The organism is Streptomyces sp. NPDC091682 (assembly GCF_044756625.1).
Taxonomy (GTDB): Bacteria; Actinomycetota; Actinomycetes; order Streptomycetales; family Streptomycetaceae; genus Streptomyces.
This window is the reverse complement of record NZ_JBIVTH010000017.1, coordinates 115,343-172,271: the sequence shown is the minus strand read 5'-3', so window position 1 is coordinate 172,271 and position 56,929 is coordinate 115,343. Positions and strand designations below refer to the sequence as shown.

The following is a 56,929-nucleotide window of genomic DNA, read 5'->3' as shown; positions in this document are numbered from 1 at the left end:
CCAGCGCGCGGCAGCCAGGCCGCCGCGGAGCGTCTGCTGTGCCAGGTCGGCCAGGTCGTCGAGCAGGCCGGGGCCGGCGGTCGGGCGGTGGGTGTCGTCAGGGGTGTCGTCACCGCCCGAGCCGATGGCGCGGAAGATGCCGAGCCCGTCGCAGCGGAAGTGGGGAACGGTCAGCGAGACGAGTGTGCCCGCACCGTACGGGGCCGCGGCCAGCCGCCACAGGGCGGAGCTGCCGGGCAGGAGCGGAGCCTTGACCTGGGCGTCGATCCAGTCGCCCAGGGTGGCGTCGGTCAGCGGCGTCGAGGTGATGCCGAGGGCTTCCTCGTTCCTGGCCGGCACCCAGCTGCGGCGTGCCCCGGGGACGGGCGAGCTCCGGGCGCGGCGGCTCAGCCACCCCTGGTCCAGGCCGTCCCACGCGGCTCGTAGCGCTGTGACGGGGACCGGGTCCCGGAACGTCCACAGCACCTGCACGATCCTGCTGGAGCCGAGGGTGTCGGCGGCGCGGTGGAGCATCTCGTCGGTGGGGTTGAGGCGGACGGTGGCCGTCATCGGGCGGCCACCTCCTCGAGGCGGGCGGCCGCGAGCTCGCCGATCGCCGGTGCCCGTTTGAACCCGCCGCCGTTCCAGCCGGTCGCGGTGACGAGACCGTCGAGTTCGGACCGCACGGTGACCTCGCCGTTCCCGGTCGGTGCCAGGGCGTCGTACGCGGTGACCCCGCCCGTGACCGGGGCCGTGGCCAGGTGCGGGTAGCGGTGGCGGAGGACCGCGCGAACGCGCTCCTCCTCGTGCACCGACACGCCCGGCCTGACGGTCTCGGGTACGTCGGTCTCCTGCGAGGAGACTCCCGCGAGGACCAGTGAGTCCGATCCCCACGGGCGCAGCCAGGCGCCCGTGGTGGTGTCCACGAGGGTGGGGAGCGTGGTGAGGTGCGCCGGTTCGGCGACCCGGAACAGGCAGTAGCCGACGGCCCGGGTACGCAGGGGCAGGTGGACGCCGACGCTCGCGGCCAGGGAGGTGCTGGCCGCGCCCGCCGCCAGCAGGACGCCCCGGGCCTGCACGGGTCCGGCGGTGGTGTGGACCCCGGTGACGCGCGAGCCGGACGTGAGCAGGTGGGTGGCGCGTGCCGCGATCAGTCGGAGCCGGGGGCCCGCGTCGCGTGCCATGGCGTGGGCCAGCGGTCCGACGGGGAGCCAGCCCGCGTTCGGTTCGTGGACCGCGACCAGGTCGTCGGGCACGTCGAGGGCGGGGAAGCGGGTGGCGAGTTCCCGGGCGGTGAGGATCTCCGCTTCGTGTCCGGCGGCGCCGAGGTCCGCAACGGCCGCCGCGGCCTGCGGGAGGTCGCCGCGCGCCACGAGGCTCAGGCTGCCCTGCCGGCTCATCGCGGGCCAGGTCCCGCGGTGACCCCGGCGCAGGTAGACGTCCAGGCCGGCGGCGGCCGACCGCCGTCGGGACGCGGACAGGTCGAAGGCGCGGACCAGCCCGCCGGAGGCGCCCGTGGCGCCTCCGGCGATGCCTGCCGGGTCGATGACGGCGACGGCGAGACCGCGGGCGCTCAGCCTCTCGGCGGTGGCGAGCCCGATGATCCCGCCGCCGACGACGGCGACGTCGGCGGTGGTGGGGACGGACCGGGTCACGGTGCGATCCCGGCGGCCAGCGGCTTCTCGTGGTCGTGGCTCAGGATCGAGTCGACGATGTCGGTCGCCCGTACCGAGAGCATGGCCAGCGCGCCGGCGTCGCCCATGCCGTGGCTCGCCTCGCAGAGCCCGTTGAGATAGACCTTGAGGGGCCGCGGTGTGCCTGCCTCCGTCTTCAGCTCGATCGAGTAGTCCCGCGCGACGACGGGGGCGCCGTCCTCGTCGAGCGGCAGACGGTGGGCGATGCCTTCCAGGAGCGGGTGGTACGGCTCATCGCCCGGTTCGCCGCCGAAGTCCCTGAAGCCGGTCGCCAGGATGACGACGTCGGTGTCGAGGGTCTCCTCGGTGAGGTGGTTGATGTCGCGCAGGACCATCCGGTGCCCCTGGCCGTGCGGCCTGCTGATGACGGCCTCCTGGAAGGGTTGCATCACGAGCCGGTCGGAGCCCGTCAGGTCGTACTCGCGCTGCACGCCGACGAGACGGTCTATCACGTCCTGGTCGCAGGCCGCGTAGTTGATGGACCGCAGTTCGTCGCGCAGGCGGCGCTTCTTGGCACTGGGCAGCGGGTGGAAGTAGTCGACGAACTGGGGGAGGAAGACCTGCCTGCTGTAGGGGCTGGTGTCCTTGAGCCGGAACCCGATGCTGCGGTGGACCGCGGTCACCTGGCGCACGTTGGGGCGGCCCAGCAGGTCGAGGATGATCTCGATGGCGCTCTGGCTGGCCCCGACGACGGCGACCCGGATCGCCTTGTCCTTGAAGCGCTCCATGGAGGAGAGGTACTGGGTGGAGTGGAAGACGCTCTCCCCCAGGCCCTTCTGGAACACGTACGGGATCCGGGGCGAGCGCCCGGTGCCCACGGAGACGCTGCGGCACAGGTAGCGGCCGCCGTCGTCGGTGTCGACGCAGAACAGCTCGCTTCCGTCGTCGTCCTCGACGAGCGAGAGGTGCACGGCCGACCGACCGTAGTCCACCTGGTCGCGGAAGGCTTCGGCGACCCAGGCGAGGTAGCCCGAGTACTCCCTGCGCAGCGGGAACTTGGCGTTCAGGTGGAGGTAGTCCGTCAGGTCACCGCGTGCGGCGAGATACTTGACGAAGGTGTGCGGGCTGTCCGGGTTGCGCTGCATGGCCAGGTCGCGGAAGGGGTTGTTCTGGATGTCCGCGCCCGGGAGCAGCTGTTCTTGCTGCCACTGGAACTCGGGGGCCCGCTCGATGAAGTGGGCCAGGCCGGCGCGGCCGCGCTCTTCGAGCGCGACCGCCAGGGAGAGGTTCGCGGGTCCGAACCCCACTCCCAGCACCGGGTGGATCTCATGGGTTGTCACGGTTCACGCATCCTCGACTCGTCGTGCATGCAGGAACGTTGTCGCGGGACCGACGGGTCCGGAGGTCACGCGCTGAGGAGCGCCGTCTCGGTGATCGCGTTGGTGTCGTCGACGTGGACCACGCGGGACTTGTGGTCGGCGACCTCGTCCGGGGTGAGCTGCGCGTAGCTGATGATGATGACCTTGTCGCCGGTCTCCACGAGGCGGGCGGCGGCGCCGTTGACGATGACCTGGTGGGCGGCCGGCTCGCCGAGGATCGTGTACGTCTCGAAGCGCGCGCCGTTGTTGACGTTGACGACGTGCACCAGCTCGTGGACGCCGATGCCGGCGGCGTCGAGCAGCTCCGGCGAGATGGTGATGGACCCTACGTAGTTCAGGTTGCTGTCGGTGACGGTGGCGCGGTGGATCTTCGCGTTCATGAAGGTGCGCAGCATGGTGGATCTCCTGGGAGGTGAAGGTGTCGTCCGTGCGGGAGTGGTGTGCGGGGCGGGTCGCCCCGCAGGTCATGCGGTCGGGGCGGCCGGGATGACCAGGCCCCGGAAGGGGTTCTCCGGTGTGCTGGAGAGGTCGGCGAGCAGGGGTGCCTTGCCGACGGTGGTCGGGCCCGCGAAGGCGGTGGAAATGCTCTCGGCGAGGTCGGGGGTGATCGGCCAGGCCAGGGTGCGCAGCGCCCACAGGAACCTCAGCGCGCCGGAGACCTCGCTCGCGGCGTCGACCCGGATCCGGGCGGAGCGCAGCGCCAGCACCTCCAGGTGGAGGGCGACCGCCTCGGCGGCCTTGCGGACGCTGAAGTTCTCCAGCCGGTAGGCGTCCTCGAAGCGTCGCCGGGACGCCTGCAGGGCCGCGTCCCACCACGGGGAGGGCGTCGCGTCGATGTGGTGGCCGGTCAGGGCGTCGAGCTGTTCGACGATCGTGGTGAGGGGAGCGTCGTAGCGTGCGGCAATGGTGTCGGCCGCGATGGGCTCGCTGAATTCCGCCTGCTGTAGTTCGGGGCTGGTCAGGGCGAGGACGAACCGCGCCCGGTCGCGGCCGACGGACTCCAGGTAGTCGCGCGCCCAGCGCACGTCGCCCTTGCTGGTGGAGAACTTGCGGCCCTCCAGCATGTAGTACTGGTTGGTGAGCGTGCGGGTCCTGGGGAGGGGCACCGGCATGCCGTGGCGGGCCGCGAGCAGCGCCAGGGTCACGTAGACGAAGGCGTTGTAGAAGCCGTTGTCAATGCCGATGAACTGGACGAGTTCGTCGCACTCGGCCCGGGTGTCCAGACGTGCTTGCTGCAGCCAGTGCAGGTGACCGACGTAGATCTCCGGCCAGGCGTTGATGGCCTGCGGCTGGATGTCGGGGCCGTCCCACTCGACCGTGATGCCCCAGGCGGTGGGGTAGGTCAGCGGGATGTACGGGAGCCGCCCGGCCAGCGTGTCGGCGACGACCTTGGCCAGGTCCGGACGCAGCTGCACGTCGGTGGTCCGGTACCAGTTGGTGATCATGGATCGGTAGCGTTCGAGGTCCAGGACCCAGATCGAGACCGTTCGCTGCGGCAGGGCGGATGCGGTGTCGGTGACGGGCAGCAGGGCGCCGGGCAGGTTGTAGAGGCCACAGGCCTCGCAGACGCCGGCCCTGGCGTGGGCCAGGCAGGTGGGGCAGCGTCCGGTGACGAAGGCCTCGGCCTTGTACTCACCGGTTTCGGCGTCGTACGGCAGATCGACCTCGCGCAGGTCGAACGCGCCGTGCTCCCAGAGCCGGGTGAAGAAGTCGCGGACGAACGTGGTGTAGTCCTCGTCCGGCCGTTCGAACAAGTCGACGTCGACGCCGGCCAGTTCCAGCGACTTCGTCACGCTCTCCAGCGCGTGCTGGATGAGCGCCTCCGGCGTGGTCCCGAGGCGTTCGGCGGTGGTGACGACGTAGGTCTGGTTGTCGTCGGTGCTGGTGGCGAAGGCCACGTCGTGTCCGAGGATCTTCTGGGACCGGGCGCACACGTCACTGTTGAGGACAGGGCCGGCGAGGTGGCCCAGGTGCAGGTCGCCATTGGGCGTGGGAGGCGAGAAGGTGACGTTGACGCGGCGCGGGGCGGTGGTGTCGGCACCCGGGGAGTCGGCCATCAGGCGTCCTTTCCGGCCTCGGCGGGCTGGAGCCAGTAGATGCTCACGAAGGTCAGCGGGTCGGACTCGCTGGTGTTCGTGACCTTGTGGTCGGTGCCGTGCGGGACGTAAACGACATCGCCCAGGGTGATCTGGCGCTCCTCGGTGCCGACGCGCAGGTACCCCTCACCGCTGATGAAGATGAAGGTCTCGTCGGTGGCGTGGCCGTGGGGCGTGCTGGACTCGGTCGGCCGGATGGAGCACAAGGTGCTGTTCCAGGGCGGGACGACGACGCCGTCCCAGGGGTAGAGCTGGCGGATGTCGCAGCCGTTCTTCCGGATCCGGGCGTCGTCCGCGTCGGTCTTCACGTGCATGGTGGAAGTCCCTTCGATGGGTGCGTCGGAGCCAACTGGGGCTAACCGAGGGCGAGCAGTCGCTGGATGGTCTCGAGGTGAAACGATTCGGCGGGAACGCCGTAGGCCCCCTTGAAGGTGGCGAGCCGGGATCCGGCCAGCACCGGGTCGGTGGGCCACGCCTTGGCGTACGCCTTGCGACGCGCGGCGCCCTCGGGGGTGAAGGTCATGTTCATCGCGGTGCGGACGGATCCCGAGATGCGCAGGCGGCGCATCCGCTCTTCGCGTTCGTCGACGTACGGCTTGAGGATCCCGGGCGACCAGGTGGCACTGGAGCGCAGCGCCTCCCACACCAGGCGCGCGTCCCGCAGGGCGATGGACAGGCCTTGGCCGACCACCGGATCGCTCCAGCCGGCCGCGTCGCCGATCAGGACCGCGCCGGGGACGACGGGGCCGTCCGTCCAGGCGTCGTTCATCGGATAGAAGGCGCAGGACTCCGAGGGGGTGACCGCGGCGAACATCTCGCTGTTGGGGATGCAGTCCAGCTGGAACGCCTCGAGGAAGTCGGCCTGCCGGGTCGGGCCGGAGAAGCGTCCCTTCTGGGCGACGTCGTGCAGCAGGTACAGCCGGGCCTTGGCTCCCGCACGGGGGAAGACGAAGTAGAGCAGGTCCTTCTCGGTGCCGATCGAGGTGACGTTGGCGGGCCAGTCGTGGAGGTCCTCCACGAGCATGCCGCCGCCCAACGAGTTCGGCGGGGTCTGGGTCAGGGAGATGCCGAGCTGACGCCGTACGGTCGAGGTGCGACCGTCCGCTCCGACGACGAGGCGGCAGGGCACCTCGTATTCGACGTCGTCGTACTCGTAGCGAACGCTGGGGTGGGGCCCGCCCGTCACCGTGACGTCGCCGATCCCCCTCACAACCGTGGCCCCGGCCTCAGCGGCAGCGGTGGCGAGCGCCTCGCACGCCTCGGGGTGACCGACGTCGAGCACGCCACGAATGCCGGGAAGCATGTCGTCCAGGTTGAGGGCGTTGGCCCAAGCGGTCTCCGGGTCGGTGATCTCGTCGAATCCGACGAAGCGGTCGATGTAGGTCCCGCCCGCATCGAGCAGCTGCTTCTCCAGGCCGAGTTCGAGGAGTTCGGCCACTCCCCAGCAATTGATCACCTCGCCGCGCACCTTGTCCCGGTAAACGGTCTGCCGCTCCAGGAGCAGGACGTCGTATCCGTCACCCGCAAGCACCGCCGCCAGGGCGGATCCGGCTATTCCTCCCCCGATCACGACTGCGTCCACACGCTCAACTGTCGCCATGGAAACCTCCACAGAAGCCTTTCAAGGCATTGCCGTATTGGCCGCCCCGGAAATGGGCAGCCGGAAGTCCGAGCTGGTCGAATCGATAGAGTTGCTGCAGGACAGCGAGTGCGGCACGGCAAGAGGCGTCACCGCCAGGAGAGCCCCTGGCCCACGCCCGACGGAGTGGAGCAAGGCTGCCGACGGCCTTGCCTCTTGGAGCTCTTCCGGTCGCTAGGGAGGGTCTGCCGCCGCCCCGGATCGCCGCGCCGACCCCATCGGCCACGGATTGAACAAGCTTGAGGACCTGCGGAAGTCGCCGGCACCCGCGCATTGATCACACACGCCGGCTCGGCCTCCCTCACTGGTCCGCCCTTGGTACTAGTGTCGGTTGCGGCATCCACGATCCGTGCCGGAGCGGGGTGCGGCAATGCCGACTCGCGAAAATCGCACCCCGATTCGAGCAAAGATGCGAATGCCGCTCCCCCTCGGCGGGAACCGACGGAGTGTTTGCCTGAAGGTTCGATTGTTTTCGAGTCCCGGCCTTCGAAGGTGGGAAACCCAGCAGGGCGTGGTTCACGGCACCCGGCAACCTCGGGCATGCTGAGTGGGAGCTCCTCGAGGTGCACCTCCCGACACGGAGACGCCCCGTACCGTGAGCGGCCGAGAGAACGGTTCGACCGCGTGCTCCGACGGTGCCGGACCCGCACCCATGCGGACTCTGTCCGAAACCGGCGCGGTCGGCCCCGCCCTCGGCGGCGACGAGCTCTCAGGCCGCCCTCCTGATACGCCGCGCAACCCCCGTCACGAAGACGCGAGGCTCGACGGACCGCAAATGCCTCGCTGGATGATGTCCCACATCTGCCTGATCTCCTCCACCGTGCCCGGTTCGCGCGGCTCCTGGCCGTTCTGCTCGCTCGCCGCGCGGGCCCGGTACTCGGCGCCGAGCATCAGGAACCGCGACAGCGCGGCCAGATCCTCCGGACGGACCGCGGCGTGCAACTGTCCGTCCCGATAGGCCTGACTGAAGAGGTCCTGCACGGCGGCTTCCCAAGAATTCATCCAGGCGAGGTCCCCGTCCGGCAGCTCGCGGCTGAGCCGTGCCGCGGAGCGGACGGCCGGCTCTTCCTCGAGCAGCCGGGCCAGTTCGAGGGTCATGTCGACGGCTCGGTGCAGCGCCGGTGCCGGGCCTGACGGCAGGGCGCCGAGCGCGGCCCGGGTGACGGTCTGCCCCTTCGCCTGCACGGCGGCGGCCAGTTCGCCCTTGGTCGAGAAGTGAAACGTCAGGGCGCCCATGGTTATCCCGGCGGCCCGGCACACCCGGTTCAGTGCGGCGCCGGCATAGCCGCTCCGGTCGAACTCGGTCGCCGCGGCGTTCACCAGTGCCTGCCGGGTGCGTACCGCACGTAACTGCCTCGTCATGCATGTCTCCGGTGCGCTGGTTGATGGTCAACAAGACGGCCCCATCCGGCACCGACAGCGGGGACGGCAGGTGCGCGCACCACACGTACGACGGACGCCGTGAAGGCGAAGTGCGCCGACCTGCCCGTCCCCGGCTCGGTCCGGTGGCAGAGCGCCGGACGGCCTCCACGGGAGCGGAATGTGCCTGCGGCCCCCTTTCTGCGGGCGTTGCCGGGGGGGCCGACCTCGTCGTCCAGCGGTCGTGGCGGCAAGTGTGACGCCGCAGGTCAGCGTCTACAAGCCCGTCGATCACGGTTGGCCGGTTCACGCAGAGTCAGGCCTCCGGACCGAAGGCGCCGACCTCATGGCCGGGTTGGCTGATTCACTCCGACAAAAAAATAGCAGCCCCTATTATTCTTTGGGCGTCGATCTCTGAGCCGCACCCCCCGGAGCCCCTCATGATCAATATCGCCTACGGTGCCGACCGGCTGTCCACCCTGGAAGAGGGCCATCGAGTCGCCGGATTCGCCGATCAGCTCTTCACGCACTTACCGAGAGCGGACCAACGCCGCTGGGCCGCCGCGTACCTGCTGGGACTTCTGGCGGTCTCGGGCAGGAAGTCCGTGCGCAGCCTGGCTGCCGCCATCACGGACTCCCCCACCGCCTCGCAGTCGCTGCACCGCTTCATCAACGCCAGCCCGTGGGACTGGCAGCCGGTCCGGGGCGAGCTGAGGCGCTGGGTCGAGCAGCGGACGCGGCCGAAGGCGTGGACCATCGGTGTCGCCGTGGTGCCCAAGCGGGGTGACCAGTCGTGCGGGGTGCACCGCAGGTTCGTGCCGCCCTTGGGTCGGACCATCAACTGCCAGGTGGGCGTCGGGCAGTTCCTGGCCACGAGCCGCGGTCAGATTCCTGTGGACTGGCGCCTGCACCTGCCGAGCGAGTGGAGCGAGGAGCAGTTGCGCCGCCGCACGCGCATTCCCGAGGCCGTCCAGCCCCTTCCGGTCTGGGCGCAGGTGCTCGACCTGGCCGACACACTGGCCGCCGGCGCGTCCCCGGCCCTGCCCTTGGTAGCGAATCTCCGCGAGCACAAGGAGTCCGACCGGCTCCTCCTGGGGCTTCGGCAGCGCGGCCACGACTTTGTCGTCGCCGTCCCCGACGGCCTGGCCGTGCAGCCTGGCGCGGCAGCTCCTCCCTCCGGTCCGGCCGCCGACGGCACCGCTTCGCCCATCAGCGCGCGTCGCTTCCTGGAGACCGAAGGCGAACTGTTGCGCTCGGTCCTGAGGGCGAGCCCTCTTCGCCCCTCGCGGCTGACCCGTGTGGTCACCGGACTGGTGCGCCTGCCCCGCGGCCCGCAGCCGCAGCGCTTCTACCGGCTGTTCGGCGAAGTTCCCCGCGGGGGCGAGCAGCCCACCGCGCTGTGGGTCACCACCCTCGTCCACCTGCCGATGGAGGAACTTCTGGAGCTGGCGTCCCTGTCGGCCGCCACCCCCCGGGCATTGCGCCGACTCGAAGGCAGCTTCGGGCTCCAGGACTTCGAGGGCCGGTCCTATCCCGGCTGGCATCGCCATGTGACGCTGGTGTCGGCGGCCTGCGGTTTCCAGGACCTGGCGGACGTCGACCCGTCCGCCCTTCCCGGGATCCGCGCCTCCGCCCGTCTGATCAGGACGCCCCGGCGGCCGGCGCGGCTGCCGGTCTGACTTCACGCGGCCCCGCACGACGGGTCCCCGTGGCACCGTTCCGCTCGTGCCACGGGACAGGGGCCCCGCTCGCACTACCCGTGTCGCACGCGCGCCGGGCGCCATGACGTCACGCGGTTCGCCCGGCCGTTCCGACGCCGTCTCGACCAGGACTCGGCACGGTTCACACCGCGCTCCACCCGCCGTCCACCGCCACCGCTCCGCCGGTGACGAAGGATGCCCGGCCACTGCACAACCACAGTGCGGCCTGCGCGATCTCCTCCGGGTCTGCCAGTCTCTTCTGCACCGCGCGCCTGGTCAGCCTCTCGACTGCAGCGGCGGTGCCGTCCAGGTACGGCTCCAGCTGCGGGGTGCGGGTGGCTCCCACCATCAATGCGTTCACCCGAATTCCAGCGGCCCCGTACTCCGCCGCGGCGGCTCGAGTGAGGCCGAGGACCGCGTGCTTGGCCGCGATGTACGGGGCCGTGGCGCCCGTTGCCGAATGACCGGCGACGCTGGAGGTGTTGACGATCGCGCCACCGTTCTCCTGCCGCAGCATGACGGGGATCTGTCGGCGCATGCAGTTCCAGATGCCCCGGACGTTGACGTCCATGACCGTGTCATAGGCGTCCTCGTCCAGTTCGTGCAGGACCGGGCCGAACGCCCCCGACCCCGCGTTGTTGAAGGCCGCGTCCAGTGCACCGAACTCCTCGACCGCCCGGGTGACGGCCTCCCCCACCTCCTCGGGATTTCGCACGTCCCCCTGCACGACCAGCGCCCTCCCCCGTTCCGCGCGGATCGTTTCGGCCAGTCCCTCCAACGCGTCCTTGCGCCGGGCCAGCAGCACGACGGCCGCACCCTCCCTGGCAAAGAGCCTCGCAGCGGCGGCCCCGATGCCGCTCGACGCCCCAGTGATCATGGCTGTTCGCCCCTGTAAGGCTCCCGCTATAGGTGACATAGCCAGATTCAACGCCATGCACAGCGGGCGCGGCAGCCCCTTTGGGTGGCGATCAGGTTCAATTCACGCCATGCGGAGGAGAATCGTCGTCATCCAGGCGCAACGTCTCCATCACCCTGCTCGCGCACTCCTCGCTGGCGATGAGCGGCAGCAACAGGACCCACATCTGCCGGATGCGGTCCGGAAGGTCCCTTCGGCCGCTGTCGAGCTGGGCGTTCATCTGGGCCCCGGTGCAGGCGTTGACCACGAGCTGCGCCAGCTGCCGCAGTTCCACGTCCGGTCGCAGTTCGCCGTTCTCACCGGCCTCGCGCAGGAACGGCTGGAGCACCTCTGCCCACTGCCGATAGGAGTTGCCCTCCTCGTCGCAGACGAAGTACTCCTGGTCCATCACCAGTCGGGCGCCCGCCAGCAGTAAAGGGTCCTCCCTCAGCTGTGTCGCCCAAGCCAAGGTGATGTCCACGGCGCCCTGCACGCCGGCTGCCGTGGGCCCGGCCACCAGCTCCGGCTGGGTCCGGACGATCTCACGGGCGAGCTCCCCCTTCGACTCGAAGTGGAAGTAGAGCGCCCCCAGCGTCAGGTTCGCCCGCCTCGCGATCTTGTTGACGCTCGCCCCGGCGAAGCCAAGCTCGGCGAAAACCTCGGCGCCCGCCCTCAGGATGGCCGCTCGTGTCCGAACGCTCCGCTCTTGTTGTGCCATACATCTGCCTCCCCAGCATCTCGACAATAAACATAGTCATCTCTATGTTACTGCGCAGAGTTCGTTGCACCGATGTCTGCAGTGCCGCCTGCACCCAACTCGCATCGTTCCAGGGGGGAACTCCCGATGAACATCACAACTGGCTTAATCACGCCCTTCGAAGGCGTCCAGCAGGCCTCCACGGCTTTGACCCGCAAGACCGCACCCGGTCAGGCGTTCCTGTCCGGATGGCGCCGCCACGACGACGGCGTCTCCCACACCGTCATCGCCGAATGGCCCGCGCACCACTCCTTGTACACCTCCCACAAGGGCCACTACCACCCGCTCCTCCTCTCCGAGACGATCCGCCAGTCCCTCGCCCTGTTGTCGCACGTCGCCCATGACATACCTCTCGACTTCCGCCTGGGCTGGGATTCCTACGACAGTTCCGTCGTGCCGACAGCCATGCGGACCCGATCAGTGCCGGCCGTCGTGCGCTTGACGGTCACCCACACCGAGGTGGACCGTCACCGGCGCGGATCCGTCCGCCTCGCCACCCAGATCACGGCGATGCGCGACGGAGAGCCGCTCGGCATCGCCCGGGTTCGCTACACCGCCCACCCTCCCGCGATATACGAAAGACTGCGCGGGGAGTACGGGGACGCGCAGGCCGCCACGGCACGCGCCCTCCCCCTCGGGCCCGCCCTCGACGACGCCACGCGGGGGCGGCAGACCTCGCTGGACGATGCCGTCCTGAGCCCGATCGGAGAATCGCATCGCTGGCAGCTGCGTGTGAACACCGCCAACCGCTCCTACTTCGACCACGCACACGACCACGTACCGGGGCTGGTCTTCCTCGAAGCCGCCGCCCAAGCCGCACAGGCCCTTTCCGGCGCCCCCCAGACCGTCCCCACGGAGTTCGACGCCCGGTTCGCCCGCTACGTCGAGCTGGACTCCCCTTGCTGGGTCGAGGCGACCCCACTGCGCCGCAGCAGGAGCGGCGTCGTCCGTACGGAGGTCACCGGGCACCAGACCGGCACGAAGGTCTTCTCCGTGCACGTGACCGCCTTCGAAGACGCCTAAGACCTCGTTTCTTGCTTCTGGCAGCGATCTACCGGCGGTTCGTCCAGTGGAGCCGGAATCACACATGGGCAAGGCTCCACCGAGTGGTCCTCGACGAGCTCGGCGCCCGCGGCCAGCTGGACTGGTCGCGGTGCGCGATCGACTCCGTCAGGGGGAGGGCCGCAAGAGGGCCACTAATGGGACCGAACCCGACCGATCGCAACAAGTCGGGATACGGGCTCTGAGCTGGTCTGCTGCTAGCCGACGAGCAGTTCCGCCGCTTGGCCGTACTGTTCACCCTGCACCTGCGTCAGCCTCCGCAGTGCGGATGGCCCGCCCGGATACCGGGGCTGACCGCAGCAGCCGCTCACTGGATGTGCTGGTCCCGGCCACCGGGTACCGGCGCCCGGCCGGAGCCCCGGCCGGGCGTCCTTCGCGTACGGGCAGTCAGCGAGGGGGCCCTGCGACGGGCCACAGGACCTCCGAGGTCAGGTCGAATGCGGCCCGGCACATGTCGAAGTGTTTGGAGAACAGGCCCGGGTTCTCCGCCTGGTTCACGTAGAAGACCGGGCGCTCCCTGCCCGTGACGGCCGTCATGAGGGCGAAGAGGAGGTCGCCGGAGTGGGTCGTGCCGTCCGGGTCGACGAACCAGAAGGTGTCGAACAGCAAGGACAACTTCTTGATCGTGAGTTGCCTGCGCAGGCGCTGGTGGACCTCGCTGCCGACCCGGTCGGCTATGAAGCGGTCGAGGTACAGAGTCGAATCCGGGTTGGTGAGTACGTCGTCCAGGCCCGCGAACTCCGACATGGCGTTGCCGAAGATGATTTTGTTGAAGGTGTAGCGGATCTTCTCGTCCCACAAGTCGGCCACGAGGATGCGAACGGTCTTCGATGGATCCCGCACGAGGGAGTCCAGCAGCGCGCCGAACATCTCGGTGTTGTTGTGCAGGTTAAGCAGGAAGTTGAGGTTGTTGCCGACCAGAAACAGTTCGCGCTGGTAGTGGTCGAAGATTTGCGGCATTTGGAAGTTCCGGGATCCGGTGATGTTCTCGTTGTAGGTGACGGTCCCCGTGAACCGGTCGGGCAGCAGCCGCCTGCTGTCCACGGTTTCGGTGATCGCACGCTCCAATTGGGGGTGCGTCTGTTGGAACTGCTCCCGGAACGCGAACATCTCGGTATCGCCGAGCCCGACCATCCGGGCCAGTTTCTCGGTCAGCCGCCGCACGTCCTGGACGTCGCGCAGCGATACGGCCTGGAAGTCCGCCAGCGGGGGGCACACGACCCGCAGTTCCTTGGGGGAGAGGTCGAACAGCAGCGGAAAGACCCGGCCGGCGCGCAGGGAAGGATTCAGGCATCCGCTCTCGTAGATGACCCAGGGGCTGCGCGCGGTGCGCTGGGACAGGAAGATGAATCCGAAGTGGGCCTCGTTGAGTGCCTTGTAGATGCTCGGCACGGCGTGTTCTCCAGGAGCGATCTCCCGCGAGAAGAAGAAATCCACGCGCTCGCTGAGCAGTGAGCCCAGCCACTGCTTGAACAGTTGGGCCAGTGGTTCGATCCGCGGGTCCGCCGTGGACCAGCTGAGGAATGCCTTCGCCTTCGTCACTACCGTTCCCCCTTCGGTGTGTTCCGGGTCCTACAGCGTCGTCAGGAACTGTCGGATCTCCAGAGTGTTGATCTCCTTCAGGTCCGGTGGCCACACGACCACCGTGAGTTCGCGCGTGATCACCCGGTCCCGGGAGGCCGCGACGAAGGAGAGCAGGATCATCTTCAGCAGGTTCTCGTGACTCAGGGTGTCGATACGGCCCAGGGCGCTGCCGATGACCGGGATGGTGAGCGGCTCGCGGTGTCCGTGTGCGTAGACGGATTCCCACAGGCGGCACAGGCTCACCCAGACCCTCTCGGGGCTGGACTCCGCGACCAGGTCGTTGGTCAATCGACTGTAGGCCAGGCCGAACAGCTTGCGGTCACCCCTCGGCATGATCGCGACGGTGCCAATGGGATAGCGGTTCAGTTTGCCCTGGGGTTTGTCCACGCGCGACTCGACCGATTCGGGCACGTGCAGTGCCAGTGCTTCGGTCAGCGCATTGTCGAGATCGTCCTGTACTCCTGAGTAGAAGCGCTCCAGCAACTGCCCCTGGACGCTTGAACGGCTGATCACGCGGTCATCCGCGACGGACGTGTCGAAGGTGTCGGTGAATCCGATGACGAGGTGCCCCGGCTGGTCGAACAGATCTCCGGCGATCACGCGCACCCGTGTCCTCGGATGGTCGAACGCGCGCTCTGCGGATGCCGGCGGGAATGCTTGTACGGCGCCCCAGACGACACTGGCGGCGGCAGTTGCCGCGATGACCGCCACCGGTGCGGAAAAGGTCAGGGAAAATAGGGCGGCAACCAACTGCACTAGGCCCGCGAGCAGTCCGAAGGCAGCCAGTGCGTGCGAGCAGAACACGTGCAGGCTGCGGCGCCCCCACACCAAACGTGCTGTGAATCGGGTCCTGCCGGTCATCCCACCCCCGAGTGGATTTCGCCTCTCCCGAACACCCGCATTCACCGTCCTTCCCCCCGCCCGCTGGCAGTGTGCCCTACGGGCAGACGTCCCAATCGGGTGGACGACATGACTTTTCCGTCGCGCCATCGCCTCCGCGGGCGAGCAGCCGAAGGCGTCGACGTCAATCCGGCTGCCTGCTCTGATGCAGACGCGGGCGGGCGACGTCCCGGTTCGTTCGGTCGGGCCGGGACCGCGGGCACGGGTCGGGAGGGGCGGAGCGATCGGTCGTCGTCACAGGTCCTGGATGCGCCGGAAGGGGCGGTCCGCCTCCAGCGCGAACGCGACCTCCAGCAGTTTCCGTTCGCTGCCGGGGCGGCCGGAGAACATGACGCCGATGGGCAAACCGTCGACCGTCACGCTCGCGGCGGGCACCGAGATCGACGGTGTACCGACGACGTTGTCGACCGGCGTGAACGCCACGTACGAGAGGATCCGTTCGATCAGCGTCGGGTAGGGAACGGCCGGGCTGAGGTGACCGATCGGCGGCGTGGTGCGGGCGAGCACCGGCGAGAGCACGAGGTCGAGCCCCCGAAACGCCGTCGCGTACGCCTCCTTCGTGTGCTTGAGCCTCCGCAGCACGCCCGGAGTGCGCTGCCAGTTCTTCAGGTACGTCTCGCGCAGCCCGCGGCTGAGGCCGTCCGTGCGGTGCCGGTCGAAGTCCGCGCCGAGGGTCCGGCCCGTGACCCCGAGGAGGAACGACAGCATCCCCCAGTACGTCAGGAAGTCGTCGGTGAAGCCGGCGTCGATGGCCAACTCCACCGGCTCCACGGTGTGGCCCAGCCGTTCCAGCGTGGCCACCGTCTCCGTGACGGCCGCCCGGGTGGCGGGGTCGGAGTGGACGCCGTTCGGCGAATCCAGCAAGAACCCGATGCGCAACCGCCGCCCCGAAGGGCCTTCGACCAGGCCCACGGGTGGCAGTTTCGGGTTGCGCCAGTACGTCTCGGCGGCGGCGAGGAACGCGGCGGTGTCCCGCACGGAACGACTCACGATTCCGTCGGAGACGAGGTCAAGCGGCAGTTGACGGCTCTGGGCGTTCGCCACGACCCTGCCCCGAGTGGGCTTGAGACCGACGAGTCCGCAGCAGGCGGCGGGTATCCGGATCGAGCCACCGCCGTCGTTGGCGTGCGCGATCGGCACCGCCCCGGCGGCGACGAGTGCCGCGCTGCCGCCCGACGAACCACCGGACGAGTGGCCGGTGTGCCACGGGTTGCGCACGGGCTCGGCACCCTCGTACTCCGTGGTCGGACTGAACCCGAACTCGGGCAGCCGCGTCTTGCCCAGCACCGTGACGCCGCTGCTCAGGAACTGCCGCGCGAACGGCGCGTGCCGGCGCGCGGCCCTCGGAGTGAAGGCCGCGCTGCCGTGGCCGGTGGGCAGGCCCAGGTAGTCGGTGTTGTCCTTGACGAAGGTCGGCACCCCTGCGAAGGCACCGCCCGTCCGGGTGGTGGGGTGCGTCGGGACCTCGCCGTGCACCTGAACCGCATTGAGCCGTGCCTCGACCGCCCGCACCCGTTCCGCCGCGTCCCGGGCGACCTCGGCGGCACCCACCTCGCCCCGCCGGATCGCCGCGGCCAGACCGACGGCGTCGTGCTCCCCGAGGGCGTCGTCCCGGAAGGCGTGCACCGTGGCAGGTTCCTCGAAAGTCGTCACCGCTACCTCATCACCCGGTCGTGTGGATGGTCGTCCGCCATCATCTCCTACTGTCGAGTAACACGTGAGGGGTCAGCCGTCCCGCCACCCCTGCGTCAGTCGAGTCCCGGCTCGCCAACCTCAGACCCCTCCGACCACCCGTTGTCGTGCGGGACGACGGTCGGACTCGCTGAACTGCTTCATCAACGCCCTCAGCTCGCGGCCCGGTGCCACCCCGAGTTCACGCCGGGTCAAGCCGCAGTAGGCGTCATAGCTACGCAAGGCCTCCACCAGGTTCCCCTCCGCCAAGTGGGCCTCGATCAGAGCGCGTTGGGCGCTCTCCCGCAACGGTTCGGCACCGACCGCCACCAGGGCGGATTCGACGGCCTCGGCATGGCGGCCCACATGGGACAGCTGGCGACTCAGTGCCTCCAGGGCATGCAACAGCCGCTGCCGGACGCGTTCGCGCTCGAGCAGCACCCAGTCGTCGTACCAGCCGGGCAGCAGGTCCAACGCGTCCGTCCGCCACTTCAGGGCGCACAGGTCCTCGCTCCCGGCGGTACCGCTGATCAGTCGCCCCGCCCAGCCGTACAACACGTACAGATCGACCACCGTGTGCTCGCGCACCGACAGCGAGCACTTGTCGGAGTCGAGCAGGTCGATGCCGGCCGCCTTGAGCCGCCACAGCGCCGACCGCAAGTTGCCGGCCGCCCGCAGGTCGTCGCCGGACGGCCACAGCGTGCCCGCCGCGTGCCGGCGTTCGACGCGGCCGCCGTTGAGTGCGACGAAGGCGAGCAGCCGTTTGCTGCCCTCCGGCACATCGAGCCCTCTCCCCCGGTGGACGACGCGCGGCCCACCGAGGAGGTGGAGGGTCGGCGCGTCCCCAGGCCCGAGAATCCGGACCGGCGACTCGAAGAACTGCGGATTCGGATGCATAGGCGGTCCTCCCGCTAGAAGCCCGGGCGGCAGATGCTATGCGCACGACGTCACCCGGTCATCACCGAGAGCAACCGACGAGCCGGTCTCCAGGATCTACCTAGAGCCCGGATTCCGGCTCCGTCCGGAGCTCCCCGCCCTCCCCGCCCGCCACGACCTCTCCCTCCTGAGGGTGACGTGCCTCGAACCGCGAGTCTCCTTCCTGTGGTTCGTGACAACGCCGTCGTTCCCGCCGGACGAACGCGACCCAGTGGGTGGTGGGTTCCCCCTGCTCGTCTACGGGGAGCAGCACGTCCACCTCCGCGCTCCCGTCCAGCCGGATGCGGTCACGGTGCTGGGCCTCCTGGACCGCTTGTGCGACATCGGCAAGGCCCCCTACGCAAAATCGCAGGTCCCGGCAGGCCTCCAGCCAGATCCGCACCTGTTCGAACGGACTGCGGTGCTGATCGCCGATCGTGAGGGGCAGGTAGCCGGCGGGTGGCAGCTCCGCGATGCCCATGCGGTCCAGGGGATACGGAGTCGTCCGGGAGGCAGCGGGCTTGACCAGCCCGCCGGTGTCGATGTCCTTGGCGAGCTGGAACAGTTCGCGGCTGATCTCGTCCTTCGTGCGGCGGTGCAGGTACTTCGAGCCGCCGAGCCGGACCAACTGCTCCAGCAGCGGTGCCAGATCCGGTTCCGGCCGCTCGGGCGCCCCGACCAGTTCCGCGAGCTGGGCCTGGAACTGGAGGACTTGGGCGACGAAGACGTCCCACGGGCGCATGCCGAGGCGGGACTGCCACTGCCGGTACGGCGGGGCCTCGCCACGGTCCCGGCGGGCGGCCCAGATGTCCACCTCCCAGGTGTCGATCCCGCAGGGCTGCGGGATGAGCACCGCGAGCCGCACGGCCTGCGGCTTCCCGGGGACCCCGGGCGGAGCCCAGGACAGGGGCAGATCGGCGCTGCCGGTTCCGTACGGCCACGGGGAGTGCTCGGTGCGCTCGGCGGCGAAGAGGCGGGACGCGATCCAGTTGCGACGGAACTCCGGATCGCGCGTGCCGATGCCCCGCTCGGTGGCTTCCGTGAGCCTGATCCGCACGCCTTCCGCGGTGTAGGGACGCCGGGTGGTGCCCGCGCCGGAGCAGGGATCGTCGCAGTAGGAGCCCTGTACCGGCGCCTGGCCGTACTGCCAGGATTCGGGGACCGCTTCGACCCACCAGAAGGTGTCGGCGTCGTGTGTGAGACCGGACAGGGGCAGCGTGACCAGCCGCTCCGAACGCAGCGGACGGCCGTCCGCCGTGATGGCGAGGCCGGCGCCGACCCGCAGGACCCCGTCCTTCAGGGTGACCTGGTAACCCTCGACCACCCCGGGGCCGCCCGCCGCTGCGACGGCCAGGGCGAGTTCGCGCGCGTAGTCCTGGATTCGGTTCAGGTGTTCGGCGCGCAGGAACAGCCCGTCGAAGGCGTTGAGCCGGTCGATGCCACCGCCCGCAGTCGCGGGTGTTCCGTCGGAGCCCGGCCCGGGCGGTCCCGGCGCCGGCCCCGACGCGGTGCCCGGCGCAGGACCGGAGGGGGGTGGCGCGGGCGGCACCACCGGTCCCGCGCCGTAGCCCGCGGCCCCGGCGGTTCCTTCGGTCATCGTCATTCCTCGGTCCTCCCGGCGGACGTTTCGCGCGGCATGTCAGTGGTGACGACGGCGTCGTGCCCTTCGTGGCGCGTGCCGGGCGGGCCGCCGACGACGCCTGCGAACGGCACGTGGTGGGGGGCCGCTCCGTAGAGCGGCTTGGGGCCGGTGCCGCGGATCCGGATGCGTACCGTCTCGTACGCGGGCCGCTGGTCCAGGTCCACCCACACCTGGCGCCGGTCCGGGGACAGCCCGATCGCGGCGACCTCGTCGGTCGCCCAACCCCGCCCGTGCCGGGACAGCGAAGTGATCTCCACGCCCTCGGGCTCCGCGGAGCCCTTGGCGAGGGGCACGGTGATGTCGAACGTCAGACGGGTGTTCTCGCGTCCCCATTTCAGCGTCTCGGGGATCAGGCGCGGGCCGCCCGCGTCCTCCACGGTCCCGGAGCCCAGCACGCCGGGCGCGAGCCCGCACACCAGCTCCTGGATGGTGGTGGTAGGAAGGATCACGTCGCGGACGGCCGGCTCCACCCTCACCTCACCGATCCGCACGCACTCGTCGTACTCCGTGAGTTCGACGGTCAACCGCGCCAGCGCGACCGCGGCGTGGTCCTCCGTCATCGGCGCCCGGGGAGGGCACGCATCACCGTCCTCGCGCTGCGGCGCCTGCTCGGTGGCGTCCTCTGCGGCCAGTCGCCGGAAGGCCTTGAGCAGTTCCCGCGCCCGCAGGTGTGCCGGGGCGTGCGCCACTTCGTGCGCCGCACGCAGCGCCTCCTGGCCGGCGGGGTCCGAGGGTGCGGCCTCGTCGAGACCCAGCAGTACCCGCACCCGGTGGTAGGGACGCCAGTGGTCGGGCTCGGAGGTGCGGATCGTGATCCGCGCCGTTTCGACGGTCCGGGAGAAGTCGTCGTGCCGCCGGGTGACGTCGCAGGGGTCGGCCAGTGCGGGCACCGGCCGGTCGGGGCAGGACGCGAATTCGGCGTAGACCCAGGCCGTCACCATCCGGCGCCCGGGCGGGCAGGGCCCGTGGTCGCTGTCCTGTCCCGCTTCCTCGTGCTCGCCTTCCGAAGGGTGCCGTTCGAGCCACGAGGCCGCCCATTCCGTCAGGGACACGCACCACGACGCATCCAGACTGAGCTCCCGGCCGAGTCCGTCCACGGCGAGGCCGGGCACCACCGTCAGTGCGTCTGCGTCCCGTCGGACACCGAGCCCCCACACCACGCCCGAGCCGTGCAGCCACGCGTTGTGCAGCATGAGCTTGCCGCGCGGGTTGCCCATCAGCACGCGGAAGTCGTCCTCGCCGAGGAGCATCCCGAAGGCCACGCGCAGCGCGAGGAACGGGTTGACCGGCAACTCGTCGCCGGTGCACGGCCCGGGGGCGCAGGATCCCGAGCCGTGTGAGGTGTCGTGCAGGTCCGGGGCGGACGCGCCGCCGCAGCCGCACGGGGTGCTGCCGGTGCCGAGCGCCGTCATGATCTCTCCTTCTGAGTGGGCCTGTCGGTCGCCGTGTCTGGAGCGGGCGCGCCGGTCCGCGCCACGGCGAGCGCCCGCGCGGCCCGCCGGTCGCCCGTCGCCCCCTGCCCGGGCGGACTGCAGGGGAACGGCCGGCCCGCCTTCCCGTACTCGCGCCGCATCGCGTCGACGAGATGGTTCTGGCGGATCCGGCAGACCGTTGCTCCGTCGTCGGCCGCGCGGAAGGCGGCCCCGATCGCGGCATTGCGGATCCATCCGCCGGGCACCGGATAACACCGTGCCAGCGCTTCGAGGTCGATGTCTGAGTGCAACAGGTCTGCCGGGAGGTGAAGTTGCCACATCCGGTGGCGCCCGACGTCGTCGGGGAGCGGGAACTCGACCACGAAGTCCATCCGACGGATGAAGGCCTCGTCGATGTTCTGGCGCAGGTTGGTCGTCAGCACGGCCAGCCCGTCGAACCGGTCCAGCCGCTGCAAGAGATAGGCGGTCTCCATGTTCGCGAAGCGGTCGTTGGCCTCGGAGATCTCGGTTCTGGTGCCGAACAGCGCATCGGCCTCGTCGAGCAGGAACACCGCCTGGGTGCGCTCGGCCACCTCGAAGCACGCCGCCAGGTTCTTCTCCGTCTCGCCGATGTATTTGGAGACCAGTTCGGAACCGTCGACGATCAGCAGGTCGCGCTCTGCCGCGGTCGCCAGTACCTCGGCGGCCAACGACTTGCCCGTACCGGGCGGCCCCGTGAGCAGGAGGCGTACGCCGCGGTTGGCGCGGGCCGTCTCCCTCAGCTGCCAGCGGTCCAGCACGAGGGCCTGGTGTTTCAGCCTCGCCACGGCATCCCGCAGTTGTCCGTCCGCCTCCTCGGCCAGGACGAGCCGAGGCCACTCGGCGCATGGACTGACCAGTTCCACGCCCGGGGGCAGCAGCGTGCCCGCGCGGGCCCGGATGGCGGCGGAGACGTCCACGACCCAAGTCGTGTCCTCGCCCCCGTCGGCGGAGGCGAGTCCGGTGCGGCCGCGCATGTCGAGCGCCACCTGCGCGGTGAGTGCCGGATCGAGCGGATGGCGGGCGGCCAGTTCGGGTGCGTGTTCCCAGGCGTTGGGGAGCGCCGCACGCCAGGCCGTGCGGCGGTCCGCGGACTCGATCGGCCCCAGGGGCACGGCCAGTACGGGCCGTTGCGGCCCGGGGCGTACGGTACCGGGAGCGGCGCACACCAGCAGCGGACCCCGCAACATGGTCACGGCCGGGGTGAGCGGTCCGGAGCCGCCCGGCTGCGGTACGGCGACCAGCAGCGGCACGGCGTCGCGGACGGCGGCGTGCAGTCCCAGCAGTCTCATGGCTTCGGGGTCGTCGGGCCGGGCGCGGGCTGCGACGAGGCCGAGTCCGGCGGCGTCCGCGAGCGCTGCGCACCGGCTCAGCGCGACGGTCTCGTCCCGTGCCGTGACCAGGAGGACACGGGGTTCCCTCGATCGGAGGGCGGCAACGGCTCGCACCACCTCGGGGAGTCCGAGCCATCCGTCGAGCCCGGCGACCGGCGGTCCGGGGTCCACCCCTTCGAGCGAGGACGGCCAGGCGCGATGGCCGTGCAAGGCCTCCCAGAGCTGGTCGGCGAGGACGAGGGAGCGTTCGTGGAAGGGGCCGTCCCCCTCCAGGGTGAGGACTCCCCCGCGTACGGCCGGGCCCTCGTGGAGCAGTCGGCGCAGGGCCACCCGGTCCGGACGGCGACCGTGTGCCGCCGCGTTCCGCGCGGCCCCGCGGGCGGCGCGGTCGACGAGGAGGGAGGCCAGGCCCACGCCGGGGTGCGGCTCGCCGCCCGGATGCATGGCGCGGAAGGTCCCGGCCAGGCCCTCGTGTTCCTCGGGCAGTCCGGCGAGGAGGACGAGTTCGGCTTCCAGCGGGCCGATCCCCAGCCGGTGCACGAGCCGGTCGAAGGGCGTGCCGGTCAAGGGCTCGGTGCCGCGGATCTGTTCGGCGCGGCGCACCGCGCCGTTGGCCCAGTCACGGAGGAGGGCCGAGGATTCGCCGGCGGCTTCCTCGCTACAGGTCGTTTCCAGGAGTTCGGCCACGCGGAGGGCGACGGTAGCGGCCCGCGCGGACAGGTCATGGCTGGTGCGGTCATCGTCATGCATAGACGTACCTCACGACCGAACCGAGCCAGGGCACCCAACCGGGGTCGAGGTCCAGCCCGGCGCGGCGGACGGCGAGATCGGTGTCGGCGACGGCCAGGTGTGCCTCGATCCAACCGGGTTCCGCGGTGATGCGTCCGGGCCGGCGGGCGACCGCGGCCACGACCCCGTCGGGGTCGTCCGGCCCGCCGCCGTGCAGTCGTACCGCGGTCGCCCGCGCCCAGTCGGCGGCGAGTGCGTGGACGCAGGCGAGTTCCTCCGGTGTCGGTTCCTGTGTTCCGAGTACGAGGGCTGCCCGGGCCGGGCCGAGTCCGGCCAGGGCGAGGAGCGCCGCGTCCTCGGCCACGATGCCGGGTACGAGGGCTCGTCCGGCCGTGTGCAGCACCCAGGGCAGTGGCCTCGCGGCAAGGCCGGGCTCGTCCAGGGCGCGTTCGGGGAGTCCGGCTTCGGCGGCCGTCGCGATGAGGAACAGCAGACCGGCCCAGCCGGTGGCGATCCCGCCCAGTGGATCGGGGCCGCCGGGTGCCTGCTCCGGGGGGAGCCCCCCGGCCACCGCCCGGACGGTCGGCCGCGCGCCGGAGTCGTCGGTCGCCCGGACCGGGTGCCCGCGGCGCGGCCCTTCGGCGGGCCCGGGCCTCGACGGGGGCGCCAGTGCCCCGTCCCGCGTGGCCGGGGGCGGGAGCGGCGGTGCAGGCCGGTCCGTCGGGTCGCTGTCGGCCCCTGCGGACGGGGCTGGGAGCCGGGCCCGGTCCCGCTTCCGGGCCCGGGCATCGCCTTCGGCAGGGACCGGCGGCGGTAGCTGTCGTGGTATGGGCCTCGGGGTCGCGTCCTGCCGCTCGGGGGCGCCCGTCAGCGCTCGCAGAGCGCCGGCGAGCAGCAGGGGCAGCCCGGCGCGCGGGGGCCGGTGGAGGGCGGCGGGGTCGGTTTCCGCCACGAGCAGCACCGCCCAGGCGGTCAGGGTGTCTTCCGTCGGCCGCAGCCCGGTCTCGCGGACCAGGGAGGCGAGGCGCGATCCGGCCGGCAGGGCGGCGGCGAGGGTGCGGGTGCTCTGGTGCACCGCCGGGTCGGGATCCGGTCCCGGTCGCGGCTCGGACCACTCCGGCACGGCGAGGGCTGCGGCCAGCCGCTGCCAGCCCGCCCGGCCCAGTGCCCGGTCCAGCGGGGCCAGTCCGCACGCGTCGGCGGCGCGCAGCAGCGCCGCGGCGGCCTGCTCGGGGTGACGGTCGAGCGCCGTGAGGATCGCCGCGCCTGGTGACGCGTCGGGCGACGGGTCACCGGGCCGCAGGATCCCCGTCTGCCGCCAGGCCCACAGCCGTTCGGTACGCCCGTTCGCGAGGCCGGTGACCACGTCGGCGAGCAGTTCCACGTCGTGGCGGTAGTGCACGACCGCGCCGGCCCCTTCCCGTACGGTCCGTTCGATCGTGGCGACCACGGCTAGGGACCAGTCCTGTGCGAGTGCGGGGTCGGGGCGGGTGAGATCGAGGGGCAGGGTCAGGTCGAGGCGGGACAGGCACCAGCGTCCGGGCGGCAGCCGAAGTCCGCGCAGGGCCGCTTCGAGCCGTCCGCCGACCACATGACGGAGCGGTCCGCGCAGCCGGTCCTCGATGGCCGGCGCTTCCTCGGCGGGGTGGCGCAGGGTGGCCGAGAGCCGGTCGATGACGATGTCGGGGCCGCTCATCCGACCCTCACCGCCCCGGTGATGGAGGTCTCGCCGACGCGGGCTCCGGCGGCGGGTACGCCCACGATGCCGTCCGCGCCCACCCGGGCGCCGCCGACCACTGCGGGCGCCCATCCGACACCGGGGCCGACCACGGAGGTGAGGCCGAGGTGCAGGGTTCGGCCGATCCTCATCCCCGCGCCCAGGGGACAGATGCCGACGAGGGTGTGCGCGGGCTTGTGGCTCTCGACGACGGCACGGACGACGTCGAGCTGCTCGGTGCTCGGATCGGCGGGGATCAGCACGGTGAACCGGTGGGCGGTCGCCGTGTAGCCGTCCGCCCCGGGCCGGGTGCCGCCGACGGTGAAGCGGCCGAGCGCACCCGCCGTGGCCGCCCCTCCGCCCACGGCGGGTGCGGGAGGCCCGCCGGGCTCCGTGCCGAGTACCGCGCCGCCCAGCCCGCGCAGGCGCCAATTCTCCACCACGCTGACCGGCAGGGGGAGATAGAGCCTGAGGATGCGTTCCAGGCAGGCCGCTGTTCCGCGGATGCGGAACAGGTCGTGGGCCTGAGCGATCAGAGCGCGCCGGGCCGGCATCGGCCAGCGCCGGTCGAGGGCCAACCCGACCAGGCCCGCCAGCCAGCCGAGGGCCTCCTGCGGGGTTGCCGTCGGATCGAGGAGCAAGGTGCGCAGGGCGGCCCGCCCGTCCAGCTCGTGCAGGAGGCCTTCGGCGGGGGCCAGGAAGCGCTGCAGGAATGCCGCGTCGCTCTCGTCCCGGCTCCAGGACCTGGGGAGTTGGGCGGGCAGCCGGTGTCCGGAGCGTTCCACGCGCAGGGCCCGGACCCGCGGGGTGAGCCGCCGGGTGCCGATGAGGCGGAGCACGATCCACAGGTACCGGCCGGGTGGCGCCTGCACGGGGGCCTCGTACGTCTCGAAGCTGTCGTCGGGGGCGATCTGGGCCCAGGGCCATTCCCGTCCGGTGGGGCGCCTGAAGAGCGGGGCGGGGGGTTGGAGCCGGGCGGCGAGCTGGGCACGGGAGGGGAGCGGCGGGGTGCGGTCCGGATGTCGGATGGTGCGTCCACCCTGGGTGGGGGCCGACCAGGACAGCGGGTCGGGGACCGTGTCCTCGTCGCTGGACAGGCAGCTGACGCGCACTTCGGTGCCGGGCGGGATGCAGGCGTCGAGGAACATGCGTCCCCAGCGGGTGCGGTACGCCTGCGCGTCCAGCCGGTAGCAGATGACGCTGCCGGCCTGCACGTAGCGGGCGGCCGGCCCGGCGGTGTGGCCGATCCCCGCGGGGGTGGTGAACGCGATCCGCCCGTCGGGCCCGATGGTCATGGCGCCGCCGTCGAAGCCGGGTGCCCGCAGCGGTTCGATCTCGGACCAGGAGGTCCCGTCCGGCCTGAACCGGCGGAAGGGGTGCCCCGGGACACGGGCCACGACCAGGGTGCCGTCGTCCGCCAGGTCCAGGTCCACCGCGCCGGGCACCACCAGCGCGCGGGTGCCGTCGGTGCGGGCGATGACCGCCCCGGTGCCCGGTGGTCCCGTCCAGAGCACGTGGAGATGCCCGGCGTGACCGGCGATCCGGGTGGGGCGCAGCCCTTCGGCGCCCGACGGACGGCGCAGCGCCGGCCCGCGCCGCGGGCTGCGGCGGCCCTGGAGGACGACGATTCCGGCGGGCCGGGTGAGCAGGGCGGCCACGCCGCCGCAGTGGGGGGTGACGTCGAGGGGCCGCCGGTGCGGATGGGTGGTGTCGCGGACGGAGACACGGCGCAGCGGCCGCTCGCCCCACAGGTCCACGACGTGTACGGCGCCGGCGCCGGATTCGGCGATGTAGAGGCGCTGCGCGCCGTCCACGGCGAGGCCGCGCGGCACGCACAGGGCGCCGGGCCGGTGCGGGGCGCCGGAGGGAGATGCAGATGCGGCCCCCGAGGTGGCCTCGACGCGTCCGGTGCGCGGGTGAGAGCGGTAGGCACGGCCCCGTCGGTCGAAGGCGAGCCCTGCGGGTCCGTGGCCGGCGGGCCCGCCCGGACCGGGGCCAGGTTCCGCTCCCGGTTCCGGCTCCGGCTCCGGCTCCCAGGCGAGCCCGACCCCGCCCTCATCGAGCAGGGCAGTGGAATCGTGGCGGCAGCGGGCCCACTGGTCGGGATGTACCAGCACGCTGAGGGCGCGGTCCCCGTGCATCAACACACCTCCGGAGGCAGCGGTACGACGACGGGGTCGCCGGGAGGTGGGGGCGGTGTCCCGTATCCGGTCCCGACGGGCAGCGGGCTACCGGTGACGACGGTGACCTCGGCGAGCCGGGGCACTTCCCACGGCCGCAGCGGTACGAGGTGCAGCGGCGTCCACCCCCCGCCGCCGGAAGCACCGCCGGAAGCGCCGCCGGTGCGCCGGGCCAGCAGCAGCTCGTCCTCGATGTACTCCACTCCTTCCACCTGTACGGCGACGGCCTCCAGTTCGGCGCGGCGCACCGCCCTGCCGAGCGGCCAACCCTCGCCCTCGGGTCCGTACGGCGGCAGCGGCGCGAGGTACTGACGCACGATCAACTCGACCCAGCGGCGAACCGCGTCGGGTTGGTGGCCCTCGCGGGTCCGGACGCCCACCGACACGGCGATGTCCACGTAGGTGGGCGGGATGACGTACAGCTCGGTGGTGACCAGGCGCCGCGGGTTGAGGTGCGCCGCCACGTGGCGCAGCAGGGCGAGGTCGGGCAGTGGGGCGCCCGGGTCACGGAGGTCCTCGGTGGGGAAGACGAGCACGCTGATGACTCCGGCCGCGGGCTGGGTGGGCGTGTCGGGGTGCAGCAGCGGAAGGGTCTCGGCCCGCCGCACACCGGGGACTTCGAGGGTGAGTGCCCGGAAGTCGTCTGCGGTGACGGCCCGGTCGCGCCGGTGCACCTCGGCGGGCAGCGCGTCCAGGGCGTCGGCCAGGGAGGCGGCGTCCGCGCCGCCGGTCGCGGGGAGCGGATTCCTGACTTTGACCGCTGCGACGCCGGTCAGTGAGCCGATCGCGCCCGCCGCCACGTTCCCGGCCGAGCCGCCGCCGTACCGGTAGGACAGGACCCGGATGCGCTCGCCGATCTGGGGCAGCCGACAGCGCGTACCGAAGCGCACCACTCCGGCTTCGGCGTCCAGGACGTAGTGCCGGTCGAAGGGACCGCTGGAGGCGAAGTCCTCGGCCTCGGTCCAGGGGCGCCAGCCGTCGGCCTCCTCCACTTCGAGCCGTACGCTGCTCGCGATGACGGGGCGCTGGGTGAGGCGGAAGGCCTGCCCGGCGTCGGCCGTGCCGATGCCGAGGAGTTCGGGTGTGGCGGTGCGGGACTGCACCGCGCCGACGGCGTTGACGCCGACCCAGCGGATGCGGTGGATGGCGTCGTTCTCACCGGCCGGGCGGCGTACCCGCAGCCAGCCCAGGACTCGCGCGGCGAGCTTCTCGTCGTCCAGCGGGGGTGGACTATCCAGCCCGCCGGGGCCGCTCTGCCCTTCGGGGTGGGTGGGGAAGCCGCCGGGCAGGCCGACGCTGACCACACCGGTCGTGGTCAGTCCGCGGGTGGTGTCGCCGAGGACGGCGAGAGGGGTGAACGCGGTGGCGGCGACCGGGCCGTTCCACAGCTCCCACAGGGTGGCGGGCGGGGCGGTCAGCAGGTCGTCCGCGCGCAGCCGCGTGGGGTCGTGGGGATCCCTGGCCACGAGGTCGAAGGGGCGGCGCAGTTCCTCGTCGAGCACCACGCCGACGAACAGCGTCTGATCACGCAGCTGTTGCGGGTTGGTGCTGTTCTTGCCGAGCAGGGCGATCCACAGGCACTGGTCGATGGTCGTGCTGACATCGAGGGGCGGGTCGTCCGTGAGCGGATCGGTGGGGACGCCCGTGGTGACGTAGAAGGAGACGGGCGCCCCGGCCCGGGCCCGGCCGAGCTCGGCGGCCGGGAGGGCCTCGACGGCGTTCTGCCGTCGCCGGTTCTCCGCGGCGGCGCGCGCGGGGTCGCCGGTGGACGGTACGGGAGCTGCGGTCTTGCCGACGGCGAGGGATTCCAGGGGCCAGGCGACCACCTCGTTGTCGGTCTCGAAGACGACGGCGCCGGCCCGGGCCTCGGCGCCCCGCAGTACCTGGACGCCTTCGGGGCGCTCGGTTTCCAGGACGAGCAGGGTACGGGCGGTCGTCGCCGGGCGTGGACGCACGCCCAGCAGCCGCAGGAAGGCCACCTTGGTGGTGTCGGGGATCTGGTTGAAGCGGAAGAGCAGCGACTCGCCCAGGTGCGCGAACAGTTCGAGCAGGGCGATGCCCGGGTCGCTCGCGTTGTGGTCCGTCCACTCGGGGGCGTAGACCGGGATCCGCTTGACCAGCTCGTCCCTGAGCTGTTCGAAGGTGCGGTCGTCGAGGATGGGGCCGATCAGGGGCATACCGTCATCACCCGGCCGCTACCGCAGGTAGAAGGGGTAGACGAGGTTGTCCGGCCGCAGGTCGACCAGTCGTACGTACGCGATGTCGATCCAGACCATGGTCGGCTCCTCCCCCGGTGTCACGGCGACCTCGGTGACCCTGATCCGCGGCTCCCAGCGGGTGAGCGCCTCGCTGATCTCCTCGCTGAGCGCGGTGCGGGTGGCGGTGGTGTTGGGCGCCATGAGGTAGCGGCGCAGTCCGCAGCCGAAGGTGGGTCGCATCACGCGCTCCCCGGGCTCGGTGTCGAGGATCGTCTCGATCGACTGCCGGATCAGGGCCTCCCCGCTCGCCCAGCCCAGCCCGCCCGCGTACCCGCCACCGGCCCCCTGCGGCCGAATCGGAAACCGGACCCCGGTCCCGAGCCAGGCCTCCGCCGCTGTCAGGGCTCTTCCGCCGGCGCCACCGGCGACTGATGTCAGAGCGTCAAATGCTGCCATGCCGCTCATGGTCCGGGCCGACCGTCACCGCAACGTTTCCGGTGGACCGATCCACAGGGAGGTGGCCGCTCAGCGCCGCGACGACTTCCCGGGAAGCCGCGAGGGCGCGCAGGTGGACCAGGCCCGGATCGTCCCGCGGGGTCGACCCGGACGGCGAGCCGGCCCGCACCAGCAGGGTGATGACGAGGCTTCCGTCCCGCCGGTGGGCGGCGCGCAGCACTCGGTGCTCTCCCAGTCGCTGCACGAACAGCCCCGCTGCGGGCAGGAGTTCGACGTCGGCGCCCCGCAGCGTGCACACGTACAGGAACTCGGCGCCGCAGGCCCGGACGGTGAGCAGAAGGGAAACGAGATGGGTCCGCAGGCTCCAACCGACCTGCGAACCGCCCTCATTGTCGGTAGCCGCCCTCTCCAGTGCGACGAGCATCCGCTGCCACACGTCGATCTCCGCGTCGGTCGGCTCGGGTGGGCCGAGCTCCAGCCACACCGGACGGGCCAGCCAGGCCCCCGCGCACACGGTCAGTGCGCAAGCGGCCGCCAGAACGGCCTTCGGGTCCGTGGCGGGCAGCTGCGCCTGCTCGTAGCCGATGCGGCCGACCACAATGAGGAGCGAGGTCCACTGCGCGCCGGTCAGCGGGCCGATCCGGCGAGCGCGGGCATCTCCGCGGGCGAACTCGATGACGAAGCGGACGATCGCGTAGGCCGTCAGCCAGAAGAGCACGGCTGTGCCGGGCGCTGCGGCACCCAGAGCGAAGGGTGTGGCCAGCGCCGTCACCGCGAGCAGTGCTGCCCCGTCCAAGAGCTGCACGGGGAAGAGCCGGACTCCTGCCAGCGGATCGTCACCATGGAGCCCCCGCGTATAGCGAATGCCGAAGCGAGAGGGCCGACCGTGGCAGCAGCCGTGCAGGAGACAGCCCCAGCGGCCTGCTGCCGTCACCACCCCGAGCGCCACGACGAGGCAGTCCAGGACGGTCCTGACCGGTTCCCCCAGCAGGTGCGCCACGATTCCGTTCACCGCGAGGACCAGCAGGACGTTCTCGAGCAGTACGTGTCGCTCCCGGCCGAGCAGCGCCTTCTGTGCCAGCCCCATGAGGACGAAGGCAGCCGCCGAAGCCACCACGGCGACGACCAGGGCCGAGGTGGCCGGCCCCCGCGCGGCGAAGAGGGCCGCGAGGGTTGCGGTGCCCGCTCCGATGCCCGCGAGACCACACACCAGGTACGGCGGTCCGTCGCAGCCGAAAGGCGCGCCGGGTGCGGCGGCCAGTCCGTCCAGCCATCTGCTCGTCCGGGAGGGTGGGTCGGCGTCTTGGATGCCCGGCCGTCGGAGTGGCGCGCTCAACGTGGCACCTCGCCGGACGTGACGGAGACGGTACGGGCCACGGCGGCGGGGATGACGTCCTCGCGCCGGAGGAGTTCGTCCCCGTCCATGCGGCCGTGCACGTAGACGGCGTAGAAGAGCTCCTCGCCGTTGTCCAGTACGTAGGAGACCGCTGCCTGCCGCGGTTCTTCAGAGGGCACTTCGTCGCGGTGAAGGTGCACGCGTACGTCCAGCACGGTGCGACCGAGCAGTGAGCGCAGCCAGTCCGGAGCCTGGGGGGTCCGGCTCAGTCGGTGGCGATCCGCGTACGGGTCGTCGCCGAGCGCCTCGTCGTGAACGAGGACGGAGAGGCCGCTCGGCCAGACGGTCAGCGCATGGATCAGGCCGTCGGAGAATTCGAGCTGGACGGGACCGGAGACCGAAGGGAAGAAGAGCGATGCGGCGCCTCCTCGCTCCGTGAAGTCGGCGGGTCTGGTCGACGTGATGCGCTCGATGTCTTCCAGGGTGCGGCCGACGGCACGCCGGAGCAGGTCCCTGCGGTTGAGCGGCAGCATGGTTTCCGGGTCCTGGTGTTCGGTCATGGACCCTGCCCCTCGGTTCGCAGCCGGAGGATCCGCCGGCAGCGGTCGATGATGTTGTCGATGCGCCCGCTCGGGGCGCTGTTCGGGGTGAACCCGGTGGGGTCGTTGACGAAGACGGCGCCGTCGGATTTCCGGATGATGAACTGGAAGTCGCCCACGTTCATCCGGGCATCTTGGAGGCGTTGCCGGATCGCCTCCAGGTCCGTGATGGTCCGGGGGGTGATGAACCGGGCGTTCTCCCGGGCCGCCGCCGGGTCCGCGGGTGGCTGTCCCTCGCGGCCGATGGTCTCCTTGCTGCCGACACCGTCGATCCTCTTCAGGATGAGACGTTGGGCACCCGTGGTCGTCCTTCCCTCTGCCACGTACACGGTCGCGATCCCGGCGAGTTCGAGTTCGACCATGGCCGCCGCCTCCGTTCCGGCTCGTCCCGCGCCAGTCTTGCTGGCCAGTTCGGGCCGGCCGACGATCTCCGCGACCGATCCGGTGCCCCCCTTGCCGATGACGGGCCCTTCGGTGACGGGCCCCGGCACCGGCGGCCTGCCTTCCGCCCACTTCAGCAGGGCGTCGACCCTTCTGGTCCGTTCCGGACCGCGCGGGACGGCCATGGTGCCTTCCAGCGCGACCATGACGGCCGGATCCGCTTCGGCGAAGAGCCGGTCGAGTCCGGCGGCCCTCCCAGAGGTGTAGAGGCCCTCCGTGATGGCGCGGACCCGCAACGGGTGCTGCAGTTGCTGTTGCGGTACCACCCCGGGGATCCGCGTACCGGTGCGCGGATCCGTCCGGGGCCCGCTGCCGCCCCCGCCACGCTTCTGCCACTTGGCCTTGGCACCCGCGGCCATGTCCGCGCCGGGTCCGACGATGGTGGTCATGTCGATGGTGACGGGGACCAGTGCCGCATCCGTCTGTTCTCCCCCCTCGATGTCGAGGGGGAAGCAACCGCACGCGGGTTCTCCTCCGAGCGGTGTGAAGGCCGATCCGTATCCGGTCTTCGTGTAGTCCTCACCGACCCGCTCGTACGGGTCGCTGCAGGAGACACCGGGCGGGCACGTGTAGGCCGGGCCGGAGCCCGACCCGCCGCTGGGCGGCTTGCGAAGGCACTTCCAGATGCAGCTGCAGCCCAGCGACCCCCACTGCGCCGTCGCCGTCGGGTACCACTCGTGGCCCTTGGGGCAGGCCTTGGTCTTCTGACTGCAGCCCTGCAGTCGCAGTCCGCGCTGCTCGGCGAGTCGACCGTGGACACTTCCTCCTCCCAGCACCTGCGCCGCGGCCCGGTCCGCCTCGTGCTCCAGGGCGTCGTCGTGGGCGAGTCCCCACTCTTGCGGCCGACTTGGGACCCGCTTCCCCTGCTGAACGGTGTGGGCCAGTTCGTGGGCGATCAGCGCATCTCCGTACGGCGTTCCGGGCCGGTACTGCTGGTCCGCGAAAGCGACGTCCTGGCCGTAGGTGAAGGCCCGTGAGGACAGCTCGGCGGCGAGCCCGGCGGCCTCGGCGTCGGTGTGCACGCGGACGCCGCCGAAGTCGCGCCCGAAGCCCTTCTCCATCCGGGAACGCACCCCGGATTCCAGTGGCTGCCCGTTCTGCAGCCGGTCCCGCACTCCTTCCGGGTCCGTGGGTCCGGCCCGGTCCGTGTTGCAGGCCCCGGCCTCCTTCCGCTGGACGACGGCAGCTTCCGGTTGCGGGGTTCCGCGATCGCCCGGTGCCTGCGGGCCGGCGGGGGCGGCGGATCGGCCCTGGTCGTGGCCGAGCCACTCGGCCGGTGCGGCTCCCGGGAGGATCTGGGTGAGCTGTGCGGCCAGCGAACCCCCACCCGGCGGGAGCGCCTCCGCCCCGTGCCGACCACCGCATCCGCCGGTGGGACACTTGGTCGCCCCGCACGACTGCACCGTTTCACGGGTCACGTGGTTCGTGCCGCACGAGCAGTCCGGTGGGGCCTTGCCCTGTGCGCGCGGGCGTCGCGTGAACATCGCACCTCTTCCCTCAACCGCAGAGCGGGTCGTTCACCGGCGGTTCCGGCTGGGGCGTGGGCATCGGGACCGAGGGCGGTGGAACGAGGGCGTTCAGCAGGTCTGCGCCGTGTTCGTCCTCGATGGCACCGGATGCTTTGAGTTGGGCCGCCGCCCCCTTGGAGCCCAGGAGTTCGTCGAGCTTGACCAGCTCCGCGGCGCCCATGGTGGACAGCTTTCCGCCGCCGTCGAAGAAGGTCTTCAAGGCGGCGAGCGCGGAGAGCGAGGGCGGCAGACAGAAGCGCAGGGCGAGCAGCCACCACAGCTGGAAGAGGAACACCACGATCGGCAGGAACATGCTGAACAGGAAGAACGCCACGATCATGAAGATCTCGAGCGCGAACGTGCAGGTGCGCGGGAGCGTACCGCCCACCGAACCGCCACTCGGGGTGCCGCCGCCGGGGTCGAAGGACAGCTGCGAGCCGGGCGGGCTGGTGATGGCGACTCCGCCCGGCCCGGGGGACGTACCGGCCCGGGCGGCGACCGCCCGCAGATCGGGCAGGGTCAGCGAGGTCTTGCGGTTCTTGGTGCCCTCCGGGTCGAAGAAGGGAGCCAGCCGGAAGGGCTCGGTCGGTTCGCTCCACGAGGTCTGCCGGGGGCAGTGCTCGTGGCCCGGTCGGGGGGCGCGACGGACGAAGCAGAGCGCTTCGTAGATGTGGTGCTCGTCCAGCTTCGGGACTCCGAAGTCGTCGTGCTCGCCGGACGAGGTGGGTACCACCCCGAACCACAGCGACCGTTCGGGCGGCGCTCCCGCCGGGCAGCCGCCCGATCGGGACGGCAGACGCCACATCGGCAGCTCCTGCTCCCGATCCTCGGGGCGGTCCTTCGGGGGGCGCGTGCCGAGCGCGCGCCACTGCCCGCCCGCGGCTCCGGCCATCCATGCCTGGGTCTCCGTCTCCAGGCCCACCTGGTCGAGCAGTTCGCGGTGGGTCGTCTCGAAGCGCAGCCGGTGCGCGATGTCGGCCCACAGGACGTCTTCGACCTCCGACCCGTGGACGCGCCGGTCCTGGCCGCCGTCGCGCTGGGCGGCGAGCAGGTCCGTGGTCAGCTGGTGGGCGAGCTTGCGCAGGACGCCCGGCGGCGCGGTCATCTCCACCCGGCGGCGGCGCATCACGAAGCCCACCTCCAGCCCGTCGGCGGACTGCGGCCGCGGCAGACCCGGCCGGTCGCAGAACAGCTCGACGACGATCCCGTAGAAGCGTTCGTGGCTGGGCTGGTAGAGCTTGCGCAGCCGGGTGCGGACCAGCTGGTGGGTGGCGAAGCGGGCGCGGCCCGAGCCGCGGTCCGCGAGGGGCACGGGCACCGCGTACGACCAGACGTCCTCGGCGTCGTCGAACCGCAGCGACTCCCGCGGATCCGATACCAGCCCGCGGACGAACTCGGCGGAGTCGTACTTCTGGAGCGCCGGTGTCCGCGCCCCGGGGTCGAACCGGTCGAATCCCCCGCGCTCGCAGACGTACCAGGGGGCGAGCACCTTGAAGCCGTGCCCGGGGAGGGGGGCGTCGCCCGCGGGGCTCACCAGATGTTCCCGGCGCCGGGGGTGTAGGCGGGCGAGATCACCATTTGCTCGGTGACCAGGGTCGCGCACTTCACCAGGCCGCTGAAGGTGGACAGCGGAGCGTTCACGGTCACCACGGGTGCCTTCACGTCGATGGACACGTTCGCCTGGATCTCGATCGAGGTCGGCGTCAACCGCACGACGCAGCCATTGCCGTGGTGCACCGTCACCTGCTGGGTGGCGTTGTCCAGGGTCACCTCGTGGCCGGATTCCATGGTGATCCGGACCTGCTCCGCGCCCGGTGTGTCGTCGAACTGGAGGCGGCTGTCGGCCCGTGACCGCAGCTGCCGCAGGTTGTTGGCGCGCTCGGGTTGGTGGGGCAGTGCGGCCCGGCCGTTCCAGGCCGCGCCGAGGACGTACGGGCGGCGCGGGTTGCCCGCTTCGAAGGCCACCACGACCTGGCTGTCCACGTCCGGCAGGACGAGCAGGCCTTGGGCGTCGTCGGCGTACGGGGAACACAGCGTCGCCCAGGCGCGTACGTCGCGGTCGCCCTCCGTGCCCAGCCACGGGAAGCGCACCTCGACCCGGCCGAGCCGCTCGTCGTCGACGATGTCGGTGACGATCGCCGGATAGACCCCGAAGTAACCGGGGGCGGAGCCGTCAACCGGAGTCGGCAGGGACATCACACCGCCCCGTTCAGGCAGGAGCGTTCGGCGTCGAACCGGGTACGGAAGCCGCGCTCCAGGTCGAACGAGTGCCTGATCCGGGTCACGTAGTAGCCCTCTCCCTCGAAGGGTGCGCCGACCGAGCGCAGGGTCAGTCGGCTGCCGACGACGAGATCGGGGCTGCCGTTGGTGGTGCCCGCCACGGTGACGAACCGGCGGCCGCGGCGCAGCATTTCGGCGCGCGCCCACGCCTCCGCCTCCTCCGCGGTGAGCGCGGCCTCCCGGACCCGCAGGCTGGTGCCGGGGCCGAGCGCCCGGGCCAGGAGTCTCGCGCCGACCCGGCCGCCCGCCGTCTCGGCCTCGACGACCTCGGGGCCGGCCCGCTCGTCGATGCCCTCGCGCCGGTCGGCGTCGTAGCCGGTGACCACCACCTCACTGCGCTGGTGGGCGAGGTCGGCTGCGAACCGGACGGAGAGCAGCCGGCCTCCGTACACGAGGGTCTGCGCGTCGGCGCCGCGGCTGCCGCGGGCCCGGAAGTGCAGTGTGCGGCCGGTGGCCCACAGCTCGGCCTGGACCAGCCGGGCCCGTTCGCGCAGAAAGGCGAGGTCGCTCTGGTTGAGCTGCTGGACGACGTCGTAGCGGGGGCCGGGGGCGTCCGCGTCCGCGCTGAGCCCGTGCTCGCGGGCCACCTCCTCGGCGATCCCGGCATCGGTGACCTCGGTGTACGTACGCTGCCTACGGGTCATCCGCAGCCGCATGAGAGCGTCCTCCGCGTGCACGAGGACGAGCGGTGGTTCTCCGTCGCCGAGGACGAGCTCCAGTGCGGAGACGACGCCCTCGAAGACGTAGCGCTGCGCGGACGGCGGGCCGAGCGCGACCTTGAGGGTGCTCCCCAGGGCGACGGTGGTCCCGTCGAGGTGCAGCAGCCGATCCTGCGGGCCCTTCGCCCCGGAGCCGACGGCGAGGAGGTGGGCGCGCAGGGTCCGCAGTCCCTCGACGCCTTCCGCGATGTCAAGGCGTACGCAGTCGCGGGCGAGGTCCTTGACGAGCATCCCCTCGACCTCGAAGGCCGGCGAGGCGGTCGCGGTCGCCGGCTCAGTCATCGAAGCCCTCCGCTGCCACGCGGGCGGCGAGCCACGCGGCGTGCTCGCACGCCTCCTGGTGGCGCTCGGCGGCGGCGTGGACGCCGCCCGTCCCGCCCGTCCCGCCGCCCGGTGGGCTCGCGCTGCCCGCGGGTACGACCTCGGTGTGCAGCTCTCCGATGTACACGCTCATGTCGGGCCTCCTCGCGGTGTCCACCTCAGAGTGTTCAGGCCTGCGTCACGGCGGCGTTGCTCGCAGTCGGCGGCGTACCGGCCGGGAGGGTCCGGGGGCAGTCGTTCCCAGGGCGCGGCGCCGGGGTCGGGGGCCGGGGTCTCCTCGTGCCGGGCCCGGTCGGCGAGGCTGCGTCCACCGCCGGCCTCGACCTCGGCGAGTGTCGCGGCATCGGCGCGCGCCCGTAGGGGGACGCCCTGGCCGTAGCTGACGGAGCGACGGTCCGGGCGGCGAAGTGCGCCGGGGGGTGCGGCAGGACCTGCGGCTGCCGTCCGGCCCGGGCCGGGCCCGGCCGGACGGGGGCCCCGGGCGGGAGCCGCGGTGGCGGAGTAGGGCCCCGGAGCCGCGTCGGAGACCTCGAACGACTGCCGCGCCCTGGCGGTGGCGAGCTCCACCGCGGCGCCCAGAACCGCATCCGCCGAGGCCACGATTCCCCCTCCGGCGGAGAGCGCGAAACCCGCGAGGGACGCCTCCGCCCCGACGCCGTACCCGGAATCGGCCCTCTCCCCCGCCCCCGTGACGGACGCGGCCGCAGCCGCGACCGCTCCGCCGCCCGCCGTGCGGGGCGAGCCCCGCCCGGGCCGCCCCGACCGGGGATCCACCGGTCCGCCGCCCATCCCCAGGGCGGCGGACAGTCCGCCCACCGAGGTCGCCGCGACGCCGCCGGCGAACCCGGCCGACAGCCGGATCCCCGCCGCGGCCGAAAACCCTGCGGACACTTCCGCGCCGAGCTGTACGGAGGCCCCCGCGGCCAGCGTCAGCGGACTGTCGAGCCCGCTCATCGCACCGCGCCACGCCGCCGGGTCGAGGCCGAGCCGGGACAGCAACTGCTGGGCGGATTCGCCCTCCTGTGCCTGGACGACCTGCTGCGGGCGTGCCGTTCCGGAGGTGCCCGGCGCCGCGCCCGTCCTCGGGGCGCCCGGTTCGGTGGCGGACCCGGTGTCCCGGGTGCCGGGGCCCTCGTCATGGGCCTCGTAGGCGAAGTTCTGCTCGACGATGGTCACCCCGACCTTGGCCCGTAGCGGGGTGCCGTCCGGGGCGAAGTAGTCCAGTTCCTCGTTGACCTGGGTGACGATGCCGTTGTAGCGGAGCGTCCCCCAGACGAACCGGACGACCGGCGGCGGATCCGCGACCTTCCCCTTGGGCGGTTCGACGAACTGCCGTACCAGCGCGGTCCAGAGCCGGACGTCGACGTACTGTCCGCCGCTGCGCTGCTCCGCGGTGTCGAATTCCAGGTCGAAGGTGAGGGTCGAGCCCTCTTGGGCGGGATGCTGGCGCTTCTGGGTGCGGGTGGTCGTGCCGCCGCGGTCGGTGTTGTTGTTCCGGCTGATGCGCAGCGAGACGGGGTTGAACTGCACGGGTACGGCGGGGCCGTCGTCGAGCACCCGGGCGGGCGCGTCCTTGCCCTCGGACGGTCCTCGCTTGAGGCGTTGCAGGGTGGCGTGGGCCAGGGCGGTCATGGCGTCCGCTCCAGACGCAGACCTTCGTGTGCGATGTGCAGTTCCTCCATGGCGATCTCCCCGGTCTTGCCGTTGAGGGTGGGTCCGGTGATCTTCAGGGGCAGGCCGCGGCTGAACTTCCAGTGGGCGACGACCCGTTGGCCGACCGGGTCGAGCACCTCGACATCGCCGTCGTACCGGGGTGCCGGGGTCCGGCCGCTGACCATGCCGTGCAGCCAGTCCCACAGGCTCGTGTCGGTGCTGCCGCCCGCGGTGGCGATGAGCATGCCGCGTTTGAGCACCAGGGGCTGGAGTTTGACCCGTCCGATCCTGCGCACCACCTCTCCGTTGGCCCCGCCCTCCAGGTATTCGCGGAGATCGGCTTCCAGCCCCAGTCCGGAGCACTCCTGGAAGCCGCCGTCGCCGATCCGTTCGGGGCCGCTGCTCCCGGTCGCGCTTCCCGGGCCGGCGGCGCTCGCCTCGCGGCGGGCGCCGCCCTCCTGCCCACTGGTCAGCGGGAGCACGGGCGGGGGCTCGGCCGTACGGCTCGGAAAGCCGCTGCGTCCGATCCGGACCCGGAAGTTGAAGGTCTGTACGAGCTCGGTCATGGATCACACCACCGTGACGGCGCCGTCGGCGTCCTGCGCGATCCGCAGGACGAGGTACTCCAGGGGTCGCGCGGGCGCCACGCCGACCTCGGCGACGAGCCGGCCCAGGCCCAGCGACCAGCCGGGGTTGAGGTGTTCGTCGCAGGTCACGAAGAAGGCCTCGTCCTCGCTCTCGCCGGCGAGCGCGCCGGAGCGGTACAGACCGCGCAGCAACTCCACGATGGAGCCACTCAGTTCGGAGCGAAGTCGGGCGGAGTGGGGCTCGAAGGCAAGCGGCTGGGCCTGCCGGTCGAGGACCAGCCTCAGCATGGTCATCAGCCGGCGAACACTGAGCTGACGGTAGTCGGGGTCGCGGGAGAGGGTACGGGCCGACGCGAGCCGAAATCCGTCCCGTTCGCCGCGGAAGACGTCGATGTCGAGCAGGTGCAGCTCGTCGTGGTCGGCTTCGCCGATGCGCTCGGCCGCGGTCACGGCTTCGGCGGCGAGAGCATTGGCGGGACCCCAGTGCAGACCGAGCCGCCGCTCCCGTTCGGCGATGATTCCCGCCGCGAACGCCGAGGGCGGAACGGACACGGCGCGGTGCTGCGGTTCGTCGGGCGCGACCACACCGAGCCACGGGTGGTAGGCGGCGGTGTACGAGCTCTCGAACCCGGCCCGCCAACGGGCGACCGCCCGCACGGGTAGCCCCGGCGGTACGTCGAGCAGGGCCACGAAGCGCCGCTGCCGCTCGGCGAGCGCCGCGAGCCGCTGCTGGCGCCGGACGATCTCGGGCAGTTGGGTGCCGCTGTCCAGGAGCCGGGCGTGCTGCCGGGGCGCGGTGACGGTCATGGGTTCCGGCCGGGGCGGGCACGGTACGAAGACGGGGCTGCCGGGCTGCGACGGGGTCTCGGTGGTGGTCTCCGGGGCATCGCTGTGGAACCACAGCAAATCGGGTACGGAGAGCAGCGCGACCTCGGGCACCAGCGCCATTCGGTCCATGCCGACCTCCTCCCGGCCCGGATCCTCGATGCTCTCGCCGCCGCCGATGGGCAGCAGTTCGACCGGGGTCGTCCCGTGGAAGCTGTCGGCGTTGATCCCCGCATAGCGGTCCTCGCCCCCGCGGCCCCGTACGACGGCTGACTCGACGGGGGCGAGGAAGGCGTCGGGCGGCAGCAGGACCTCGGGCCACTCGCCGTCAGGGGTGGTGAACAGGGATTCGGTGGCCAGCACATCGGCGACGAACCGCTGGTGGGCGCGGTTCAGCCCCAGCCCCGCGAACCGCTCCTGCCGGGGGCGCGCCGGATCCGTGTCGGTGATGGTGACGGTCGCGGTGACGAGTTCGGCGTCCACGTCCACGGGCCGGGTTCCCGGCCCGGGCTGCCGGTCGAGCACGGCGACGCGGCGCCGCAGGCCCGGGGTGTCCTGGCGCACGGCCTGTTCGAGGACGGAGAAGAAGCCGCCGGCGGGCCCCAGCCCAGGTGCCCGGAGGCGCAGCAGGGTCCCGTCCGGTGGAGTCGGTCCCTCGGGCAGGGTCAGCTCCCGCCCGTTGGCCGTGGCGGTGAAGTGGCCCGCTGCGGTGAAGTCCCAGCGCACCGAGAGCCGTCCGCCCCAGCTCCCTTCGTCGCGTGCGCGCAGGTGGACGTCGTAGGGACGGCCGCCCCCGGCGGCGGCCGGACCGTCCGCCCGGGCCAGCCGGATCCGGTGCAGCGCGCAGGCCGCCAGGGCGGTGGGATGCGGGGAGCGCGGGAGTGGTGCCACGCGCAGCACGTGGGCGCGGGCGCCGCCCTGCGCGAAGAACGCCCGTACCGCGTGGGGCAGCAGCCCGGGCCCTTCGAAACCGCCGAACCTCAGCACGTAGTCGGACCAGCGGTCGACGGCGACCGGGGTGTCGACGGGTCCGCGCGGCGCCACGCCGACGAATCCGGCGATGTCGAGTCGTAGCGGCTGGAAGGCGGGCGGCGGGCGACGCCCGTCCCGGTACGCGCCCGGCGCTCCCAGACGCAGTCCGGCGGGGGTCACAGCGACAGGAAGTCGATGCGCTCGGCGACGAGGTGGAGTTCCTCCATCGCGACCTCTCCGCCGCCCTTGCCGGTGAGGGTGGGACCGACCCACTTCTTGGGCTGGGCGGCGCGCAGCACCCAGGAGCAGACCGGCTGGCGACCCTCGTCGTGCAAGGTCACGGTGACCGTGCGCGGGTCGAACTCGCCCTCCCGGGTGGCCTTGATCCAGGCGAACAAGCGCAGATCCCCGATGATGCCCCGCTTGAGGGTGACGTCGTTCGTCGAGTTGGTGTTGGCGATCTTCCGCACGTGGTTCTCGGGGTCGTTGCCGTTGCGGTACTCGGAGAACTTCACCTCGTTGCCGGCTCCGCTGAAGTCCGAGAAACCGCCCGCGATCTGGTCCTCGCCGCCGGTGTCGCCGAGCTTGACGAGGAAGTTGAAGGCCCCGTAGGGGTTGTTGCGCGTTGCCATGGTCCGTCTCCTGATCTCCTGGGCGCGTGCGCTGCGGGTCCGCGTCAGCTGCGCTGCGCGTCGGCCGTGAACTGTCCGATGCGGAACACGACGAACTCTGCGGGGTAGGTGGGCGCCACGCCGATGAGGCAGATCAGCCGGCCGTTGTCGAGGTCGTTCTGGGTCATGGTGGTGCGGTCGCACCGGACGAAGAACGCCTCCTCGGGCTTGGTGCCCATGAGGGCTCCGGTGCGCCAGGTGGCGATCAGGAAGTCCTCGACGGTCTGGCGGACGGAGGCCCACAGCCGCTCGTTGTTCGGCTCGAACACCGCCCACTGGGTCGACTTGTCGATGGAGTGCTCGAGGTAGATGAACAGCCGTCGGACGTTGACGTACTTCCACTCGGGGTCCGAGCTCATCGTCCGGGCGCCCCACACGCGCCGGGCCCGGCCCTCGAAGAACCGTAGGGCGTTGATCCCCTCGGGGTTGAGCACGGACTGCCGGTCGTAGGTGACGTTGGTGGTGAAGTCGTTGATGCCGAAGACGACTTCGTTGGCGGGGGCCTTGTGCACTCCGCGCTCGATGTCGCTGCGGGCGTAGATTCCGGCGACGTAGCCGGAGGGCGGCACGTCGAGGAGTGGTGCCGGAGCACCCGGGTCCGGGCGCAGGCCGGGATTGATGATCCTCACCCAGGGGTAGTAGAGCGCGGCGTACTTGGTGTCGAACTGGGCCCGGAACTTGCGTACTTCGGAGATGGAGCTGTCCTTGGGCGGATCGACGATCGCCATCCGGTAGCGCAGCCGTTCGCAGTGCTCGATGAGATCGTCCACGGCGGTCTTCTGCTGGTCGGGCGGCAGGGTGACGGTGTCCGGGACGGCGACGATGGCGATGTCGTCGATCTCGGCGAGCGCTCCGAGCCCGCGGGCGGGATCGGTGAGGCTGTCCGGGTTGGCGAGCCGGCCGCGCAGGTCCGCCGCGACGAGCGTGCCCCCGTCGCCTCCCCCGGTGAGGAACGCGGCGGCGCCGGCGCCGCCGTTCAGTAGGGCGGTCAGCACGGCCCCCGCCGCAGGCGCGGGCTGCCCCGCAGCGGGGGTGACGACCTGCAGCCAGACCAACGAGAACTCGTCGGCGGGGTCCACCGCGGCCAGCACCCGGCCGACGGCGCGCGGGTGCGCCTCGTCGAGTTCGAGCTCGTTGTAGACGTCCACGCGCCCGCCGAACCGTACGGTGACGGCCAGGGTGAGGTGGAAGGCGGCCGTCCCGGCGGACACGTCGTCGAACGTACCGTCCGGCTTCCGGTAGCCCAGCACCCCGTCGGCGCGCGGGATGACGACCCGGACGTTCCCCGGCTGCGGTGCCGTGTCGTCGGGGATGCCCGGCACCGCCCCGCTTACGAGCGGGACGACCTCCACGGCCGCTCCCGGCTGCACTCCGGTGAGGCGCGGCGGGGCGCCGGCTCCGCCGCCCTGGACGATGATGTTCTTGCCGCGGCGGAAGGTCACCGCGACGCTGATCTTCGATCCTGCGGATCCCGGCCAGCGGGCGCGCCAGCGCAGCAGCGCGCTGCCGGTGGGGGGAAGGGCGAGCGAGGCGAAGTTCTTCGGGGTGTCGATGACCGGGGTGGCGGCCGTGGTGTTGGCGAAGGTGAAGACCCGCGAGACGTACAGCCGCCGCCCACCATTGGCGAAGAACGCCCGCGCGGCCAAGCCAAGTTGACAGTCCTCGCTACCGATGCTGAGTCCGCCGAAGGCCCGTTCGTACTCCGTGAAGCTCGTGACCAGGGTCGCGCCGGGCAGCACGGTGGGGTCGCCCGGGGCGGGCAGACTGTACGGAACGGGTCCGTACTCGGTCCGTCCGGCCATGCCGAAGGTGCTGGTCGGCACGCCCTCGATGGACCGCGAGCGGAAACTCGTCTCCTCGACGTAGACGCCGGGTGTCAGGTACTCGGGCATGGACGGATCTCCTCGGTCGCGGGTCAGGCGGTGGTGTGGGGCAGGTCGTCGGCGTGAACCACCTGACCGACGGTGAGTGTGCGGACGGTGTACGCGGAGGCGGTGTGGTAGCCGGCCGGCACGTCGGTGCCGCGCAGGAGCCCGTTGTCGAGGTCCTGCGGCCGGGGCGGGGAGGCACTGCGGGTGACCGCTTCGGCGACCAGGTCCGCCAACGGGTCCAGTGGATCGGGTGGCGGGGCGTTCGCCGGATCCGGGGCGTGGGTGCGCAGTGCGACGGGGAACTGGGACTGCACCGAGTACGGCAGGCGGTCGATCAGGAGCAGCACCTGCCCGTGTTCGTCACCGTGGGCCCAGCCGATCTGGACGCCGCCCTGACCGTACGCGTCCACGCGCGGCCAGCGCACCGGTTCGCCCGCGCGGATGACCCGCAGCCGCATGCCCGTCAGGCCCTGCGGCACGGGGTAGGACGGGCCGGGCAGCAGCCACGGGAGCAGCAGTCGGGCGTCGGCCCGGACGTGGGCGGCGGTCGGCGGCCGGGCATCGGCGCCGGCGAGTTCGGCGCGGGTCCACAGCGGCAGGGAGAAGCGCCGCGGGACCCAGCGGCGGGCGGGGTCGTCGACGCGCACGGTCACGGTCTGGCCGAGGGCGCCGGCCGTGCCGTGCCGCAGGACGAATCCGGTGGCGCCGTGGCTCTCCAGCGGCCGGATCAGATCGTCGGGGCGCGGCCGGCGGCCGGGGGCGTGCCCGGTCTCCCGGCCGACGCGCAGACCCGGGCCGGCCGGGGCACGGGTTCTGGCGTCGAGCGGACGGACGGCCAGGGCGAGCCGGTGCAGTACGTCCACCACGCCCACCTCGACGGTGATCCGGTGGTCGGAGCCGTCCGTCATCGGGCCTTCTCCGACAGCGCAGTGGCGACGACGGTGACCTCGCCGGATGCCCGTCCGGGCCGCCCGTCGATCCGGACGACCCGGGCGAGATAGGGCATGCAGAGCCGGTAGTCGGTGGTCATCGCCTGGAACGCCTCGCTCATCGAGTCCATCGCCAGGTCGTCGGGGATGATCTGCACCGAATCCCCCGCCTCCCAGTCCCCGCTGGCGTGGAGGAGGGGGCCGGTGAGCGGACCCGTGCTCTCCAGTGCCCGGGTGGCGAGGCCGAGCCATTCCAGTTCCGACTCGACGAACTTGTCCCATGCGGCGATGAGCAGATGCATCCTCAGCGGCAGCCGGGACGTGCCGTCCTGGGCCGCGACGGCCGCCCAGGAGGGCCGGGTCTCGCGGTCGATGCTCAGCCGGTAGCAGTACACGGTGACCGCGGGCCGGCGGATGACGGCTCCGGCGGTGTCCACCTTGTCGAAGTCCACCGGCCCGGCGAGGACGGCCTCCGGGCGCGGGCCCACGGGGATCTCCTCGATGAACCGCCGGTTGAGCAGGTCGACGACGCTGCGCCCCACGGCGGCGAGTGCCCGGTATCCAGCCATGGGCCGATGCTGGGGCCCCTGCCGTCACGCCGGCGTTGCGGGAACGGGCCGAGGTACGGACAGCTGCGGCGATGGCCGGGCGACGGGCCGGTGACACCGTCCGGACCAGACTCGGTGCGCCTGCCCCCTCGACCAGGAGAGCCCATCATGAGCAGCACCCCCCAGACCCGATCGGACAGCACCGACAAGGGCGGCGACTGCAACCCCGGTGCCATCGACGATCTCACCTGTAGTGCCAGGGGCATCCACCGCCGGGCCGAGGTCACCGAGGAGCACCTCCCCCAATTGAAGGACTTCAAGGAGAAGTTCGACAGCGCTCGGGCGGAGTACACCAAGGCACGGGACGCCGCCGAGAAGGATCTCGACGCCGCGCGGGGGACCCTCCACACGGTCCGCGAGCAGATCCGCTGCCGGGTCCACAAAGACCAGAAGCAGTGCCTGGCGCGCGCCGTCGACGAGGTGTTCGAGGACATCAAGGACTGTGCCGGTGACTGGGGCTGTCGGGTCGAGGAATGCGCGTGCGAGTTCGACGACGAGGTCGAGGAGGACGACACCGTCGCGACCCTCTCCGCCCGTATCGCGCGCTACACCACGGAGGTCGAGAACGCCGCGTACTGCTTCACGCGGTTGCACCGGGAGCTGGAGGATCTGCCCGAGCGCGCAACGAAGATCAAGACGGAAGCGGCGCAGCTGTTGGCGGACGCCTCCGATCCCGACACGGGCAAGGACGTCGTACGCCTCTACGCCCGCCTGCTGATCCTGGAGCGCCGCATCGAGGAGGTTTGGCGGGGCTTCACGACCGTCGAGGCCTATGTCGGATGCCTGTGCAAGGCGCTGCTGTGCGTGCTGCGGGGTCGGCAGGCCATCGCCACGCTGGAAGGCGCCAAGGCCGTGCTCATGTGCAAGGAGGAGGCGGGGAAGGCAGCCTGCGAGCGCAAGCAGGCCCAGACGCCGGAGGAGGTCATGGCGGTCTACGAACGGCTCTGCCCACCCTGCCCGCCGAAGCGCGCCGCCACGGCGGAGGACGGGGACGACACCGTCGAGGTCGAGGCCGTCGGTGGGACACTCACCTGACACGATCCCGGATGCCGAGCCCGGGCCCGTGGACGCCGGGCCCGGCACGAGGACCGCGAGCGGTCTACACGGCCGCCGGTTGCGTCCAGGTGCTGTAGGCGCCCCGGCAGTAGAGGAGGGGGTCGCGGGGAAAGACGGTTCCGCCGTCGACCCGCGCGATGATCAGCCAGTGGTCGCCGGCCTGGACCGTCTGTTCCGTGCGGCACTCGGCGACGGCCAGCGCGACGTCGGTCAGCACGGGAGCGCCGTCCGCCACCGGGGACGGCTGCCACTCGATGCCCGAGAACTTGTCGTGACCCTTGCCGGCGAAGATCCGTGACGCCTCGGTGCCCGACGCGCCGAGGAAGTTCACCGCGAAGGCCCCGGAAGAGAGGATCGCCGGGAGGGTCTGGGACTTCTTGTCCACCCCGATCAGCAACAACGGCGGCGAAGCGGACACGGCGCAGACGGCGTTGCACGTGAATCCCCGAGGCTCGCCGTCCTCGTCCATCGCCGTGATGACGGCGACGGCGGTCGGGAAGGAACCGAAGATCTCGCGGAACTGCTGGGAAGTGACGGGCATATGACTTACCGCGTTTCATAGGTGGGGTACCGCAGCGTGCGTGGGACGTCAGAGGAGCTCGTGCTCCATCGCGCGCAGTGCCTGGTACGAGCGTTCGATCTCGGCGTCGTCGCGGTGGACGAAGAAGACCGCGCCCGGAGAGGAGTTGAGGTCGACCGTCCGGCTGGTGACCGCACCGTCGCCCTTGCGGAACCGGATGCTCTCGAAGGCCGGAAGGCCCTCGAGTGCCGCCCGGACGGCCCGCTCCGGCAGCGGCACCTCGCGGTGGGCGATGAGGTTCACACAGCGCGCCGACTCCTGCTGCGCGTAGCGCACGGGCCGCCGGCTCAGCTCCGGTGCGTCGGCGGTGTAGCAGTCCAGCGTCAGACTCACCTGGTCGGCGCCGGTGCACCGCTGGAGGGCGGGAGGGTTGGCGAGTCCGGAGATCCGGGCACCGGTTTCCAGCAGCACGGGACCACCCGCCGTGAGGATCAGTTCGGTGTGGGCCGGGCCGTTGGCGATGCCGAGTGCGTCGAGGACGTCGCAGACGTAGGGCAGGATCTCGTCGAGACGCGGGTCGTCCGGTGCGAGCAGGTCCTCGTAGTCGTAGATCTTCCGTCGCTCGTCCACCACCACCTTGCGGCTGATCCACGCATCGGTGAACCGGTGCGTACCGTCCCTGCTGACCGAGTTGATGATGTACTCGTCACCGACGAGGTATTCCTGTCCCAGGACCGCCTCGTTCGCCCGCAGCATGAGGTTGGTCTTGCCCATGATGGTCTCGACCGCGGTCTTCACCTCCTGGTCGGTGTCGCAGGTGAAGACGTCCTCGGAGCCGGCGCTGTCCAGCGGCTTGACGACGACCCTGTCGATGCCCTGCTCACGCTGCCAGGCCAGCAGCTGATCCGGATCCGTCCCCTTCAGCTGGCGCGGTGTGCGTACGCCCGCCGCTGCCAGGGCCTCCATCATCAGGGCCTTGTCCCGCCGGGCGGGCGAGAGCGAAGGGTCGTTCCCGCGCAGACCCAGCGCTGCGGCGATCTCGTCGGCGGTCTCCACGCCGAACTCGCTCGCCGGGATGACGGCGACCGGACCGAGCTCAGCGAGACGTCGCTGCACGTCCTGGGCGTTGCCCGGGTAGGTGAGGTCCACCTCGAACAGTCCGGCCGGGAGGCTGGCGGCAAAGGTCTGCGGGAGCTCGCGGCGCGAGCGGACGTGAATGAGGCGGAAGCGGCCGGCGGCCTGGCGCGCCAGCAGGGCGCCGCTGGAGAACGCGTCCACCAGTACGACGGCAGGCTGATCGGAAAGTTCTGGGGTCACGGGTCGTCTCGCCAACTGGTAGGGAAACTATGCATGGTTGAGTCACGTCTCGGCCAGGGCCGCAGCCTGGTCGTAGCGGTCGGCGACGTGGTTGAGCATGGCGTGGAGCCGGTCGGAGCTGAAGTCCTCGACACCGGCGCCCTTGGACGTCCCGGGCAGCGGCAGGTTGCCGCGGGAGCCCCACGCCAGCGCCCCGCGGTCGTCGATCACGCTGGTCGTCGCGCCGGCGTTGTCCGGGTGCAGGCCGAACGGGATGTCGAGGATCCCTCGTTCGAAGGCCTTCGTCAGCGCGGTACCGACATCGGGATCGAGGCCCAGCACCGTGTCCACGAGAAGCCTCGCCTCCTCCAGAACCTCGTCGTAGAAGGCGTCCTCCAGGACGGTCGGCGCGGCCGGGGTGCCGTTCGACGCGTCTGCGGCGATCCGCAGGGCGGCGAGGTTCTCGGCGACCGTCGGGATCTGCCACGCCTCGGAGACCGTCTTCACGATCATCCGCTCGCACCCGGCGTCGCGGGCGAGCCGGGCGCTGTCGCGGATCAGGGCGGTGGCGCCGTCCGGCGTCTTGGGGAACAGACCCATGTACGTGTAGAGCACGACGTGCTGGTCCACCCCGGACAGGTGCTCGGCGGCGAGCGTGCGCAGCGCCCGGAGAGCGCCGCGGTCCTGCTCGGCGAGCACCCCCTGGGCGAAGCTAAGCGACATGTGGCGCAGCCCGTGCTGCTGGAAGAAGCAGCCCTCCAGCACGGCGGTGGCCACCAACAGCGAGGGCGGGCAGAGTTGGCCGAGCAGGCACCCGCCGAAGCTCTCGACGTGTCCGTGCTCGGTCTCGCCGGCCAGGAACCGGCAGCTCTCCGCCCAGGCCTCAACGGCCCGGGCGAGCGGCAACCGGCTGTAGGGGAGGCAGTACGAGACGGGGCCGCCCTCGGTGGCGTCGAGACCGACTTCGACCAATCGCTGGAAGACCCGCAGCGGTAGCGCGGTGCCGTGCCGCACCTGGACCGGGAACGCGGGGCCGTGGAGCCCGTCGAGCAGTGCCCTGGTGGCCTCGGCCGGGTGGGAGACCAGCGGGTACCCGTTCAGCTCCTCGCCCGCGGCCAGCCGCTCCAGGGGCGTGGTGTAGTCGCCGACCCGGGTGTAGCTGTCGAGCGTGAGCGTCCCGACGGCGGGCAGCCCGAGCGACGCGACCTGGGACAGCCCGTCCTGCATCGCCCGGAGGCTGCCGAAGCCCATCCGCGGCTGTACGAGCACCGTGCCCCGGCCGCGGCTTTCGGTCACCAGCCGGTCAAAGTACCCGGCCACGTCACCGACCCGATATGAGTTCGAGGACGGGTAGGCCCGTGGTCGGGTCGACCGTCTTGACCTGGCTCTTGTGCGGGTCGCCCGCGCGCACCCGGGAGATCATCGTCTGCTGCGCGCCGAAGTCCACCAGTGCGCTGCGGTAGAGCGTGCGCAGGTCCGTCAGGGACAGCGCGGAGATCTTCTCCAGCCACTCGGCCGCCCCGTCGGTGTCCGTGCCGTCACCGCGCAGCGCAGCGTGCAGCTCTGCGGTCCTGTCGGCCATCTCCGGGTGGCAGGACGCGATGAACCTCTCCAGCCGCGCGCCTTCGTCCGTGAAGGGCGAGTAGACCATCGCGGTGAGCGCGGCCTCGCTCAGGCCGAAGACGTCGCGCGCGTAGGCGGTGGCCACCTCCCGCCGCTCGACGATCTTGGCCGGCGAGTCGTAGCGGCTCAGTGCGAGCCGGATCAGGTTCTCCGGCATCTCCTTCTTGCGCATCATCGCCTCGGCGAGCTCCAGGTACTCGGAGATGCCCGCCTCGTAGGTGCGGGACTCCACGTACTGGGCGCGCAGGCCCCGCAGATGGGCCATCAGGGTCGGGTTCGCGCAGTCCGACTCGGTGAAGCTGAAGGCGAGGTCGTCGAACCGGAAGCCGAGGAAGTCGACGATCAGGTCCCAGTGGTCGTGGACGCGGTAGCTGACCATGTCGTAGATCGAGACGAACTCGGGCTGCATCGAGCGGTCTCCGGTGGAGACGGCGCGCTCCGCGACTTCTGCCTCGCGACCGTCACCGAAGAGCTCGCGGAAGTATGCGTCACCGATGCCGCGCAGGGCCGTGAGCAGGCCCTGGAAGCCCATCCGGCGGCATTCCTCCACGTCGATGCCGCTCGCCTTGGCCAGGCGCATGATCCAGGCGGAGTAGAGCGCCTGCTCGCGCCGGGAGTCTCCGGTCATGATCACGTCGACACCGTCCTGCCACCAGGCAGCGCGACCGTAGAAGTCGGCCACCGCCAGGTTGCAGCTGTTGCAGAACGTCGGCCGGCCGTCCCCGGCCGACCGGTGACCGTTCATCAGGACGTCGAGCCGGTTGAGGTTGACCAGGCGCTCCGGCAGCGGAAGGTCCACGCGGAACCGGCGGATCTCGGTGTGGTCGATGGTCAGGAGCTCGGCCCGCTCGTCGTCGAGCAGCCCGAGGGCCTCGTACACCCGGTGGATGTTCTCCATGACGGCCAGCGGCACACCGGCGTGCCGCATGTTGGCGACCCGCATGACGAACGTGTGGCCGTGGGTGAGCTGGAGGTGCAGCTGGACCGCCCGCACGAAGGCGACCACGTACGTGCTGTCCTTGCCGCCTCCGTAGGCCACCATCACCTTGCGGCCGGGCAGCAGGTCGGGGCCTCCGACGGCCTCGACGAGTCGGTCACCGACGGCGACCATGCCCTTCAGCTCGATGTCGCTGAGGAAGGCGGCCAACTGCGCGTAGCGGTCGCGGTCGCTGAGGCGCTGGTCCTGGGTCGGCTGGTCCTGGGTCGGCTGGTCGTTCACAGCGAAGTCACCTCGAATTCGAAGGTCTCGATGATGCGGCGGATGTCGGCCTCCACCTGGGCCTGGTCGTCGTGCAGCAGGATGAACCGGCCGGCGTGCAGGGCGTCGTACGCGCCGCCGGGCTCCAGCACCTCGCCCACGGAGGGCAGCAGTTCGCGCCATACGGCCGGGACCGATTCCCGCATGGACGATGCCTTCCGGACCACCGCCGGCAGGCCTGCCGGCTTGGGCACGACCAACCAGCCGCCGGACGGGTCGCCCGAGGTGGGTGCCGGCATGATCGACTCCCCGCACATGGCCCGCAGCCAGATTTCGAAGAGGTTGACCCCGAACAGCTTGTTGAGGAGGTGGGGGACCTCGCTGCCGCCGACCCGGCCGCCGATCTCCAGGAAGACGATCTCGTCCTCCGGCGTGACGAAGAGCTCGAGGTGGAACGGTGTGTCACGCATGGCGAGGGCGCGGACGCACCCACGGGAGAACTCCTCCATCCGGTCCCTCAGGGGGGAGCGCTGGAGCACGACCGATCCCAGCGGTTCACCGGCACCGAAGGACAGGCAGTCGTTCACGTACCGCGACGTGACCTGGAACCCGATCTCGGACCGGGCGTCGGCGAAGCCGTCCACGTGGTGGATGGTGCCGGTGACGAACTCCTCGATCTCGTAGCGCTTCAGGTCGACCGCGGCCAGGAGTTCGGCCAGCGTCGCCTCGTCCTCGACACGGTGGACCCCGATGCTCGCGGCGCCGTCCACCGGCTTGAGGATCACCGGGTAGCCGCACGAGCGGGCGAAGGCGAGTCCGCTCTCCACGTCGGTGCACGCGGCGAAGCGGGGGACCCGGACGCCGGCGGCCGCCAGGATCTCCTTCATCCGCACCTTGTCCCGGTAGACCGCGACCTCGGCCGTGGTCGGCCCGGGAAGGCCGAGGTCCTCGCGGACCTTGGCGGCGATCTCCAGGGTGAACTCGGACAGGGCGATCAACTGGTCGACGGGGCCGACCTTTTCGGTCACCTCGACGACGGCCGCGCGCAGCGCGTCGACGTCGTTGACATCGTCGACCCGCACCAGGTGTGCGATCTTCGCCGGATCGGCGAGCACTCCCTCGGCGCCGAGCGCGTCGACGACGTAGCTGACCTGGTGGGCGTCGTGGTCGATGAACTCCTCGTAACGGGTGAGCTCGTTGTCCCACCGTACGCCGTCTTCCTTGAACCGGGGCCACCGGTTGACGATCACGATATGCATCAGTGGACCTCCGTGGTGCTGAGTCCGGCAAGGTCCCAGGGTGGGATGACCGCGGCGTCGGCCTGCCAGGCCGGGAAGCCTTCGGACTTGCCGAAGTGAAGGAAGGTGAGGAAGCGGTCGATGGCGTCCTCACCGGTGAATACGTCGGTGTAGCCGTGGGCGAGGAGCTCACGGCGGGTGCGGTCGTTGTCCGACTCGGCCGTGGTCAGCTTGCCGCCGGCCACGCTCGGGACCTCGAGCCGCCGCTCGCGCAGGGCGGAGAGCAGCAAGCGCGCTCCGTGGAGTCCGTGGCCGTTGACGCTCGACACGACCAACAGGTCGGGCCGGTTCTCGGAGACGGCCCGTACGACGTCGTTGATGGGCGTGCAGGCGCCCAGGTTCTGTACCTGGGCTCCGTTCTCCTCCAGGAGCTTCTGGAGGTACACGAGATTCCAGATGTGGGAATCCGACTCGACGGTGCTCAGCAGGCACCGGAAGGTTGGACTCATGCCGAGACTCCTGAGACGACCTCGTCGTTGCGGTTGGCCAGCGCCTTGCGGAAGCTGCGGATCGTCAGCGGCAGGAAGACGGCGCCGAAGAGGCACAGCAGCACCGAGAGCACGGTGACGAGCTGCTGCGGGCCGGCCGCGGTTCCGACGCCGGCGACGAGCAGGCCGGCGATGGGGAACGAGAGCAAGTTGAGGAGGTAGAAGGGGCCCATGATCTTCCCCAGGTGTTCCTCGGGGATCACCTTCAGCCGCTGGGTCCGATTGAAGACGTTGTAGTAGGCGGATCCGATCAGCATGGCCACGAAGGCCGGAGCGTAGACGGCGAAGGACGGGGCGAACCCTGCCGTGAGCAGCGCGGCGCACATCGCGGTGAAGCCGATGACTCCGAGCGCCCCGACGCTCAACCGCCGAAGCAGGAACGGGATCGCCATCAGGTTGAGCAGGCCCGTCACACCGACGCACGTGTTCAGCCATCCGAACGACGAGTCGGGAGCATGGAAGACGTCGGTCACCAACGCCGCGTTGACGCTCAGCACGCTCGCCACGACCAGGTTGATGGCGAAGTTGAGGACGCCCAGCAGCAGGACGGGCTTGTTACCGATCAGCAGCCGCCATCCGAGACCGAGTTCGGCGAAGACCTGCCCCGCGCTACCGGCTTCGCCCGTGCTCGGGGCCCGCAGTCCACGGGGCAGCGGCAGCCAGGTCGCCGAAGCGAGGGCGAAGGCTCCGGCGGCGACCATCAGCAGCCATACCTTGCCCAGCACGGACGCGGCCAGGACGGCGAGCGCGGGTCCGAGTGCCATGGCCAACAGCTCCATGTTCTGGACGAGGGACTGGGTGCTCGCCACCTTGTCGCCCTTGGCCAGTTGCGGGACCATCTTCTCCACGGCCATCCGCGTCGGCGCCATGAAGACGGAGAGGAAGGCTCCGCCGGCCATCAGGGCCCCGGTCGTCCACGACGACTGGGTCAGGCAGATGACGACCACGCACACGAGCACGGCAGCCCGGGCCGCGGTCACCCGGGAGAAGAGCCGGGCACCGCCGTCCCGGTCGGCCAGGATCCCTGCGAAGGGGTAGGCGATCAGGCCGGGAAGCCATTCGAGTGCGAATGCTAAACCGAGGCTCGCCACCTCGTGGGTGTCCTGGTATATGAGCAGAGGGACGGCGAACAGCACGACCTGTTCCGCGATGAGACCGAGGAGGACGCCGGAGGCGAAAAGACTCCGGTGAAGCCGATTTTCGGTCATGCCGTCCGCTCGTTCTCTTCGTGTCTGCGGATCAGCGGGAGCACGTGCGTGTAGAACGTGCGCATCTCGTCGCGGGTCGGCCAGCCGGAGAAGATGAACTCACTGACGCCTGCCGCCTTGTAGGAGTGCAGGTATGCGGCTACCTCCTGGTAACTTCCGACCACGCACAGTGCGGGGCCGCCGCGATAGGCCACGGCGCCGGAGTAGAGAACCGGAGAGAGCCAGTCCCCATCGGCCTGCTCGGCCAACCGGAAGGAATTCCGCACGGCCTCTGAGTCGGAGGCGGCGACGAACTTCGCGACCCACTCGCGGTGGTCCTCGTCCGGATCGCGCATCATCTCCGCGAGGTCGGCGAGCGCCTCAGCACGGGTCTCGCGGGCCAGAACGTGCATGCGGATCCCGAGCCGACCGCCCTTGGCCAGCACCGGTGCGGCGGCCTCGGCGATGCCCTCGGGCGTGTCACCGTAGCGGAGCCAGCAGTCGCCGTGCTGGAGCGCGGTCTCCTGGGCCGGACCAGAAGCTCCACTGATGTAGACCTCCGGACGCCCGCCGCCGAGATATCCGAGCCCGAGCTGGGCCTCCTCGATGCGGTAGTGCTCGCCGCTGTAGGAAAGCGGCGTTTCCCCGCGCCAGGTGCGGTGCAGGATGTCGAGGAATTCGTTCATACGGGCATAGCGACCGTCGTGCGCCACGAAGTCCCCGTAGTACGCCTGCTCTGCCGGAGAAATACCGGCAACCAGATTCAGCGATATACGACCATTGGACATCCAGGAGACCGTGTTGACGATCTGCGCAAAAAGTGTCGGGGAAAGCAGTCCCGGGCGATAGGCCAGGATGAATTTGACGCGCTCTGTTTCCCGGACCAGCGCACCGATCATCGGCAGTGGATCGGGCATGTGATAGCTGATTCCCATCAAAAGGGAATCCACTCCGAGCCGGTCAGCCTCCTTGGCGAAATCAACGATTCCGTCGAAGTCCAGATGACCGACCTGATACTTCTCGGTGGCCTTCTGCTGACCGCTGTCGAGGGGGGAGCACCAGTGGAACCGCAGCTCCTCGGAGCCCGGTTCATGCTGGTGGGAAGCGTTGCTCAGACCCACGGGTCAACCTCCGGTCGTGTGATGCACCTGTGCTGTCTCGGCACACGGAAGGACGGCCCGCGCAGAGACGCCAGCGTCCGCGGCCAACGCTCTCGTCGATTCGACGCGGGCTTTTCCAAGGAAATTCATGGCTTGTTCAGCCGCGACGCTGGGGTATCGAACATAACAATCCCGGGGCCATTGCTCCGTGCCTCGGAGATCTTGACATGGAAGCTCCATATGAGTCAAGATCAATTCCCGGGCTGCACTACCCTGCGAGAGCTGCGGCGATACATCCGCAGAAGAATCTTCCGCTCAGTGATCTCGGCCACACTTCTTCGGCGGCGGATATGGAATTCCAGGTTCCGAATTGTTGTCGCGCATTGCCCGGCTTCGGACCCAGTCCGGAGCGTCACACCCCTCTATCACCCGCCTCGTCACAGCACTCGAACGGAACGAGAGATTGTCCGCTGAGAACACGGGGGCCACGCTCCCGACGCCGCTCGCCCATCTGACTTCGGAGCGCACCCGCGCCGCACTGCTCGTCCAGAACCGGTTCCTGGCCGGAGCGCGGGACTTCCTCTCCGGTGAGGGCTTCACCGAGCTGTTGCCGCCCACCATCGGCCCGGTGACCGACCCGGGCGCCCGCGGTGCCAAGCAGGTCGACATCGACTACTACGGTCACCGCTACAAGCTGATGACGAGCGGCATCCTCTACAAGCAGGCTTCCCTGCTCAGCTTCCCCAAGATCTTCCACGTCGCCCCGAACGTCCGGCTCGAGCCGCTGGAAACGGCGGTGACCCACCGCCACCTGACCGAGTTCCACCAGTTGGACGTGGAGATCGCCGGCGGTTCGCGCGAGGAGGCGATGAGGGTCGCGGAAGAGCTGACCCGGCACTGCGTCGAGCACGTGCTGAGCACCGCTCAGCGGGAGCTGGAGATCCTCGGGCGCGACCTGGACGGGCTCAAGCGCGTCCTCGACGCGCCGTACGGCCGCGTGAAGCACTCGCAGGCGGTGGCCCAGCTCGCCGGGGGCGGATACGGCCAGGACGAGAACACGGAGATCGAGTGGGAGGGCGAGGAGATCATCTCCAAGGCGGCCGAGCACCCGTTCTTCATCACCGACTACCCCAAGGGCTCGCGCGGCTTCTACGACAAGGAAAGCGCCGAAGAGCCCGGTGTCCTGCGCAACTTCGACCTCATCTTCCCGGGTGGCTTCGGGGAGATGATGAGCGGCAGCGAGCGCGAGTCGGACTACCGCAACCTGATGATGCGGATCCGCGAGACCGGCGAGAACCCGGCGAAGTACGAGTGGTACCTCACCCTGGCGCGCGAGGGGATCCCCTCCAGCGCGGGCTTCGGCCTGGGCGTCGAGCGGTTCACCCGCTTCTTGGGCGGACTCGATGCGGTGTGGCAGGCGACGGCCTACCCCAAGCTGCCGGGGGAGCTGCGTCCGTGAGCGGCCTGACGGCTCCCGGGTTCCCGGAGCAGCAGGTACGGGCCCGTGCCCGGCACGGCGCGGCCGCGGCCTTCCCGGAGAGCGGGAACTACGGGACCACGCTCTACGGCGAGCACGGCGAGCAGACCGCCCGGCCGGAGGACGCGATCGACCGGGCCCGTCTCGTACCGCCCGTCTTCGTACCGCACCGCATGGAGAAGTTGATCGACCTCGGTCGTGAACCGATCAGTGGGGACGTGGACCTGACCACGATGATCGGCGGCTTCCGCTCCGCCTTCCCGTTGTTCGTCGCGGCGTTCGGCTCCACCAGGGTGGCCAGCGGCGACCTCGGTGAGGCCGTCGCCCGGCAGGCCGGAAGCCTGGGCGTTCCCATGGTGATCGGTGAGAACATCGTCCCCGTGTCCGGCTACGGTCGAATGGCCGAAGAGAAGGAGAGCTCGCTGCTGCGCCGCATCACCGCGTACGCCGCGGCGGCGCCGGACGGGTTCGGCGGTGTGGTCGTCCAGCAGAGCACCGAAGACGCCGACGCCGAAGTGTGGAACCTGGTGTACAGCGACCCCTCGGCCGCCCCCCTGCTGGAGAGCGGTCGGCTGGCCTTCGAGTTGAAGGTCGGTCAGGGTGCGAAGCCCGGCGTGGGCGGCATGACGTTGGTGCCCCGCAAGCGCGCGGCCGAACTGGCGGCGCAGTACGACGTCCTGGACATCTACGAACCCGCCGAGGACTCGGTGCTGCGCTGCAGCAGCCCGGGAACCTTCACCGAGGAGATCCTCCGCCAGCAGATCCGGCTGATGCGCAACAACTATCCGCGCTGCCGGGTGTGGGTCAAACTGCCGCCCTCGCGCGACGTCCACCTGGCTGCGGCCGTTGCCTGGGCGGCCGGGGCGGACTCGGTCACCGTGGACGGGGCGGAAGGCGGCACCGGCTGGGCGCCCCGCGCCTTCCTCGACCACGTGGGGCTCCCGCTGGCGGAGTGCCTGCAACGCCTCGACGCGCAGGACAACTCCCTGCTGGTCAGCGGTCGCATCTGGGAGGGTGCCCGCGCGGTCAAGTGCCTGGCGCTCGGGGCTACCGCGGTGGGCCTCGGACGGGCGGCCCTGGTCGCGTCGG

Annotated in this window: 48 protein-coding genes and 1 pseudogene (2 of these 49 cut by a window edge); 6 read left to right on the top strand and 43 right to left on the bottom strand. The window is 71.0% G+C overall.

The features are described 5' to 3' along the window. The 8 genes from ACIQK6_RS32480 to ACIQK6_RS32445 all read right to left on the bottom strand — a co-directional run. A protein-coding gene (locus tag ACIQK6_RS32480) for a hypothetical protein (protein WP_329104953.1) crosses the window boundary here: on the bottom strand, positions 1–549 show its start. 798 nt of this gene lie to the left of the window's left edge; the window shows 549 of its 1,347 coding nt (coding positions 1–549); it begins with the start codon at positions 547–549; its stop codon lies beyond the left edge, outside the window. Further along, complete coding sequence (locus ACIQK6_RS32475; RefSeq protein ID WP_329104951.1) at positions 546–1,634, bottom strand: FAD-binding oxidoreductase; 1,089 nt, start codon at positions 1,632–1,634, stop codon at positions 546–548. Before ACIQK6_RS32475 ends, ACIQK6_RS32480 begins: the two co-directional genes overlap by 4 nt. Further along, on the bottom strand, positions 1,631–2,953 hold the full coding sequence (locus tag ACIQK6_RS32470) for a SidA/IucD/PvdA family monooxygenase (RefSeq protein WP_329104949.1): 1,323 nt from the start codon (positions 2,951–2,953) through the stop codon (positions 1,631–1,633). Before ACIQK6_RS32470 ends, ACIQK6_RS32475 begins: the two co-directional genes overlap by 4 nt. A gap of 65 nt (positions 2,954–3,018) precedes the next feature. Beyond that, entirely contained in the window at positions 3,019–3,387 is a 369-nt protein-coding gene (gene panD, locus ACIQK6_RS32465) for an aspartate 1-decarboxylase (RefSeq protein ID WP_329104947.1), read from the bottom strand. 69 nt (positions 3,388–3,456) lie between these two features. After that, positions 3,457–5,049 carry a class I tRNA ligase family protein gene (locus ACIQK6_RS32460; RefSeq protein WP_402696210.1) on the bottom strand — a complete coding sequence of 531 codons (1,593 nt, stop codon included), beginning with the start codon at positions 5,047–5,049 and terminating at the stop codon, positions 3,457–3,459. After that, positions 5,049–5,402, bottom strand: coding sequence for a cupin domain-containing protein (locus tag ACIQK6_RS32455; RefSeq protein ID WP_329104945.1), 354 nt, complete (start codon positions 5,400–5,402; stop codon positions 5,049–5,051). The genes ACIQK6_RS32460 and ACIQK6_RS32455 overlap by 1 nt, the downstream gene beginning before the upstream one ends. Before the next feature lie 41 nt (positions 5,403–5,443). Beyond that, entirely contained in the window at positions 5,444–6,688 is a 1,245-nt protein-coding gene (locus tag ACIQK6_RS32450; protein WP_329104943.1) for an NAD(P)/FAD-dependent oxidoreductase, read from the bottom strand. A gap of 783 nt (positions 6,689–7,471) precedes the next feature. Beyond that, positions 7,472–8,089, bottom strand: a complete 618-nt coding sequence (locus ACIQK6_RS32445) for a TetR family transcriptional regulator (protein WP_402696208.1) — start codon at positions 8,087–8,089, stop codon at positions 7,472–7,474. Between the two features lie 437 nt (positions 8,090–8,526). On the opposite strand from ACIQK6_RS32445, the gene ACIQK6_RS32440 reads away from it, so the two are divergent. Then, on the top strand, positions 8,527–9,765 hold the full coding sequence (locus ACIQK6_RS32440; protein ID WP_329104939.1) for a transposase: 1,239 nt from the start codon (positions 8,527–8,529) through the stop codon (positions 9,763–9,765). Between the two features lie 163 nt (positions 9,766–9,928). Here ACIQK6_RS32440 and ACIQK6_RS32435 read toward each other — a convergent pair whose 3' ends face one another. Further along, positions 9,929–10,702: a glucose 1-dehydrogenase gene (locus ACIQK6_RS32435; RefSeq protein WP_329104937.1), complete on the bottom strand. Its 774-nt coding sequence runs from the start codon at positions 10,700–10,702 to the stop codon at positions 9,929–9,931. A 58-nt stretch (positions 10,703–10,760) separates the two neighbouring features. Continuing rightward, the gene (locus ACIQK6_RS32430; RefSeq protein ID WP_329104936.1) at positions 10,761–11,399 is read right to left on the bottom strand and encodes a ScbR family autoregulator-binding transcription factor; all 639 of its coding nucleotides are present in this window, start codon (positions 11,397–11,399) and stop codon (positions 10,761–10,763) included. 126 nt (positions 11,400–11,525) lie between these two features. Here ACIQK6_RS32430 and ACIQK6_RS32425 point away from each other — a divergent pair, with 126 nt between their 5' ends. Both ACIQK6_RS32425 and ACIQK6_RS32420 read left to right on the top strand, forming a co-directional pair. Continuing rightward, entirely contained in the window at positions 11,526–12,461 is a 936-nt protein-coding gene (locus tag ACIQK6_RS32425) for a ScbA/BarX family gamma-butyrolactone biosynthesis protein (protein ID WP_329104935.1), read from the top strand. Between the two features lie 29 nt (positions 12,462–12,490). Continuing rightward, positions 12,491–12,673: pseudogene (locus ACIQK6_RS32420) on the top strand (IS5/IS1182 family transposase); the annotation flags it as partial. A 214-nt stretch (positions 12,674–12,887) separates the two neighbouring features. On the opposite strand, the gene ACIQK6_RS32415 reads toward ACIQK6_RS32420, so the two are convergent. From ACIQK6_RS32415 to ACIQK6_RS32295, 25 genes are all read right to left on the bottom strand, one after another. Then, positions 12,888–14,042, bottom strand: a complete 1,155-nt coding sequence (locus tag ACIQK6_RS32415) for a toll/interleukin-1 receptor domain-containing protein (protein ID WP_329104934.1) — start codon at positions 14,040–14,042, stop codon at positions 12,888–12,890. 30 nt (positions 14,043–14,072) lie between these two features. Further along, the gene (locus tag ACIQK6_RS32410) at positions 14,073–14,945 is read right to left on the bottom strand and encodes a macro domain-containing protein (RefSeq protein ID WP_329104932.1); all 873 of its coding nucleotides are present in this window, start codon (positions 14,943–14,945) and stop codon (positions 14,073–14,075) included. Positions 14,946–15,218: 273 nt separating this feature from the next. Then, complete coding sequence (locus ACIQK6_RS32405; RefSeq protein WP_329104930.1) at positions 15,219–16,637, bottom strand: amidase; 1,419 nt, start codon at positions 16,635–16,637, stop codon at positions 15,219–15,221. Between the two features lie 120 nt (positions 16,638–16,757). Next, the gene (locus tag ACIQK6_RS32400) at positions 16,758–17,552 is read right to left on the bottom strand and encodes a BTAD domain-containing putative transcriptional regulator (RefSeq protein ID WP_329104928.1); all 795 of its coding nucleotides are present in this window, start codon (positions 17,550–17,552) and stop codon (positions 16,758–16,760) included. A 100-nt stretch (positions 17,553–17,652) separates the two neighbouring features. Then, positions 17,653–19,167 (bottom strand): hypothetical protein, encoded by a 1,515-nt coding sequence (locus ACIQK6_RS32395; protein WP_402696205.1) that lies wholly within the window; start codon positions 19,165–19,167, stop codon positions 17,653–17,655. Between the two features lie 2 nt (positions 19,168–19,169). After that, positions 19,170–20,624: a hypothetical protein gene (locus ACIQK6_RS32390; protein ID WP_402696203.1), complete on the bottom strand. Its 1,455-nt coding sequence runs from the start codon at positions 20,622–20,624 to the stop codon at positions 19,170–19,172. Beyond that, the gene (locus tag ACIQK6_RS32385; protein WP_402696201.1) at positions 20,621–22,747 is read right to left on the bottom strand and encodes an ATP-binding protein; all 2,127 of its coding nucleotides are present in this window, start codon (positions 22,745–22,747) and stop codon (positions 20,621–20,623) included. The genes ACIQK6_RS32390 and ACIQK6_RS32385 overlap by 4 nt, the downstream gene beginning before the upstream one ends. Further along, on the bottom strand, positions 22,740–24,422 hold the full coding sequence (locus ACIQK6_RS32380; RefSeq protein ID WP_402696199.1) for a hypothetical protein: 1,683 nt from the start codon (positions 24,420–24,422) through the stop codon (positions 22,740–22,742). Before ACIQK6_RS32380 ends, ACIQK6_RS32385 begins: the two co-directional genes overlap by 8 nt. After that, complete coding sequence (locus tag ACIQK6_RS32375; RefSeq protein ID WP_402696197.1) at positions 24,419–26,584, bottom strand: phage tail protein; 2,166 nt, start codon at positions 26,582–26,584, stop codon at positions 24,419–24,421. The genes ACIQK6_RS32380 and ACIQK6_RS32375 overlap by 4 nt, the downstream gene beginning before the upstream one ends. Then, positions 26,584–28,800, bottom strand: a complete 2,217-nt coding sequence (locus ACIQK6_RS32370; protein ID WP_329104916.1) for a putative baseplate assembly protein — start codon at positions 28,798–28,800, stop codon at positions 26,584–26,586. The genes ACIQK6_RS32375 and ACIQK6_RS32370 overlap by 1 nt, the downstream gene beginning before the upstream one ends. A gap of 18 nt (positions 28,801–28,818) precedes the next feature. After that, on the bottom strand, positions 28,819–29,277 hold the full coding sequence (locus ACIQK6_RS32365; protein WP_329104914.1) for a GPW/gp25 family protein: 459 nt from the start codon (positions 29,275–29,277) through the stop codon (positions 28,819–28,821). Further along, positions 29,264–30,613 (bottom strand): prolipoprotein diacylglyceryl transferase family protein, encoded by a 1,350-nt coding sequence (locus ACIQK6_RS32360; RefSeq protein WP_329104912.1) that lies wholly within the window; start codon positions 30,611–30,613, stop codon positions 29,264–29,266. The genes ACIQK6_RS32365 and ACIQK6_RS32360 overlap by 14 nt, the downstream gene beginning before the upstream one ends. Beyond that, a complete protein-coding gene (locus ACIQK6_RS32355) occupies positions 30,610–31,173 on the bottom strand; it encodes a hypothetical protein (RefSeq protein WP_329104910.1) in 564 nt (187 codons plus the stop codon). The genes ACIQK6_RS32360 and ACIQK6_RS32355 overlap by 4 nt, the downstream gene beginning before the upstream one ends. After that, complete coding sequence (locus ACIQK6_RS32350) at positions 31,170–33,137, bottom strand: DUF4157 domain-containing protein (protein ID WP_402696194.1); 1,968 nt, start codon at positions 33,135–33,137, stop codon at positions 31,170–31,172. The genes ACIQK6_RS32355 and ACIQK6_RS32350 overlap by 4 nt, the downstream gene beginning before the upstream one ends. A 13-nt stretch (positions 33,138–33,150) precedes the next feature. Further along, a complete protein-coding gene (locus ACIQK6_RS32345) occupies positions 33,151–34,695 on the bottom strand; it encodes a hypothetical protein (protein ID WP_329104907.1) in 1,545 nt (514 codons plus the stop codon). Next, positions 34,692–35,357 carry a phage baseplate assembly protein V gene (locus ACIQK6_RS32340; protein ID WP_329104905.1) on the bottom strand — a complete coding sequence of 222 codons (666 nt, stop codon included), beginning with the start codon at positions 35,355–35,357 and terminating at the stop codon, positions 34,692–34,694. The genes ACIQK6_RS32345 and ACIQK6_RS32340 overlap by 4 nt, the downstream gene beginning before the upstream one ends. Further along, positions 35,357–36,442 carry a contractile injection system protein, VgrG/Pvc8 family gene (locus tag ACIQK6_RS32335; protein ID WP_329104903.1) on the bottom strand — a complete coding sequence of 362 codons (1,086 nt, stop codon included), beginning with the start codon at positions 36,440–36,442 and terminating at the stop codon, positions 35,357–35,359. The genes ACIQK6_RS32340 and ACIQK6_RS32335 overlap by 1 nt, the downstream gene beginning before the upstream one ends. Beyond that, a complete protein-coding gene (locus ACIQK6_RS32330) occupies positions 36,435–36,614 on the bottom strand; it encodes a hypothetical protein (RefSeq protein WP_329104901.1) in 180 nt (59 codons plus the stop codon). Before ACIQK6_RS32330 ends, ACIQK6_RS32335 begins: the two co-directional genes overlap by 8 nt. Continuing rightward, positions 36,611–38,113, bottom strand: a complete 1,503-nt coding sequence (locus ACIQK6_RS32325) for a hypothetical protein (protein WP_329104899.1) — start codon at positions 38,111–38,113, stop codon at positions 36,611–36,613. The genes ACIQK6_RS32330 and ACIQK6_RS32325 overlap by 4 nt, the downstream gene beginning before the upstream one ends. After that, complete coding sequence (locus tag ACIQK6_RS32320; RefSeq protein ID WP_329104897.1) at positions 38,110–38,700, bottom strand: phage tail protein; 591 nt, start codon at positions 38,698–38,700, stop codon at positions 38,110–38,112. Before ACIQK6_RS32320 ends, ACIQK6_RS32325 begins: the two co-directional genes overlap by 4 nt. A gap of 3 nt (positions 38,701–38,703) precedes the next feature. Beyond that, positions 38,704–40,698, bottom strand: a complete 1,995-nt coding sequence (locus ACIQK6_RS32315) for a hypothetical protein (RefSeq protein WP_329104895.1) — start codon at positions 40,696–40,698, stop codon at positions 38,704–38,706. Then, positions 40,695–41,150: a phage tail protein gene (locus ACIQK6_RS32310; RefSeq protein ID WP_030010531.1), complete on the bottom strand. Its 456-nt coding sequence runs from the start codon at positions 41,148–41,150 to the stop codon at positions 40,695–40,697. Before ACIQK6_RS32310 ends, ACIQK6_RS32315 begins: the two co-directional genes overlap by 4 nt. Positions 41,151–41,194: 44 nt before the next feature. Further along, positions 41,195–43,081: a phage tail sheath family protein gene (locus ACIQK6_RS32305; RefSeq protein ID WP_402696191.1), complete on the bottom strand. Its 1,887-nt coding sequence runs from the start codon at positions 43,079–43,081 to the stop codon at positions 41,195–41,197. 23 nt (positions 43,082–43,104) lie between these two features. Then, the gene (locus ACIQK6_RS32300; protein ID WP_329104890.1) at positions 43,105–43,968 is read right to left on the bottom strand and encodes a hypothetical protein; all 864 of its coding nucleotides are present in this window, start codon (positions 43,966–43,968) and stop codon (positions 43,105–43,107) included. After that, complete coding sequence (locus tag ACIQK6_RS32295; protein ID WP_329104888.1) at positions 43,965–44,558, bottom strand: DUF4255 domain-containing protein; 594 nt, start codon at positions 44,556–44,558, stop codon at positions 43,965–43,967. The genes ACIQK6_RS32300 and ACIQK6_RS32295 overlap by 4 nt, the downstream gene beginning before the upstream one ends. Before the next feature lie 147 nt (positions 44,559–44,705). On the opposite strand from ACIQK6_RS32295, the gene ACIQK6_RS32290 reads away from it, so the two are divergent. Beyond that, entirely contained in the window at positions 44,706–45,632 is a 927-nt protein-coding gene (locus tag ACIQK6_RS32290) for a hypothetical protein (protein ID WP_329104886.1), read from the top strand. 64 nt (positions 45,633–45,696) lie between these two features. Here ACIQK6_RS32290 and ACIQK6_RS32285 read toward each other — a convergent pair whose 3' ends face one another. From ACIQK6_RS32285 to ACIQK6_RS32250, 8 genes are read right to left on the bottom strand one after another with little or no spacing between them, the layout of a single operon-like run. After that, the gene (locus tag ACIQK6_RS32285) at positions 45,697–46,194 is read right to left on the bottom strand and encodes a flavin reductase family protein (protein ID WP_329104884.1); all 498 of its coding nucleotides are present in this window, start codon (positions 46,192–46,194) and stop codon (positions 45,697–45,699) included. 48 nt (positions 46,195–46,242) lie between these two features. After that, positions 46,243–47,490 carry an ATP-grasp domain-containing protein gene (locus ACIQK6_RS32280; RefSeq protein WP_329104882.1) on the bottom strand — a complete coding sequence of 416 codons (1,248 nt, stop codon included), beginning with the start codon at positions 47,488–47,490 and terminating at the stop codon, positions 46,243–46,245. 42 nt (positions 47,491–47,532) lie between these two features. Further along, positions 47,533–48,765, bottom strand: a complete 1,233-nt coding sequence (locus ACIQK6_RS32275; RefSeq protein ID WP_402696188.1) for a methylaspartate mutase — start codon at positions 48,763–48,765, stop codon at positions 47,533–47,535. Positions 48,766–48,790: 25 nt separating this feature from the next. Beyond that, positions 48,791–50,311, bottom strand: coding sequence for a PqqD family protein (locus ACIQK6_RS32270; protein WP_402696186.1), 1,521 nt, complete (start codon positions 50,309–50,311; stop codon positions 48,791–48,793). Further along, a complete protein-coding gene (locus ACIQK6_RS32265) occupies positions 50,308–51,549 on the bottom strand; it encodes an ATP-grasp domain-containing protein (RefSeq protein ID WP_329104876.1) in 1,242 nt (413 codons plus the stop codon). Before ACIQK6_RS32265 ends, ACIQK6_RS32270 begins: the two co-directional genes overlap by 4 nt. Then, entirely contained in the window at positions 51,549–52,037 is a 489-nt protein-coding gene (locus ACIQK6_RS32260; protein WP_329104874.1) for a cobalamin-dependent protein, read from the bottom strand. The genes ACIQK6_RS32265 and ACIQK6_RS32260 overlap by 1 nt, the downstream gene beginning before the upstream one ends. After that, entirely contained in the window at positions 52,034–53,284 is a 1,251-nt protein-coding gene (locus tag ACIQK6_RS32255) for an MFS transporter (RefSeq protein ID WP_329104873.1), read from the bottom strand. Before ACIQK6_RS32255 ends, ACIQK6_RS32260 begins: the two co-directional genes overlap by 4 nt. Then, positions 53,281–54,384: an LLM class flavin-dependent oxidoreductase gene (locus tag ACIQK6_RS32250; RefSeq protein ID WP_329104871.1), complete on the bottom strand. Its 1,104-nt coding sequence runs from the start codon at positions 54,382–54,384 to the stop codon at positions 53,281–53,283. Before ACIQK6_RS32250 ends, ACIQK6_RS32255 begins: the two co-directional genes overlap by 4 nt. A gap of 442 nt (positions 54,385–54,826) precedes the next feature. Between ACIQK6_RS32250 and ACIQK6_RS32245 the strand changes: the two genes are divergently transcribed. Both ACIQK6_RS32245 and ACIQK6_RS32240 read left to right on the top strand, forming a co-directional pair. Continuing rightward, the gene (locus ACIQK6_RS32245) at positions 54,827–55,822 is read left to right on the top strand and encodes an asparagine synthetase A (RefSeq protein ID WP_329104869.1); all 996 of its coding nucleotides are present in this window, start codon (positions 54,827–54,829) and stop codon (positions 55,820–55,822) included. After that, positions 55,819–56,929: the 5' portion of a glutamate synthase-related protein gene (locus ACIQK6_RS32240; RefSeq protein WP_329104868.1), read on the top strand. 164 nt of this gene lie beyond the right edge of the window; the window shows 1,111 of its 1,275 coding nt (coding positions 1–1,111); it begins with the start codon at positions 55,819–55,821; its stop codon lies off the right edge, out of view. Before ACIQK6_RS32245 ends, ACIQK6_RS32240 begins: the two co-directional genes overlap by 4 nt.

Coding starts and splice junctions, on each gene's coding strand:
- panD (WP_329104947.1), bottom strand. CDS start 3,387: ATGCTGCGCACCTTCATGAACGCGAAGATCCACCGCGCCACCGTCACC.
- ACIQK6_RS32460 (WP_402696210.1), bottom strand. CDS start 5,049: ATGGCCGACTCCCCGGGTGCCGACACCACCGCCCCGCGCCGCGTCAAC.
- ACIQK6_RS32455 (WP_329104945.1), bottom strand. CDS start 5,402: ATGCACGTGAAGACCGACGCGGACGACGCCCGGATCCGGAAGAACGGC.
- ACIQK6_RS32450 (WP_329104943.1), bottom strand. CDS start 6,688: ATGGCGACAGTTGAGCGTGTGGACGCAGTCGTGATCGGGGGAGGAATA.
- ACIQK6_RS32445 (WP_402696208.1), bottom strand. CDS start 8,089: ATGACGAGGCAGTTACGTGCGGTACGCACCCGGCAGGCACTGGTGAAC.
- ACIQK6_RS32440 (WP_329104939.1), top strand. CDS start 8,527: ATGATCAATATCGCCTACGGTGCCGACCGGCTGTCCACCCTGGAAGAG.
- ACIQK6_RS32435 (WP_329104937.1), bottom strand. CDS start 10,702: ATGTCACCTATAGCGGGAGCCTTACAGGGGCGAACAGCCATGATCACT.
- ACIQK6_RS32430 (WP_329104936.1), bottom strand. CDS start 11,399: ATGGCACAACAAGAGCGGAGCGTTCGGACACGAGCGGCCATCCTGAGG.
- ACIQK6_RS32425 (WP_329104935.1), top strand. CDS start 11,526: ATGAACATCACAACTGGCTTAATCACGCCCTTCGAAGGCGTCCAGCAG.
- ACIQK6_RS32410 (WP_329104932.1), bottom strand. CDS start 14,945: ATGACCGGCAGGACCCGATTCACAGCACGTTTGGTGTGGGGGCGCCGC.
- ACIQK6_RS32400 (WP_329104928.1), bottom strand. CDS start 17,552: ATGCATCCGAATCCGCAGTTCTTCGAGTCGCCGGTCCGGATTCTCGGG.
- ACIQK6_RS32395 (WP_402696205.1), bottom strand. CDS start 19,167: ATGACCGAAGGAACCGCCGGGGCCGCGGGCTACGGCGCGGGACCGGTG.
- ACIQK6_RS32390 (WP_402696203.1), bottom strand. CDS start 20,624: ATGACGGCGCTCGGCACCGGCAGCACCCCGTGCGGCTGCGGCGGCGCG.
- ACIQK6_RS32385 (WP_402696201.1), bottom strand. CDS start 22,747: ATGCATGACGATGACCGCACCAGCCATGACCTGTCCGCGCGGGCCGCT.
- ACIQK6_RS32380 (WP_402696199.1), bottom strand. CDS start 24,422: ATGAGCGGCCCCGACATCGTCATCGACCGGCTCTCGGCCACCCTGCGC.
- ACIQK6_RS32375 (WP_402696197.1), bottom strand. CDS start 26,584: ATGCACGGGGACCGCGCCCTCAGCGTGCTGGTACATCCCGACCAGTGG.
- ACIQK6_RS32370 (WP_329104916.1), bottom strand. CDS start 28,800: ATGCCCCTGATCGGCCCCATCCTCGACGACCGCACCTTCGAACAGCTC.
- ACIQK6_RS32365 (WP_329104914.1), bottom strand. CDS start 29,277: ATGGCAGCATTTGACGCTCTGACATCAGTCGCCGGTGGCGCCGGCGGA.
- ACIQK6_RS32355 (WP_329104910.1), bottom strand. CDS start 31,173: ATGACCGAACACCAGGACCCGGAAACCATGCTGCCGCTCAACCGCAGG.
- ACIQK6_RS32350 (WP_402696194.1), bottom strand. CDS start 33,137: ATGTTCACGCGACGCCCGCGCGCACAGGGCAAGGCCCCACCGGACTGC.
- ACIQK6_RS32340 (WP_329104905.1), bottom strand. CDS start 35,357: ATGTCCCTGCCGACTCCGGTTGACGGCTCCGCCCCCGGTTACTTCGGG.
- ACIQK6_RS32335 (WP_329104903.1), bottom strand. CDS start 36,442: ATGACTGAGCCGGCGACCGCGACCGCCTCGCCGGCCTTCGAGGTCGAG.
- ACIQK6_RS32330 (WP_329104901.1), bottom strand. CDS start 36,614: ATGAGCGTGTACATCGGAGAGCTGCACACCGAGGTCGTACCCGCGGGC.
- ACIQK6_RS32325 (WP_329104899.1), bottom strand. CDS start 38,113: ATGACCGCCCTGGCCCACGCCACCCTGCAACGCCTCAAGCGAGGACCG.
- ACIQK6_RS32320 (WP_329104897.1), bottom strand. CDS start 38,700: ATGACCGAGCTCGTACAGACCTTCAACTTCCGGGTCCGGATCGGACGC.
- ACIQK6_RS32310 (WP_030010531.1), bottom strand. CDS start 41,150: ATGGCAACGCGCAACAACCCCTACGGGGCCTTCAACTTCCTCGTCAAG.
- ACIQK6_RS32305 (WP_402696191.1), bottom strand. CDS start 43,081: ATGCCCGAGTACCTGACACCCGGCGTCTACGTCGAGGAGACGAGTTTC.
- ACIQK6_RS32300 (WP_329104890.1), bottom strand. CDS start 43,968: ATGACGGACGGCTCCGACCACCGGATCACCGTCGAGGTGGGCGTGGTG.
- ACIQK6_RS32295 (WP_329104888.1), bottom strand. CDS start 44,558: ATGGCTGGATACCGGGCACTCGCCGCCGTGGGGCGCAGCGTCGTCGAC.
- ACIQK6_RS32290 (WP_329104886.1), top strand. CDS start 44,706: ATGAGCAGCACCCCCCAGACCCGATCGGACAGCACCGACAAGGGCGGC.
- ACIQK6_RS32285 (WP_329104884.1), bottom strand. CDS start 46,194: ATGCCCGTCACTTCCCAGCAGTTCCGCGAGATCTTCGGTTCCTTCCCG.
- ACIQK6_RS32265 (WP_329104876.1), bottom strand. CDS start 51,549: ATGCATATCGTGATCGTCAACCGGTGGCCCCGGTTCAAGGAAGACGGC.
- ACIQK6_RS32260 (WP_329104874.1), bottom strand. CDS start 52,037: ATGAGTCCAACCTTCCGGTGCCTGCTGAGCACCGTCGAGTCGGATTCC.
- ACIQK6_RS32255 (WP_329104873.1), bottom strand. CDS start 53,284: ATGACCGAAAATCGGCTTCACCGGAGTCTTTTCGCCTCCGGCGTCCTC.